The organism is Sphingomonas mollis (genome assembly GCF_016427505.1).
GTDB classification, from domain to species: Bacteria; Pseudomonadota; Alphaproteobacteria; order Sphingomonadales; family Sphingomonadaceae; genus Sphingomonas; species Sphingomonas mollis.
On sequence record NZ_JAELXS010000004.1, the window covers coordinates 1 to 55,656 of the forward strand.

General features: G+C 67.2%; 58 protein-coding genes, 3 pseudogenes and 1 riboswitch (1 of these 62 only partly in view). Of the genes and pseudogenes, 43 read left to right on the top strand and 18 right to left on the bottom strand.

The features are described from left to right. Positions 1 to 34: 34 nt before the first annotated feature. Both JAO74_RS19055 and JAO74_RS19250 read right to left on the bottom strand, forming a co-directional pair. A complete protein-coding gene (locus tag JAO74_RS19055; protein WP_332908758.1) occupies positions 35 to 589 on the bottom strand; it encodes an MFS transporter in 555 nt (184 codons plus the stop codon). Positions 590 to 739: 150 nt separating this feature from the next. Next, positions 740 to 958, bottom strand: a complete 219-nt coding sequence (locus JAO74_RS19250) for a transposase (protein ID WP_199036804.1) — start codon at positions 956 to 958, stop codon at positions 740 to 742. A 145-nt stretch (positions 959 to 1,103) separates the two neighbouring features. Between JAO74_RS19250 and JAO74_RS07915 the strand changes: the two are divergent. After that, positions 1,104 to 1,349 (top strand): annotated as a pseudogene (locus JAO74_RS07915) (transposase); the annotation flags it as partial. 312 nt (positions 1,350 to 1,661) lie between these two features. After that, entirely contained in the window at positions 1,662 to 1,922 is a 261-nt protein-coding gene (locus tag JAO74_RS07920; protein ID WP_199036808.1) for a hypothetical protein, read from the top strand. On the opposite strand, the pseudogene JAO74_RS19255 reads toward JAO74_RS07920, so the two are convergent. Next, positions 1,908 to 2,156: pseudogene (locus JAO74_RS19255) on the bottom strand (hypothetical protein); the annotation flags it as partial. The gene JAO74_RS07920 and the pseudogene JAO74_RS19255 sit on opposite strands and share 15 nt — an antisense overlap. Positions 2,157 to 2,169: 13 nt before the next feature. Then, on the bottom strand, positions 2,170 to 2,307 hold the full coding sequence (locus JAO74_RS18730) for a hypothetical protein (RefSeq protein WP_233150803.1): 138 nt from the start codon (positions 2,305 to 2,307) through the stop codon (positions 2,170 to 2,172). A 213-nt stretch (positions 2,308 to 2,520) separates the two neighbouring features. On the opposite strand from JAO74_RS18730, the pseudogene JAO74_RS07930 reads away from it, so the two are divergent. Further along, positions 2,521 to 3,624, top strand: a pseudogene (locus tag JAO74_RS07930) (IS256 family transposase); the annotation flags it as partial. A 23-nt stretch (positions 3,625 to 3,647) separates the two neighbouring features. Here JAO74_RS07930 and JAO74_RS07935 read toward each other — a convergent pair. Beyond that, positions 3,648 to 3,917, bottom strand: a complete 270-nt coding sequence (locus JAO74_RS07935) for a hypothetical protein (RefSeq protein ID WP_199036810.1) — start codon at positions 3,915 to 3,917, stop codon at positions 3,648 to 3,650. A 208-nt stretch (positions 3,918 to 4,125) separates the two neighbouring features. Continuing rightward, positions 4,126 to 4,358, top strand: a riboswitch (cobalamin riboswitch). Positions 4,359 to 4,530: 172 nt separating this feature from the next. On the opposite strand from JAO74_RS07935, the gene cobW reads away from it, so the two are divergent. Genes cobW through cobJ form a run of 6 tightly spaced genes read left to right on the top strand, consistent with a single transcriptional unit; the run spans position 4,531 to position 12,062 of the window. Next, positions 4,531 to 5,568: a cobalamin biosynthesis protein CobW gene (gene cobW, locus JAO74_RS07940; protein ID WP_199036812.1), complete on the top strand. Its 1,038-nt coding sequence runs from the start codon at positions 4,531 to 4,533 to the stop codon at positions 5,566 to 5,568. 6 nt (positions 5,569 to 5,574) lie between these two features. Next, a complete protein-coding gene (gene cobN / locus JAO74_RS07945) occupies positions 5,575 to 8,838 on the top strand; it encodes a cobaltochelatase subunit CobN (RefSeq protein ID WP_199036814.1) in 3,264 nt (1,087 codons plus the stop codon). A 44-nt stretch (positions 8,839 to 8,882) separates the two neighbouring features. Then, positions 8,883 to 9,965: a cobalamin biosynthesis protein CobG gene (locus tag JAO74_RS07950; protein WP_199036816.1), complete on the top strand. Its 1,083-nt coding sequence runs from the start codon at positions 8,883 to 8,885 to the stop codon at positions 9,963 to 9,965. Continuing rightward, the gene (locus JAO74_RS07955) at positions 9,965 to 10,594 is read left to right on the top strand and encodes a precorrin-8X methylmutase (RefSeq protein ID WP_199036818.1); all 630 of its coding nucleotides are present in this window, start codon (positions 9,965 to 9,967) and stop codon (positions 10,592 to 10,594) included. Before JAO74_RS07950 ends, JAO74_RS07955 begins: the two co-directional genes overlap by 1 nt. Further along, entirely contained in the window at positions 10,591 to 11,316 is a 726-nt protein-coding gene (gene cobI, locus JAO74_RS07960) for a precorrin-2 C(20)-methyltransferase (protein WP_199036820.1), read from the top strand. The genes JAO74_RS07955 and cobI overlap by 4 nt, the downstream gene beginning before the upstream one ends. Next, a complete protein-coding gene (gene cobJ / locus JAO74_RS07965; RefSeq protein WP_199036822.1) occupies positions 11,313 to 12,062 on the top strand; it encodes a precorrin-3B C(17)-methyltransferase in 750 nt (249 codons plus the stop codon). The genes cobI and cobJ overlap by 4 nt, the downstream gene beginning before the upstream one ends. On the opposite strand, the gene JAO74_RS07970 is transcribed toward cobJ, so the two are convergent. Beyond that, positions 12,038 to 12,787, bottom strand: coding sequence for a cobalt-precorrin-6A reductase (locus tag JAO74_RS07970; protein ID WP_199036825.1), 750 nt, complete (start codon positions 12,785 to 12,787; stop codon positions 12,038 to 12,040). The genes cobJ and JAO74_RS07970 overlap by 25 nt on opposite strands. Between JAO74_RS07970 and cbiE the strand changes: the two genes are divergently transcribed. Genes cbiE through bluB form a run of 7 tightly spaced genes read left to right on the top strand, consistent with a single transcriptional unit; the run spans position 12,786 to position 18,545 of the window. Then, entirely contained in the window at positions 12,786 to 13,991 is a 1,206-nt protein-coding gene (gene cbiE / locus JAO74_RS07975; RefSeq protein WP_199036827.1) for a precorrin-6y C5,15-methyltransferase (decarboxylating) subunit CbiE, read from the top strand. The two genes, JAO74_RS07970 and cbiE, sit on opposite strands and share 2 nt — an antisense overlap. Then, positions 13,973 to 14,350 (top strand): cobalamin biosynthesis protein, encoded by a 378-nt coding sequence (locus JAO74_RS07980; protein ID WP_199036829.1) that lies wholly within the window; start codon positions 13,973 to 13,975, stop codon positions 14,348 to 14,350. The genes cbiE and JAO74_RS07980 overlap by 19 nt, the downstream gene beginning before the upstream one ends. Beyond that, positions 14,347 to 15,135, top strand: a complete 789-nt coding sequence (gene cobM, locus JAO74_RS07985) for a precorrin-4 C(11)-methyltransferase (protein ID WP_199036831.1) — start codon at positions 14,347 to 14,349, stop codon at positions 15,133 to 15,135. Before JAO74_RS07980 ends, cobM begins: the two co-directional genes overlap by 4 nt. Further along, positions 15,132 to 16,439 (top strand): cobyrinate a,c-diamide synthase, encoded by a 1,308-nt coding sequence (locus JAO74_RS07990; RefSeq protein WP_199036833.1) that lies wholly within the window; start codon positions 15,132 to 15,134, stop codon positions 16,437 to 16,439. Before cobM ends, JAO74_RS07990 begins: the two co-directional genes overlap by 4 nt. After that, a complete protein-coding gene (gene cobA / locus JAO74_RS07995; protein ID WP_199036835.1) occupies positions 16,436 to 17,155 on the top strand; it encodes a uroporphyrinogen-III C-methyltransferase in 720 nt (239 codons plus the stop codon). The genes JAO74_RS07990 and cobA (JAO74_RS07995) overlap by 4 nt, the downstream gene beginning before the upstream one ends. Then, the gene (gene cobF / locus JAO74_RS08000; RefSeq protein ID WP_199036837.1) at positions 17,152 to 17,913 is read left to right on the top strand and encodes a precorrin-6A synthase (deacetylating); all 762 of its coding nucleotides are present in this window, start codon (positions 17,152 to 17,154) and stop codon (positions 17,911 to 17,913) included. Before cobA (JAO74_RS07995) ends, cobF begins: the two co-directional genes overlap by 4 nt. Further along, the gene (bluB, locus tag JAO74_RS08005) at positions 17,910 to 18,545 is read left to right on the top strand and encodes a 5,6-dimethylbenzimidazole synthase (RefSeq protein WP_199036846.1); all 636 of its coding nucleotides are present in this window, start codon (positions 17,910 to 17,912) and stop codon (positions 18,543 to 18,545) included. The genes cobF and bluB overlap by 4 nt, the downstream gene beginning before the upstream one ends. A 10-nt stretch (positions 18,546 to 18,555) precedes the next feature. Here the strand turns inward: bluB and JAO74_RS08010 are convergent, their stop codons facing one another. Beyond that, complete coding sequence (locus JAO74_RS08010; RefSeq protein WP_199036848.1) at positions 18,556 to 19,125, bottom strand: histidine phosphatase family protein; 570 nt, start codon at positions 19,123 to 19,125, stop codon at positions 18,556 to 18,558. Positions 19,126 to 19,318: 193 nt separating this feature from the next. Between JAO74_RS08010 and JAO74_RS08015 the strand changes: the two genes are divergently transcribed. From JAO74_RS08015 to cobS, 7 genes are read left to right on the top strand one after another with little or no spacing between them, the layout of a single operon-like run. Beyond that, entirely contained in the window at positions 19,319 to 19,546 is a 228-nt protein-coding gene (locus tag JAO74_RS08015; RefSeq protein ID WP_199036850.1) for a CbtB domain-containing protein, read from the top strand. Between the two features lie 15 nt (positions 19,547 to 19,561). After that, positions 19,562 to 20,290 (top strand): CbtA family protein, encoded by a 729-nt coding sequence (locus tag JAO74_RS08020; protein WP_199036852.1) that lies wholly within the window; start codon positions 19,562 to 19,564, stop codon positions 20,288 to 20,290. Beyond that, a complete protein-coding gene (gene cobO, locus JAO74_RS08025; protein ID WP_199036854.1) occupies positions 20,287 to 20,898 on the top strand; it encodes a cob(I)yrinic acid a,c-diamide adenosyltransferase in 612 nt (203 codons plus the stop codon). The genes JAO74_RS08020 and cobO overlap by 4 nt, the downstream gene beginning before the upstream one ends. Next, positions 20,898 to 21,308, top strand: coding sequence for a DUF1636 domain-containing protein (locus JAO74_RS08030; protein WP_199036856.1), 411 nt, complete (start codon positions 20,898 to 20,900; stop codon positions 21,306 to 21,308). Before cobO ends, JAO74_RS08030 begins: the two co-directional genes overlap by 1 nt. Next, the gene (cobT, locus tag JAO74_RS08035; protein ID WP_199036858.1) at positions 21,305 to 22,318 is read left to right on the top strand and encodes a nicotinate-nucleotide--dimethylbenzimidazole phosphoribosyltransferase; all 1,014 of its coding nucleotides are present in this window, start codon (positions 21,305 to 21,307) and stop codon (positions 22,316 to 22,318) included. The genes JAO74_RS08030 and cobT overlap by 4 nt, the downstream gene beginning before the upstream one ends. Continuing rightward, entirely contained in the window at positions 22,315 to 22,878 is a 564-nt protein-coding gene (locus tag JAO74_RS08040; protein ID WP_416194295.1) for a histidine phosphatase family protein, read from the top strand. The genes cobT and JAO74_RS08040 overlap by 4 nt, the downstream gene beginning before the upstream one ends. Then, a complete protein-coding gene (gene cobS, locus JAO74_RS08045; protein WP_199036860.1) occupies positions 22,875 to 23,588 on the top strand; it encodes an adenosylcobinamide-GDP ribazoletransferase in 714 nt (237 codons plus the stop codon). Before JAO74_RS08040 ends, cobS begins: the two co-directional genes overlap by 4 nt. Here cobS and JAO74_RS08050 read toward each other — a convergent pair. From JAO74_RS08050 to JAO74_RS08060, 3 genes are read right to left on the bottom strand one after another with little or no spacing between them, the layout of a single operon-like run. Continuing rightward, complete coding sequence (locus tag JAO74_RS08050; protein WP_199036862.1) at positions 23,559 to 25,028, bottom strand: cobyric acid synthase; 1,470 nt, start codon at positions 25,026 to 25,028, stop codon at positions 23,559 to 23,561. The genes cobS and JAO74_RS08050 overlap by 30 nt on opposite strands. Further along, positions 25,016 to 25,996: an adenosylcobinamide-phosphate synthase CbiB gene (cbiB, locus tag JAO74_RS08055; protein ID WP_199036864.1), complete on the bottom strand. Its 981-nt coding sequence runs from the start codon at positions 25,994 to 25,996 to the stop codon at positions 25,016 to 25,018. The genes JAO74_RS08050 and cbiB overlap by 13 nt, the downstream gene beginning before the upstream one ends. Then, complete coding sequence (locus JAO74_RS08060) at positions 25,947 to 26,939, bottom strand: aminotransferase class I/II-fold pyridoxal phosphate-dependent enzyme (RefSeq protein WP_332908759.1); 993 nt, start codon at positions 26,937 to 26,939, stop codon at positions 25,947 to 25,949. The genes cbiB and JAO74_RS08060 overlap by 50 nt, the downstream gene beginning before the upstream one ends. Positions 26,940 to 27,042: 103 nt before the next feature. On the opposite strand from JAO74_RS08060, the gene cobU reads away from it, so the two are divergent. Further along, a complete protein-coding gene (gene cobU, locus JAO74_RS08065; protein ID WP_233150804.1) occupies positions 27,043 to 27,540 on the top strand; it encodes a bifunctional adenosylcobinamide kinase/adenosylcobinamide-phosphate guanylyltransferase in 498 nt (165 codons plus the stop codon). Between the two features lie 9 nt (positions 27,541 to 27,549). On the opposite strand, the gene glpK is transcribed toward cobU, so the two are convergent. Next, the gene (gene glpK, locus JAO74_RS08070; RefSeq protein WP_199036868.1) at positions 27,550 to 29,037 is read right to left on the bottom strand and encodes a glycerol kinase GlpK; all 1,488 of its coding nucleotides are present in this window, start codon (positions 29,035 to 29,037) and stop codon (positions 27,550 to 27,552) included. Positions 29,038 to 29,108: 71 nt separating this feature from the next. Here glpK and JAO74_RS08075 point away from each other — a divergent pair, with 71 nt between their 5' ends. After that, positions 29,109 to 30,614, top strand: coding sequence for a glycerol-3-phosphate dehydrogenase (locus JAO74_RS08075; RefSeq protein WP_199036871.1), 1,506 nt, complete (start codon positions 29,109 to 29,111; stop codon positions 30,612 to 30,614). Here the strand turns inward: JAO74_RS08075 and JAO74_RS08080 are convergent. The 4 genes from JAO74_RS08080 to JAO74_RS08095 all read right to left on the bottom strand — a co-directional run bounded on the left by JAO74_RS08080 (position 30,601) and on the right by JAO74_RS08095 (position 35,337). After that, positions 30,601 to 31,473 carry a hypothetical protein gene (locus JAO74_RS08080; RefSeq protein ID WP_199036873.1) on the bottom strand — a complete coding sequence of 291 codons (873 nt, stop codon included), beginning with the start codon at positions 31,471 to 31,473 and terminating at the stop codon, positions 30,601 to 30,603. The two genes, JAO74_RS08075 and JAO74_RS08080, sit on opposite strands and share 14 nt — an antisense overlap. Before the next feature lie 10 nt (positions 31,474 to 31,483). Further along, positions 31,484 to 33,979 (bottom strand): fimbria/pilus outer membrane usher protein, encoded by a 2,496-nt coding sequence (locus JAO74_RS08085; protein WP_199036875.1) that lies wholly within the window; start codon positions 33,977 to 33,979, stop codon positions 31,484 to 31,486. A 3-nt stretch (positions 33,980 to 33,982) separates the two neighbouring features. Beyond that, positions 33,983 to 34,720 carry a fimbrial biogenesis chaperone gene (locus JAO74_RS08090; RefSeq protein WP_199036877.1) on the bottom strand — a complete coding sequence of 246 codons (738 nt, stop codon included), beginning with the start codon at positions 34,718 to 34,720 and terminating at the stop codon, positions 33,983 to 33,985. A gap of 71 nt (positions 34,721 to 34,791) precedes the next feature. Continuing rightward, entirely contained in the window at positions 34,792 to 35,337 is a 546-nt protein-coding gene (locus JAO74_RS08095) for a hypothetical protein (protein WP_199036879.1), read from the bottom strand. 502 nt (positions 35,338 to 35,839) lie between these two features. On the opposite strand from JAO74_RS08095, the gene JAO74_RS19140 reads away from it, so the two are divergent. Continuing rightward, the gene (locus JAO74_RS19140; protein WP_199036881.1) at positions 35,840 to 36,394 is read left to right on the top strand and encodes a helix-turn-helix domain-containing protein; all 555 of its coding nucleotides are present in this window, start codon (positions 35,840 to 35,842) and stop codon (positions 36,392 to 36,394) included. 16 nt (positions 36,395 to 36,410) lie between these two features. Here JAO74_RS19140 and JAO74_RS08105 read toward each other — a convergent pair whose 3' ends face one another. Genes JAO74_RS08105 through JAO74_RS08115 form a run of 3 tightly spaced genes read right to left on the bottom strand, consistent with a single transcriptional unit; the run spans position 36,411 to position 38,138 of the window. Beyond that, entirely contained in the window at positions 36,411 to 37,055 is a 645-nt protein-coding gene (locus tag JAO74_RS08105) for a DUF1190 domain-containing protein (protein ID WP_199036883.1), read from the bottom strand. Between the two features lie 14 nt (positions 37,056 to 37,069). Beyond that, on the bottom strand, positions 37,070 to 37,507 hold the full coding sequence (locus JAO74_RS08110; RefSeq protein ID WP_332908760.1) for a DUF350 domain-containing protein: 438 nt from the start codon (positions 37,505 to 37,507) through the stop codon (positions 37,070 to 37,072). Next, positions 37,500 to 38,138 (bottom strand): DUF2491 family protein, encoded by a 639-nt coding sequence (locus tag JAO74_RS08115; RefSeq protein ID WP_199036885.1) that lies wholly within the window; start codon positions 38,136 to 38,138, stop codon positions 37,500 to 37,502. The genes JAO74_RS08110 and JAO74_RS08115 overlap by 8 nt, the downstream gene beginning before the upstream one ends. Before the next feature lie 193 nt (positions 38,139 to 38,331). Here JAO74_RS08115 and JAO74_RS08120 point away from each other — a divergent pair, with 193 nt between their 5' ends. The 17 genes from JAO74_RS08120 to JAO74_RS08200 form a co-directional block, all read left to right on the top strand. Next, positions 38,332 to 38,766 (top strand): YjfI family protein, encoded by a 435-nt coding sequence (locus JAO74_RS08120; RefSeq protein ID WP_233150805.1) that lies wholly within the window; start codon positions 38,332 to 38,334, stop codon positions 38,764 to 38,766. Positions 38,767 to 38,778: 12 nt separating this feature from the next. Continuing rightward, positions 38,779 to 39,525: a PspA/IM30 family protein gene (locus tag JAO74_RS08125; protein WP_199036889.1), complete on the top strand. Its 747-nt coding sequence runs from the start codon at positions 38,779 to 38,781 to the stop codon at positions 39,523 to 39,525. Positions 39,526 to 39,528: 3 nt separating this feature from the next. Next, the gene (locus JAO74_RS08130; protein WP_332908761.1) at positions 39,529 to 40,692 is read left to right on the top strand and encodes a glutathionylspermidine synthase family protein; all 1,164 of its coding nucleotides are present in this window, start codon (positions 39,529 to 39,531) and stop codon (positions 40,690 to 40,692) included. Next, on the top strand, positions 40,692 to 41,273 hold the full coding sequence (locus JAO74_RS08135) for an ANTAR domain-containing response regulator (protein WP_199036891.1): 582 nt from the start codon (positions 40,692 to 40,694) through the stop codon (positions 41,271 to 41,273). Before JAO74_RS08130 ends, JAO74_RS08135 begins: the two co-directional genes overlap by 1 nt. Continuing rightward, positions 41,270 to 42,484 carry an ABC transporter substrate-binding protein gene (locus tag JAO74_RS08140; RefSeq protein ID WP_199036893.1) on the top strand — a complete coding sequence of 405 codons (1,215 nt, stop codon included), beginning with the start codon at positions 41,270 to 41,272 and terminating at the stop codon, positions 42,482 to 42,484. Before JAO74_RS08135 ends, JAO74_RS08140 begins: the two co-directional genes overlap by 4 nt. Before the next feature lie 231 nt (positions 42,485 to 42,715). Then, complete coding sequence (locus JAO74_RS08145; protein ID WP_199036895.1) at positions 42,716 to 43,954, top strand: nitrate/nitrite transporter; 1,239 nt, start codon at positions 42,716 to 42,718, stop codon at positions 43,952 to 43,954. 2 nt (positions 43,955 to 43,956) lie between these two features. Next, positions 43,957 to 45,162 carry an alginate export family protein gene (locus tag JAO74_RS08150; protein WP_199036897.1) on the top strand — a complete coding sequence of 402 codons (1,206 nt, stop codon included), beginning with the start codon at positions 43,957 to 43,959 and terminating at the stop codon, positions 45,160 to 45,162. Further along, entirely contained in the window at positions 45,162 to 47,666 is a 2,505-nt protein-coding gene (nirB, locus tag JAO74_RS08155) for a nitrite reductase large subunit NirB (protein ID WP_199036900.1), read from the top strand. The genes JAO74_RS08150 and nirB overlap by 1 nt, the downstream gene beginning before the upstream one ends. Further along, positions 47,663 to 48,001, top strand: coding sequence for a nitrite reductase small subunit NirD (gene nirD, locus JAO74_RS08160; protein ID WP_199036902.1), 339 nt, complete (start codon positions 47,663 to 47,665; stop codon positions 47,999 to 48,001). Before nirB ends, nirD begins: the two co-directional genes overlap by 4 nt. A gap of 1 nt (position 48,002) precedes the next feature. Beyond that, entirely contained in the window at positions 48,003 to 50,600 is a 2,598-nt protein-coding gene (locus JAO74_RS08165; protein ID WP_199036904.1) for a nitrate reductase, read from the top strand. After that, positions 50,590 to 51,375 carry a uroporphyrinogen-III C-methyltransferase gene (cobA, locus tag JAO74_RS08170; protein WP_199036906.1) on the top strand — a complete coding sequence of 262 codons (786 nt, stop codon included), beginning with the start codon at positions 50,590 to 50,592 and terminating at the stop codon, positions 51,373 to 51,375. Before JAO74_RS08165 ends, cobA (JAO74_RS08170) begins: the two co-directional genes overlap by 11 nt. A 75-nt stretch (positions 51,376 to 51,450) precedes the next feature. Further along, positions 51,451 to 52,104, top strand: a complete 654-nt coding sequence (locus JAO74_RS08175; RefSeq protein ID WP_233150806.1) for a PepSY-associated TM helix domain-containing protein — start codon at positions 51,451 to 51,453, stop codon at positions 52,102 to 52,104. A gap of 12 nt (positions 52,105 to 52,116) precedes the next feature. Continuing rightward, the gene (locus JAO74_RS08180) at positions 52,117 to 52,596 is read left to right on the top strand and encodes a DUF2271 domain-containing protein (RefSeq protein ID WP_199036908.1); all 480 of its coding nucleotides are present in this window, start codon (positions 52,117 to 52,119) and stop codon (positions 52,594 to 52,596) included. Positions 52,597 to 52,636: 40 nt separating this feature from the next. Beyond that, positions 52,637 to 53,476, top strand: coding sequence for a DUF4198 domain-containing protein (locus JAO74_RS08185; RefSeq protein ID WP_199036910.1), 840 nt, complete (start codon positions 52,637 to 52,639; stop codon positions 53,474 to 53,476). A gap of 10 nt (positions 53,477 to 53,486) precedes the next feature. Then, positions 53,487 to 54,461 carry an FAD:protein FMN transferase gene (locus JAO74_RS08190; RefSeq protein ID WP_233150807.1) on the top strand — a complete coding sequence of 325 codons (975 nt, stop codon included), beginning with the start codon at positions 53,487 to 53,489 and terminating at the stop codon, positions 54,459 to 54,461. A gap of 128 nt (positions 54,462 to 54,589) precedes the next feature. After that, positions 54,590 to 55,321, top strand: a complete 732-nt coding sequence (locus tag JAO74_RS08195) for an ABC transporter ATP-binding protein (RefSeq protein ID WP_332908762.1) — start codon at positions 54,590 to 54,592, stop codon at positions 55,319 to 55,321. Beyond that, positions 55,318 to 55,656, top strand: the 5' portion of a protein-coding gene (locus tag JAO74_RS08200; protein ID WP_199036912.1) for an ABC transporter permease. The gene runs 1,098 nt beyond the window's last position; 339 of the gene's 1,437 nt are visible here — the first part of the coding sequence; it begins with the start codon at positions 55,318 to 55,320; the stop codon falls past the right edge of the window. Before JAO74_RS08195 ends, JAO74_RS08200 begins: the two co-directional genes overlap by 4 nt.

Consider the following 55,656-nt stretch of genomic DNA (forward strand, 5'->3'; position numbering starts at 1 on the left):
ATCAGCCTGCTCCTTCCCTCTACCAACACCGGCATCATACTCGATGCCGAGAGGAAGGGGCGGGCCATCCCATAATGAATCCCGCCGCGCAGATCGCGCCATAGATCCAGAAGGTGACACCCGTCCTCGCACGGGCGGTCAGCAGCGGGAAGGTATAGGTCAGCAGGAAACACGCCGCCCACAGCGCGGTCGTCGCGATCGCCATGCTCGCGCCATGTGCCTCGCCCGGAAAAATCTCCGACAGGGCGACCCAGGTCACTGGCGCTAGCGTCGTGGCGTAGGTGGCAATCGCCGTTACGACCAACAGCAACAGCGGCCAGCCCTGCACGCCCATGACATATCCCGCGCCGACGGCGGCATAGATGATCGCAAGGCCCGCGCATCCTACCAGCAACAGGCGACGCCTTCCCCAGCTCTCCACCGTTCCCAGCGCGACCTTCACGATCTGCGCCGCCAGCAGGCCGATGACGGTGGCAATCTGGTTCAGTACGACCAGCCTGCCCCGGCTGCCCGATGGTGCGATCTCGGCGATGTAGAGCGATCGATACCAAGGCGATAAAGGATTTGCCCGACACCGACGTAATCGCACTCCATCACGCCGATACGCTGACGATGGCGGGCGTCCTAACCGCCTCGCTCGCGCAAGTTGAACAGTTGCGCGAGCTACACAACGGTCGATACCCAACAAAAAGTGTTTCCATCAATATTGATCTATAATGAGGTCAATCGCGAACACACATCATACCATGCGGGCTTTTTTGTCGAGCGCGACCGCAGCGTACTTCGTCTTCCGCCATGCGGGCAGCTGTACCAGCCATGGCCGCTTCGCTCCGTTCCGCTCGGCGTAGCGCACCACCGCCATCGCGCCAACGATCAGCATCTGCCGCAGGTAATTGTGCCCGGCCTTGATGATCCCATCGAGCCGCTCCGTGCCGCCGCTCAAGTTCTGTCTCGGCACCAGCCCGATCCGCTGACGTCCTCGCTATTTTTCATCCATGTTGAGTGAGAGTTTTCCGGCCCTGACCTGAGCCCTTCGGATAGGTTCGTTCTTTATGAAAAATTTCCGGTCAGGTTTGGCAGATGCCGGACGAGGGAATCCGTCAATGAAGAAGTCGAGGTTCAGCGAGCAGCAAATCGCGTTCATTCTCGAGCAGGCCGAGGATGGAACGACCGTGGAGGAGGTATGTCGGAAAGCCGGCATCTGGATCCAGACCTACTATCGATGGCGCAGCAAATACGGGGGTCTGATGCCGTCGGAGATGAAGCGCCTGAAGGTGCTGGAGGAGGAAAATGTCCGGCTGAAGCGGCTGGTGGCGAACCTCAGCCTGGATAAGCCTGTCCTGAGCAACTGTGTTCAAGCACTGCGATACTTGATGTTGTTTTGACCATAGCGTTGAGCGTGACGAGGAGCTTTCGCATGGTGGCGACGATGGTAAGTTTGAAAGGCTTGCCGGCTTCGCGCAGCCGACTGGTTGTCGCGGCAAGGTGCCCTTTGCCTGAGCGCGCGATGGAGAGCGCTGCCAGGTAGAGGGAGCGTCTGACGCTTGGCCTACCGCCCGAGCAACGTCCAGGCCGGCCGGTCTTGCCGCTTTACCGATCAAATGGCACCAGACCGGCAAGGGCTGCAATCTGTTGGCTGGGAGAGGCGTCCGAGTTCTGGCATGCGCGCCAGCAGGCACGCGGCAACGATCGGCCCGACGCCGGGTTGCGGTGCGGAGCAAGGCCTCGCGTGCGGCCAGATCGGGCGAGGAGGCGATGACGCCGGCGATGGCTTTTTCGATACGCAGGGCCAGGGCCTTGAGCCGGGTGACCTGCGCGACGATGAGACGCCGCATGGCGGGATCGGCGATGCTCTCGAGTTGATTGCCGAACTGGACCACCTGGGTGACGGCAAGATCGCGCAGACGGACATGTTCGGCTAGCCGCAATGCCTCGGGATCATGAACATAAAGAATGAGATCGGCGTGCAGCGCCGCAAGGCATCGTGCGATGACGGCGGCATCGAGGGGGTCAGTCTTGGCGAGCTGCCGCTCGGCGCGGGCGAAGTTGCGCACGCGTGCCGGACAAGGAGATAGGCAGAAAGCCCCAATCGATCGAGCAGGATGGCGAGCTTGCGTTCGTAACCACCTGACGCCTCGAAGCCGATCCGGAGGCACGTCGTCCCGCCAATCAAGCCAGTTTACGACCAAGTGCGGCAATGCCGGTTTTGGTAGTGGGTGCCCGCCAGAGCATTCCTGCCGGGTGGACGTGGATAACGAGTTCGTCCTTGGCAACATCGATGCCGACAAAGAGGTCGGGCTGTGACATGATCCGGTCTCCCAAGCTTGTCATGCGGGGTCCGTAAACACGGCCCCAGGGCAACTGTCCGGGGTTTGGGAAGACGGATGTGGCCCTGCTCAGGAACGGTCTTTGTCGACCAGCTTGTCGAACCGCCTCACATCCGCCGCCTGAGCAGGGTCGCCACCCCGCTCAGGCACCTCCTGATTACGCCATTCCAGACAGACAAGCAAAGTCGAAGGGGGCTTCCGTGACCGCAGCCTGGATACCCGGCTGGGCACGTTCAACCTGAAGATCCCCAAGCTGCGCACCGGCGCCTACTTCCCTGGCTTTTTGGAGCCGAAGAAGACGGTCGAGAAGGCGCTGGTCAGCGTCATCCAGGAGACCTGGATCGCCGGCGTCAGCACCCGCCGCGTCGATGATCTGGTGCAGGCGATGGGCGGAACGGCCCAAGGTTCCGGCAATGCGTAGCATCGTTGGAAAGGCCGTGGAGGGATGAGCGGCATCTCCAAGTCCAGCGTGTCGACGCTTTGCAAGGACATCGACGAACGGGTGAACGCCTTCCTGAAGCGCTCGCTTGCCGGCGAGCGGCCGTATCTCTGGCTCGACGCCACCTACCTCAAGGTCCGCGGGGGCGGCCGCATCGTCAGCGCCGCCACCATAATCGCTGTCGCCGTCACCACCGAGGGCAAGCGCGAGATCGTCGGCCTGCACATCGGTCCCAGCGAGGCCGAGCCGTTCTGGTCGACCTTCCTGCGCGATCTCGTCCGGCGCGGCCTGAAGGGCGTGAAGCTGGTCATCTCCGATGCGCACGAGGGGCTTAAGGCGACCATCACCCGCGTCGTCGGTACCACCTGGCAACGTTGCCGCATTCACTTCATACGCAACGCGCTAGCACATGTCCCCAAGGGCCAGAGCACCATGGTCGCCGCCGCGATCCGGCAGGTCTTCCTCCAGCCCGACCATGCCGCCGCCACCCAGACTTGGCGTCACGTCGCCGACCAGCTGCGTGCCCGCTGGCCGAAGCTCGGTGCCTGCATGGACAACGCCGAGCACGACGTGCTCGCCTACATGACCTTCCCCGAACAGCACCGGGTGAGGCTGCACTCGACGAACCAGGGAGCGGCTGAACAAGGACGTGAAGCGACGCGCCGATGTCGTCGGCATCTTTCCCAACGAGGACAGCATCACCCGCCTCATCGGTGCCGTGCTCCTCGAGCAGAACGACGAATACCAGCTCCAGAACCGCTACATGCAAATCGAAGGCATGGCCGCTCTCGCCACGCCACAGGTCGAGGAGATGTCGAGGAGATAACGCCGCTACAAATTACACCCAAGGCCGCCTGAACGATGCAGCCCGGTGCCACACCTCAAATTACATCACGTTGACGGACACGACCCGCATGGCCTGCTCGAAGCAACGTTGCCCCCTTGCTCCAAGGGAGCATGTGGGCAAGTTTGAGATTGATGCAGATGCCTATTGGACGCGGTGCCTGCCCGCGTAATCGATGCCATTCCTGGCCAGTCACCATTTCAACACGATCGCTCAGCCCGACGATGATCGACGCCCGACCGGATTTACGCTTCAGCATGTCCCCGAGCGACATGTTCGGCCACGGCTCGCAATAGGCCAGGCTCATAGCCCCCAACAATCGCAGCCTCCTGAGCGGGATTTCTAGGATTTCACTGGTCCGATCCTTTCCGTTCAGAACCAGTCGGGGCGGGTCGACGTGTGAGGCAGATGATATCGGCCGGCAAGACCAGCACGCATGATCGCTGCCCCACAGCCGGGATGCATTGGCAGCCGCCCGATAGTCCGCTAGTCGCCGGTCCGGAGCCGGTTCCACCGGCGCCATCGATCGCGTCGGTGCCCCGCGAGGGGCTTGAATGGGAATGCGGTGCGGAGCGTCTGCTCCCAATCCGCGGCTGTCCCTGCAACTGTAAGCGGCGAGCGCGAGGGCGTGCCCTTCCATCATGGAAGGGCGGTCACTGGAAAGGACGCATCCGCGTTCGATCCGGGAAGGCCGTTCCTCAAGCGACGACCCGCGAGCCAGGAGACCTGCCGACGCAATGGTCGCTCTTACCACGGTCCAGGGGATGGTCGGGGTACGGTGTTCTCCGTCTGAGCGACGAATCATGCGGCCGGGGCCGCATCGGTGCGTGGCACGGGCGAACAGCGAGCGCCCGCCCGTCGTCGCGTACCGGCCGACATCGGCCCCGCCGTTCGTTGCCATGGCGCGCGCGGGGAACATCATGAATGATCTGTCCAGAATACCCGTCACCATCGTCACCGGCTTTCTGGGGGCGGGCAAGACGACGCTGATCAGTCATCTGATCCGCCAGTCCGCCGGCCGGCGGCTGGCCGTGGTCGTCAACGAATTCGGTACGTTGGGGATCGATGGCGATATCCTGAAGGGATGCGCCATCCCCGATTGCCCGGCGGAAAACATCGTCGAGCTGGCCAACGGTTGCATCTGCTGCACCGTCGCGGACGATTTCATCCCGACGGTGGAAACGCTGCTCGCGCTCGATCCCCGGCCGGATCATATCGTGATCGAAACGTCCGGGCTGGCGCTGCCGAAGCCGCTGCTGAAGGCGTTCGACTGGCCCGCGATCCGGTCGCGGATCACCGTCGACGGCGTCATCGCGCTGGCCGATGCGGAGGCGGTGGGCGCCGGTCGCTTCGCCCCCGATCTCGCTGCGATCGAGGCACAGCGCGCGGCCGATCCCGGCATCGAGCATGAAACGCCGCTGGCCGAAGTGTTCGAGGATCAGCTCGCCTGCGCCGATTTGGTGTTGCTGACCAAGGGCGATCTTGCCGGCCCGGACGGTGTCGCCAGAGCGCGCGCAATCATCGCGGCGGAGGCCCCGCGCCCCGTCACCGTCGTCGAACTGCTCGACGGCGTCATCGACCCCGCCATCGTCCTGGGGCTGGAAGCCGCCGCCGAAGACGACATCGCCGCCCGCCCGTCGCACCATGACGGCGAGGCGGAACACGAGCATGACGATTTCGACAGTCTCGTCCACGAAATGGGCGAAATCGACGATCCGGCTGCGCTGGTGGCGCGGATAGAAGCATTGGCGCGCGATCGCGATATCCTGCGCGTGAAGGGCTATGCGGCGGTGCGCGGCAAGCCGATGCGCCTGCTGGTGCAGGCAGTCGGCGCGCGAATCCGCACGCAATATGACCGGCCGTGGCGGGTGGACGAGACGCGGGCGACGCGGCTGGTCGTCATCGCCGAACATGACCGTATCGATCCCGCGATTATCGGGACCGCGCTGAACGGCTGACCGGCGATGCACGTCGTCTTCCGCGAAAGCCATGGGCTGGAGGAAGCGTCGGCACCACGCGATCTGGGGCAGAGCCCGGCGGATCTGGTGGTGCTGTCGTTTTCCGACAGCGATCTGGGTGCGTTCGCCGCCGGCTGGCATGCGGCGGAACATGCTGGCGCGCGTCTGCCGGATTTGCGGCTCGCCAATCTGGCGGACCTGATCCATCCGCTGTCGGTCGATACTTATTTCGAACGGACGCTCGCGCACGCCAAAGGCATCCTGATCCGGGTGATCGGCGGCAAATCCTATTGGCCGTACGGCTTGCAGCAAGTGGAGGCGCTGGCCCGAACGCGCGGGATCGCGCTGGTGGTGCTGGCCGCCGATGGCCGGGCGGACGATCAGCTTGCCCGCTTGTCCACTGTGCCGGTGTCCACCACCCGCCGGCTCGCGACGCTGTGCGACGCGGGCGGCGCGGTGGCGGCGCGGGCGGCGCTGGCGCAACTGGCGCTCGCCGCCGGTCTGTACGCCGGGCCGGTGCGTGGCGCGCAGGCGACCCCCGCCGCCGGCGCCTGGACCGCGACGGAGGGGGTCGTATGCCCTGCGCCGAGGCTTTGGACGAACGAACGGCCGCGCATCGTCCTGACCTTCTACCGTTCCTATCTGCTCGCGGCGGACTGCGATCCGATCGCCGCGCTGGAGCGGGCCTTTGCGGTGCGGGGCTTCGATGTCGTGCCACTGTTCGTTCCATCGTTGAAGGACCCGGAGACGCGAGGCTGGCTGCGGCGGTGGATCGGCGCGCTGGCGCCCGTGGCGATCGTCAACGCCACCGCCTTTTCCGCGCGCGGTGACGACGATGCGACCCCGCTGGAGATCGCCGACGTGCCGGTGTTTCAGGTGGCGCTCGCGACCTCGGATCGTCAGGCATGGGCGAACGCGCCGCGTGGCCTTTCCCCCGCCGATCTGGCGATGCACGTCGTCCTGCCCGAAGTGGACGGCCGCCTGTTCGCCGGGGTGGCCAGTTTTAAGGAGGCGAGCGTCCGCGATCCGGCGCTGCAATTCGGCCGACGCGAACATCGCGCCGATCCGGATCGGATCGCGGCGATCGCCGACCGGGTCGCGGCGTGGGTCAGGCTCGGCCGCACGCCCCCTGCCCGTCGTCGCGTCGCGCTCATCCTGTCCACCTATCCCGGCAAGTCGTACCAGATGGCCCATGCCGTCGGTCTCGACGCACTGGCGTCGACAGAGGCGATCATCGCCGATCTGACGGCGGCCGGGCATGATGCGACGGACGGCGAACCGTTGGCGACCGTACTGGACCGCGATCGCTTGCGCTGGCCATTGGCCGATTATCGATCGGTACTGGCGACCCTGCCGGCCGGCTTGCGGGCTGAGTTGGACGATGCGTGGGGATCGCCCGAAAACGATCCCGCCGCGATCGATGGCGCATTTCATTTCGCGGCGGTGGAACGGGGCGGGATGCTGATCGCATTGCAACCCGAACGGGGGCAATCGGCGACGCGCTCCGCCGATTACCACGACCTGTCGCGCTGCCCGCGCCACGCCTATGTCGCCTTCTACCTGTGGCTGCGGGCGCGCGGCCCCGATGCGCTGGTCCATGTCGGCGCGCATGGCACGCTGGAATGGCTGCCGGGCAAGGCCGTGGCGCTCTCCGGCAATTGCTGGCCCGAGGCGCTGGTGGGATCGATGCCCGTCATCTACCCCTTCATCGTCAACGATCCGGGCGAGGCGGCGCAGGCGAAGCGGCGGATCGGCGCGGTCACGCTGGGCCACCTGCCGCCCCCCATGACGACCAGCGGATCGGGCGCGGGCCTCGGCCGGCTGGAGGCATTGCTGGACGAATTCTCCAACGCCGATGGCCTCGATCCTGCGCGGCGACTGCGGTTGCAGGCGGACATCGGCGAAGAGGCAATCGCGCTCGGTCTGGCCGCCGAACTCGATTTGGATCGCGCGGCCGGACCGGCAGAGACGATCGCCCGGATCGACGCATTCGTCTGCGATGTGAAGGACAGCCGGTTCGGCGATGGCCTGCACATCTTCGGCCGCGGCGAATGCGGTCCCGCCGAGCGCGCCGGTCTGCTCGCGGCGCTGGATGGTCGGCATGTGCCGCCGGGGCCATCGGGATCGCCGCATCGCGGGCGTAGCGACATCCTGCCGACCGGGCGCAACCTGTTCTCGATCGATCCACGGGCGATCCCCTCTCGCTCGGCACAGGCGCAGGGGGTGCGCCTGGCCGACGAACTGATCCGGCGGCATCTGCAGGATCAGGGCGATTATCCGCGCGGGCTGGTCGTCGACCTCTGGGGTTCGGCGACGATGCGGACCGCCGGTGAAGAGTTCGCGATGGCGCTCCACCTGCTGGGTGCCGCACCGGTGTGGGACACCGGGTCGGACCGGGTGCTGGGGGTGGATATCCTGCCACTGGTGACGATGGATCGGCCGCGCATCGACGTGACGCTGCGCGTATCGGGCTTGTTCCGCGATACGTTCCCTACCCTGTGCACGCTGTTCGGTCAGGCCGTCCGCGCCCTGCACGGTCGCGACGAGCCGGCCGACTGGAACCCCTTTGTCGGCCGGGCGAGCGGGCCGCGCGTCTATGGTCCGGCACCCGGTCGCTATGGCCTCGGACTGGGCGACGCAGCCGACACCTATGACGCAGCGGCGCGGATGCGCGCCGGCGAGGTATGGCTGGCGGCATCGAGCCATGCGCTGGACGATGGTCCGGAACGCGCCGATCCCGCCGGTCTGCGCGCCCGCGTCGCCGGCGCGGATGCCTTCGTTCACTTGCAGGACCTGCCCGAAACCGACCTGCTGCTCGCCGCCGATTATGCCGCGCATGAGGCCGGCTTCGCCGCGGCCCAAGGCGTGACCGGGGGCAAGGCGGCGCTCTATCACCTCGATGCCCGCGACCCGGATCGGCCCCGCGCCCGGACCCTGCGGGAAGAAATCGCCCGCGTCGTCCGCGCCCGCGCCGCGCATCCGGCATGGGCGGACGGCATGATGCGGCATGGCTTTCGCGGCGCTGCGGAACTGGCCGCGACGCTGGATCATCTCGGCAGCTTCGCCCATCTGGCGCAGGTCGTAACGCCGGAACTGATCGACCTGTACCACGACGCGACGCTGGGCCGCGACGACGTCCGCGCTTTCCTGGCGCAGGAGAACCCCGACGCGTTGCGGGCGATGGAGGCGCGGTTCGCGGCGCTGCATCGATCCGGTCTGTGGCCCACCCGCCGCAATGCGATCCTCGCCAGCCTCGGCGACCTGCATTGATCAACGGGATCGTTCGCGGCTGGTGCCCCAGCGCCTGGCGGCCGATGGCGGCCGGCGACGGCTTGCTCATCCGCGTCCGCCCGCCGCTCGGTCGGCTCGATGCCGCAGCGGCGATCGCGCTGTGCGAGGGGGCGATGGCCCATGGCAGCGGCGCGATCGACGTGACCAGTCGCGGCGCCGTGCAGATACGCGGCGTTCGGGAAGCGGCATGGGAACCGTTGATCGACCATCTGGTCGCCACCGGACTGGTCGATCCCGATCCGGTGCGTGAGGCGCATGGCCCGATGATCGTCGCGCCCGACTGGCATTCGGGTGACGATACCTATCGCATCGCGAGCAGCGTCATCACCCGGCGCGACGAGTTTCCTGCCCTGCCCGGCAAGGTCGGCTTCGCGATCGACGCGGGAATGGCGCCGGTCCTGACCGACGACCCCGCCGATTTCCGTATCGAGCGTGGCGCGAACGCCACCCTTATCCTGCGGGCGGATGGCCGCCCGACCGGTGTCACGCTGGCACCCGGTAATGAGATCGACAAGCTGATCGCGCTCACCCGCTGGTTCGTCGCCAGCGGCGGTATCGCGGCGGGCAGGATGGCGCGGCATCAGCAGCCGCTGCCAGCATGGGCGACGGGGGACATCCCGCCTGCCGGCGCCCGCCCGGGATTGAAGCCGGGCGGTTACGCGTTCGGCGCGGTCTATGGCCTGCCCTTCGGTCGCATTGTCGCCGATCAAATGCATGACCTGCTGCGGCGCGACGGCGCGCTCGGCATTCGCATCACGCCGTGGCGGATGCTGTTGATCGAGGGGGTCGCGCCGATCGCCATCGACGGGCTGGTCATCGATCCCGCATCGCCCCTGCTTACCACCGACGCTTGTGTCGGCACGCCCGCCTGTCCACAGGCCAGCGTCGCCACGCGGGACCTCGCCCGCCGTCTGGCGCCGCATATCGAGGGTCGCCTGCACGTGTCCGGCTGCGACAAGGGATGCGCGCGCGCCGGTCCGGCCGACGTCGTGCTGACGGGTCGCGATGGCCGCTTCGACCTCGGTTTCGACAGACGCGCCGGCCAGTCGCCCGCCGCCAGTGGGTTGGATGCCGCCGCGTTGCTTGCCCGTTTTGGAGCCATCTGATGCCGTTCGCCTACGAAACCGACGGAGCAGCGATCTACCGCCAGTCCTTCGCCATCATCCGGGAGGAGGCGGACCTGTCCCGCTTCGCGCCCGATGAAGAGCCGGTCGCCGTCCGCATGATTCATGCCGCCGGTCTGGTCGAGCTGGCCGTCCGGCTGCGGTTCTCACCCGGTTTCGTCCATGCTGCCCGGACGGCACTCATCGATGGCGCCCCGATCCTGTGCGATGCCCATATGGTCAGCGAAGGGATCACGCGGGCGCGTTTGCCCGCCGACAATCCGGTGATCTGCACCCTGCGCGATCCGCCGGTGGGGCCGCTCGCCGCCGCGATGGGCAACACCCGATCCGCCGCCGCATTGGAGCTGTGGCGGCCGCATCTGGCCGGCGCGGTGGTGGCGATCGGCAACGCGCCCACCGCCTTGTTCCACCTGCTCAATATGCTGGAGGACCCCGCCTGCCCCCGCCCCGCTGCGATCATCGGTTGCCCGGTCGGCTTCGTCGGCGCGGTGGAATCGAAGGACGCGCTATGGGCGACGCAGCCGGTTCCGTGCGCGATCCTTCAGGGGCGGCCGGGCGGCAGCGCGATCACCGTCGCGGCGGTCAATGCGCTGGCGAGCCGCGCGGAATGACGATCGGCACGATCCACGGCGTCGGCTTGGGGCCGGGTGCGGCCGATCTGATGAGCGTGCGCGCCGACCGGCTGGTGCGCGGCGCCCGCCACCTTGCCTATTTCCGCAAGGCCGGCCGCCCCGGCCATGCGCGCCGGATCGTGGAAGGCCTGCTGCGCCCCGACGTCGTTGAATTTCCGATGGAGTATCCGGTGACGACCGAGATCGCCGTCACCGATCCCGCCTATAACGATTGGCTGTCGGGCTTCTACGCAGATTGCACCCGCCATCTCGCCATACTGGCCGGACAGGGCGAGGACGTGGTCGTGCTGTGTGAGGGCGATCCGTTCTTCTATGGCTCGTTCATGCATCTCCATGCCCGGTTGCGGGGCATCGCGCCGGTGGCGGTGGTGCCGGGAGTTACGGGTATGTCGGGCGCGTGGACGGCCAGCGACCTGCCGATCACCTGGGGAGACGATGTGCTGACGATCGCCACCGCGACGCTGCCGGAGGAGGAACTGATCCGCCGCATCCGCGACACCGACGCGCTCGTGGTGATGAAGATCGGCCGGCATCTGCCCAAGCTGCGCCGCGCGGTCGCCGCCGCCGGGCGCGAGGATACAGCGTGGCTGGTCGAACAGGCGGCGATGCCCGGCCAGCGCGTGACGCGCCTGATCGAGGCGGAGGCAGTCGTCCCCTATTTCTCGATCCTGCTGATCCATGGTCAGGGGCGGCGGCCATGACCGGTTGGCTCGCCATCGCCGGACTGGGGCCGGGCGACGAGGCGCTGGTCACGCCGGAGGTGACCGCGGCGCTGGCGGCGGCGACCGACGTGATCGGCTATATCCCCTATGTCGCGCGGGTCACACCGCGACCGGGGCTGACGCTGCATCCATCGGACAACAGGGTCGAAATGGACCGCGCCGCGCACGCGCTGATGCTGGCCGCCGGCGGCGCGCGCGTCGTCATCGTGTCGTCGGGCGATCCCGGCGTCTTCGCGATGGCGGCGGCGGTGTTCGAGGCGGTGGACCACGGCGAGGCGGCATGGCGCACGCTCGACATCCGCGTGCTGCCGGGTATTACCGCGATGCTGGCGGCCAGCGCCCGTGCGGGGGCGCCGCTCGGCCATGATTTCTGCGCGATCAACCTTTCCGATAATCTGAAGCCATGGCCGTTGATCGAACGGCGGGTGCGACTGGCGGCGGAAGCCGATTTCGCCATCGCCGTCTACAACCCGCGATCGAAGGCGAGGCCCGACGGCCTGGACCGTGCCTTTGCGGTGTTGCGCGACATCTGCGCCGATGCGCGCCCCGTGCTGTTCGCGCACGCCGTATCGACCCCGCAGGAAGCGCTGCACATCGTGCCGCTGCCCGACGCGCGCGGTGACATGGCGGACATGCGGACGGTGGTGATCGTCGGATCAAGCCAGACCCGCATCATCGAACGACCGGGTACGCCGCTGCTCTACACCCCCCGGTCCGCATCATGACCCAGCCAGTCCAGCACCGCAGCAACGCTGTTCACCTCATGCCGGACCGGCAGGATGGGCCGGTCGATCATCACTACCGGCAGTCCGAGTTGGCGCGCGGCGGTCAGCTTGGCGGCGGCGCCGGTGCCGCCGGCATTCTTGCTGACGATCAGGTCGATGCCGTGTTCCTCCATCAGGCGGCGGTCGCTGTCGACAGTGAAGGGACCGCGATCGATCACCAGATGATGGTGCGGCAATGGCGGCGGAACATCCGGCGCATCGACGAAGCGCAGCAGATAATGATGCCGGGGTTGCACCGCAAACGCATCGACATGCATGCGTCCGAGCGCCAGCAGGACGCGGCATGGCGGCCGATCCAGCGCGGCGACGGCACCGGCGATATCCGCCACTTGGCTCCAGCGATCCCCGGCGATCGGCTGCCACGCAGGCCGGGTCAGCGCGATCATCGGCACACGGATATCTGCCGCCGCGGCCACGGCATGGGCGCTCATCTGCGCCGCGAACGGATGCGTCGCATCGACCAGATGCGTCACCTCGTTGTCGCGCAGATACCCCACCAAACCTGCCACGCCGCCGAAGCCGCCGATACGGATCGCCATCGGTTGCCCCCGCGGCGCGGTGGTACGGCCAGCATAGCTGAGCGTGGCCGGGATCGCGCGGTCGGCCAGCGCATTGGCCAGCGCGCTCGCCTCGGTCGTGCCGCCCAGAATCAGGATATGCGGCATGGTTGAGGGCGGTCCGTGGCTGACGATCGTCGGGATCGGCGAGGATGGACCGGCGGGCCTGTCCACCGCAAGCCTCGTCGCGATCAACGATGCATCGTTCGTGATCGGCGCGGCGCGGCATCTGGCGCTGCTGCCCCCGCTGCCGAACGCTATCCTGATCGCATGGCCGGTCCCCTTCGACATCCAGCCGCTGCTCGATCGACGAGGGCAGGCGACGGTGATGCTGGCATCCGGTGATCCCTTCTGGTTCGGTGCGGGCAGCGTTGTGGCCGGGCATCTGGCGGCGGGCGAATGGGTCGCGCAGCCCGCCCCGTCGACCTTTGCGCTGGCCGCGTCGCGACTGGGTTGGCGGCTGGAGGACTGCCCTTGCCTCGGGCTGCATGCCGCCCCCCTCACCCGGCTTCGCCCGCATCTGGCACCCGGCCAGCGCGCGCTCGTGCTGGTACGCGACGGAGATGCCGTCCTGACCCTTGCCGATTATTTGAGCGGGCTGGGCTTCGGCGCATCGACGTTGACCGTCATGGAAGCAATCGGGGGTCCTCGCGAACGCATCCGCACGGCGCGCGCCGATGAACTCGCCTTCACCGATATCGCTCACCCGGTCGCGGTGGGCATTGCGATGGCCGGGGATGGTGACGCGCTTCCTTGCGCATCGGGCATCGCGGACGACTGGTTCGATCACGACGGCCAGATCAGCAAGCGCCCGATCCGCGCCCTCACCCTGTCGGCGCTTGCCCCCCGGCCGGGCGAGACATTGTGGGATATCGGCGCAGGATCGGGATCGATCGGCATCGAATGGCTGCTGTCCCATCCCTCGCTGAACGCCGTCGCGTTCGAGCGCGATGTCACCCGCGCCGCCCGCATACGCGCCAATGCGATGGCGCTGGGGGTGGATCGGCTGACCGTGATCGAAGGTGCCACGCCTGATTGCCTCCCCCCGCCCGGCCATCCAATGCCAGACGCTGTGTTCATCGGCGGCGGTCTGTCATCTGCGCTGCTCGGCAGACTTGCGGAGCAACTGGCACCCGGCACACGGATCGTCGCCAACGCCGTGACCCTCGAATCCGAAGCTCTGCTTACGGCATGGCACCGGGCGCGGGGCGGCACGTTACTGCGGATCGATCTCGCCGAAGCCGGCCCGATCGGCACGCGGCGTGGCTGGCGCGCGAGTTTCCCGGTGGTGCAATGGAGCGTGACGCTGTGATCGTCGCCGGGTTCGGCTGCCGCGCCGCCGTCGATATCACCTCACTGCACGATGCACTCGCCGCCGCATGGGCAGGCAAGCCGGTGTCCGCGCTCGCCGCCCCCGCCGATCGCTGCCCGCTGGTCGAGCCTCTGGCCCGGGCGCTCGGCGTGCCCCTGATCGCGATCTCGCCCGACAGGATCGGCGCGGCCGACACGCCCACCCGGTCCCCGGTCAGCCTCCACCGACGCGGCACCGGCAGTGTCGCGGAGGCCGCCGCCCTTGCCGCCGCCGGGCCGGACGCGCGCCTGATCGTCACCCGCCACATTTCATCCGATGCCATGGCGACCTGCGCCATCGCCGAAGGGCCATCATCATGACCGTCCATTTCATCGGCGCCGGCCCCGGCGCGCCCGATCTGCTAACCCTGCGCGGGCGCGATCGCATCGCCGCATCGCCCGTCTGCCTCTATGCCGGATCGCTGGTGCCGACTGCGCTCCTCGATCATTGTCCGCCCGGCGCGCGCATCGTGAACACGGCTTCGCTCTCACTCGACGAGATCATCGCCGAGATGGCGACGGCGCACGACGCCGGGCTGGACGTGGCGCGGCTGCATTCGGGCGATCTGTCGATCTGGTCCGCGATGGGTGAACAGATGCGGCGGCTGAAGGCGCTGGACATTCCCGTGACCGTCACCCCCGGCGTCCCCGCGTTCGCCGCCGCCGCCGCCGCGCTGGAGGCGGAACTGACCCTGCCCGGTCTCGTCCAGTCGGTGGTCCTCACCCGCACACCCGGCCGCGCCAGCGCCATGCCGCCGACCGAGACGCTCGCCGCCTTCGCCGCCACCGGCGCGACGCTGGCGATCCATCTGTCGATCCACCGGCTGGCCGATCTGGTCGCGGACCTGATTCCCACGCATGGCGAGGATTGCCCGGTCGCGATCGTCTGGCGTGCCAGCTGGCCCGACCAGCGCATCGTCCGCGCCACGCTCGACACGATCGTCACCGCCGCGACGGGCGGCGGCGAGCGGACCGCGCTGATCCTCGTCGGTCACGTATTGGATGCGGAGGAATTCGGCGACAGTAGCCTCTATGCCGCTGGGTACGACCGTCGTTTCCGCCCGCAATCGGCGGCGTCACCCTTCGCGATCGGCACATCCTCATGACACCCGGCCTGATGATCGCCGCCCCCGCGTCGGGCACCGGCAAGACGACGGTCATGCTCGGCCTGCTCCGCGCGCTGCGCGAGGACGGCGTCGCCGTGCAGCCCTTCAAGAGCGGCCCCGACTATATCGACCCAGCGTTCCACCGCGCCGCCAGCGGCCGTGCCTCGTTCAACCTAGACAGTTGGGCGATGCCCGCCGCCACGCTAGATGCGCTCGCCGCGCGGGGAGACGATGCGGCGCTGGTACTCGCCGAAGGATCGATGGGCCTGTTCGACGGCGTGGCGACAGCAGGCGCCACCGGCAACGGGGCGAGCGCCGACATCGCCCGGCGCATGGGCTGGCCCGTGGTGCTGGTGCTGGACATCTCCGGGCAGGCGCAATCCGCCGCCGCCACCGCGCTGGGCTTTTCACGGTACGACCCGGACGTGCCGATCGCCGGCGTCATCCTAAATCGGGTGGCGAGCCCCCGGCACGAGCGACTGGCCCGGCGCGGCTTGGAGGCCATGGGTATCCGCGTGTTCGGATGCCTGCCGCGTCGTGGCGACCTGAAACTGCCCGAACGCCACCTCGGCCTGGTGCAGGCGATCGAGCATCCCGATCTGGAGGCGCGGATCGCTGCCTATGCCGCATTCCTCCGCGCGCATGTCGATCTGTCGGCCATCCGCGCGGCGGCGAAATCGACGCGCCGCCCCGCCACGATCGCCGCGCCGATCGTACCGCCTGCACAACGGATCGCCCTTGCGCAGGATGCCGCGTTCTCCTTCACCTATCCGCACCTGCTGGACGGCTGGCGGGCGGCCGGCGCGATCATCCTGCCCTTCTCCCCACTGGCCGACGAAGCACCCGATCGGGATGCCGACCTCGTTTGGCTGCCGGGCGGCTATCCCGAGCTTCATGCCGGGCGCCTCGCCGCCGCCGATCGCTTCCGCACCGGCCTGCACCGCCATGCGTCCGATCGGCCCGTCCACGGTGAATGCGGGGGGTACATGGCACTGGGCGCCGGGTTGATCGATGCGGACGGCGTACATCATCGCATGGCCGGTCTGCTCGGGCTGGTGACCAGCTACGCGCAGCGGCAGATGCATCTCGGTTATCGGCGTGCGACCCTGATCGGGCCGATCGGCGATATTGCCGCCGGCACGTCGCTGGCCGGGCATGAATTCCATTATTCGACCATCATCGACCAGCCCGATCTTCCGCTGGCCGACGTTACCGACGCCGAGGGTGCGGCGGTAGCGGAAACCGGATCGCGCCGTGGCCGCGTATCGGGCACGTTCTTCCACATGATAGGCGCAGGCGCATGACCGGCTTCGTGTCTTTCGTAGGATCGGGGCCGGGCGATCCCGAACTGTTGACGCTGAAGGCCGTCGATCGACTGTCGCGCGCGGATGTCGTGCTGTTCGACGATCTGTCCTCCGGCCCGGTGCTGGGCCATGCCCGCCCCGGCGCCGATCTGGTCGCGGTCGGCAAGCGCGCCGGTCGCGCCTCGCCCAGCCAGGATCATGTCTCGCGATTGCTGGTCGATCACGCCCGTACCGGCGCCCGCGTCGTACGGCTGAAGTCCGGCGATCCCGGCATCTTCGGCCGGCTGGAGGAAGAAATCGTCGCTCTCCGCAATGCCGGCATCGCGTTCGAGATCGTTCCCGGCGTCAGCTCGGCCAGCGCCGCCGCGGCCGCCGCCGCGATCCCCCTCACCCGCCGCCTGAACGCCCGCCGCGTCCAGTTCGTCACCGGCCACGACGTATCGGGCCGGTTGCCGGCGGAGCGTAACATGACCGCCCTCGCCGATCCCGCCGCGACGACGGTCGTGTTCATGCCGCAACGGACCTTCGCCCTGTTCGCCGCCGACCTGATCGCATTCGGACTGCCCGGCGACACCCCCGCCCTGCTGGCGGAGAATGTCGGCCATCCCGACCAGCGACTGGTTCGCTCCACCGTCGCCGATCTCGGCAGCCGCCTCGCCACCGCCATATCATCGGCCCCGGCGCTGATCCTGTACGGCCCGTTGCTGGAGCCATGATCGACCTGCATCTGATCGGCATCGGGACGGGCAATCCCGATCACCTGACCCGCGCCGCCGAGGCCGCGATGCGCGCTGCCGACCTGATCCTGCTGCCCCGCAAGCGCGCCGATACCGCCGACCTGATGGAGCTGCGGCAGATGCTCTGTGCTGATGTGCTGAGGGACGCGACCCGCGTCGTGACGTTCGATCTACCCGAACGCGATGGCGACGGCCCGTATCTGGGGGCGGTCCACGACTGGCACACCTCCATCGCCACCTGCTGGGCGGACCAGATCGCGCGACATCTGCCGGATGGCGGGCGGCTCGCCCTGCTCGTCTGGGGCGACCCGTCGCTCTACGACAGCAGCCTGCGGATCGCCGCCCGGTTGCACGCCGGCGGCATGGCGATGCGCGTGACGGTGGTGCCGGGCATCACCAGCCTTCAGGCACTGACCGCGGCGCATACCATCCCGTTCAACACGCTGGCGCAGTCCGTGCTCGTCACCACCGGCCGGTTGCTGGCAAGTGCGGGATGGCCGCCGGGCGTCGATACACTGGCAGTGATGCTCGATGGCGGCTGCGCGTTCCGGCGCCTCGACCCCGCCGGGATCGACATCTGGTGGGGTGCCTATCTGGGTATGAAGCAGGAAGCCCTGATCGCCGGCGCGCTAACCGAGGTGAGCGATATGATCGTGGAGCGTCGCGCCGCGCTTCGCGCCGAACATGGCTGGATCATGGACACGTATCTGTTGCGCCGCGCCGATTTGAAACCATGACGCCACCCGTGTTCGACGCGGCGTTCGCGGAACAGCTCACGCAACTGATACGCTGGCGGCGGGACGTGCGCCATTTCGATCGCCGGCCCCTTGCCCCGACCGACCTCCAATGGTTGTTCGAGACGGCCGCACTGGCGCCGTCGGTCGGCCATTCGCAGCCTTGGCGGTTCGTCCGCATCCGTTCTGTCGGATTGCGCGAGGCACTGGCCGCGCATGTCGATACCGCCAGCACCGCCGCCGCCGCGTCGATCGCCGACGCCGATCGACGCGCCCGCTATGCTGGCTTGAAACTGCATGGCCTGCGCGAGGCACCGGAAATCGTCGCCGTCTTCTGCGACGACGATCCGGTCGCCGGTCATGGCCTGGGGCGGGCGACGATGGCGGAGACGCTGCGCTATTCCACGGTCATGGCGATCCACACCCTTTGGCTGGTCGCCAGATCGCGCGGGATCGGAGTCGGCTGGGTATCGATCCTCGATCCCGACACCGTCACGGCGATGCTGACCACCCCCTCAGGCTGGTCGCTGGTCGCGCTGCTGTGCATCGGCTATCCGACCGCACCCGCCGCCGAACCCGAACTGGAGCATCGCCAATGGCAGGCGCGCGAAGCGCCCCGGATCGTCGAACGCTAACGCGGGGCCATCAGGCGCGACGCAATTCCTGCAATCGCCAGCGGTTATGGAACGACAGGATCGTCGTCGACAGCGGCGCGATATCGATCGCGAAGGTCGTCGCGATCGGCATGTCCAGCGCCGCTGCCAGCGCGGCCCGGACGACCGCCGGATGCGTGACCGCCAGTATCTTCCGATCCTCCGCCCCTTTGCACAGATCATCCAGCCACGCGCCCACCCGCAAAACCACCGCATCCATGCTCTCGCCGCCGGGCATCGCTTCTTCCGGCGTGGCCAGCCACGCCATCAACATCGCCGGTTCCTCCAGCGACACGGCATCCAGCGACCGCCCTGTCCAGATGCCATGATCCCGGTCGCGCAGGGCAGGCTCCGGCATTGCGTCCAGCCCCAGCAACGCGGCGGTATCGCCCGCCGCCCGCGCCGGGCTGACGAAGCACATATCCAGCGTCGGTCCCGCCAGATCGAACTGCCGCACCTTCGCCTCGCCACCCGGATCGAGCGGCGCGTCCGCATCGGGGAAATCGCCCTGCCGCACCTGCGCCGTCGCCCCGGCACACAGCAAAACGAGACGGATGGACATGATGAACTCCTGATCTGTTGACGCCACCACGACGAACCGCCACAACACAGCGATCGGAGCCGGGCGGGAAGCCGGTGAAATTCCGGCGCGGTCGCGCCACTGTGATCGGCAGGCAACGTCCTGTCGAGAGTCAGACCCCGCCCGGCACCTCCACCTTCGATCCGGGCGCGCTTTCCCGGCGGGAGAAATGACCATGGCCAGCGTTGCCGCCACTTTCGACGATCCGTTCGTACCCGCCGGCACGGTGCCCGCAATACCCGTCGCCGATATCGCGCCATGGGCCGTCTTCGCCACGCTCGTCGCGCTGATCTTCCTGTATTTCGTCAGCACCGAACAGGGCGCGTTCGCCGTGTTCAAGGGCATGTACGTCCACGAATTCGTCCATGACGGTCGTCATCTGCTGGGCTTTCCCTGCCACTAGGACGGGGTTTCCACGATGACGAAACATCTCCTCTGGCGGGGTATGCTCGCCGGATCGATCGGCGCGCTCGTCGCCGCCACGCTGGCGCTGCTGTTCGCCGAGCCATCGATCGACGCCGCCATCGCGTTCGAGGCGCACCGCGCCGCGCATGCGATGTCAGGCATGGCCGACGAGGAACTGGTCAACCGCACGACTCAAAAGGGCCTCGGCCTATACACCGCGATGATCGTCTACGGTGCGGCGCTGGGCGGTCTGTTCGCGATCGTCTTCGCCGCTGCCTATGGGCGGCTGGGCCAGTTGGGGCCGCGCAGTATGTCACTGCTGATGGCGCTGGCGGCGTTTGTGGTGATCGTGGCGGTGCCTGCGATCAAATACCCGCCGACGCCCCCGGCGGTCGGTCTGCACGAGACGGTGCGCCTGCGCACGGGCGCCTATTTTGCGATGCTCGCCTGTTCGCTGATCGCGGCGATCGGCGGCATCACCGCCTTTCGTCGGATGGCCGGTCGCCATGCGCTGATGGATAGGCTGGCGATCGGGTTGCTCGCCTTCATCGCCATCGTCGCTTTGTTGCAGGCGTTGCTGCCGGTGATCGATGAAGTGCCGGGCGATTTCCCCGCGACATTGCTCTGGCAATTCCGCGTCGCCGCGATCGGCACGCAGGGAGCGTTCTGGCTGGTGATGGGATACGCGTTCGGCCGGTTCGCGGAACGGCTTCTGCTCGCACGGAATGGCGCGTTTCAATGAGCGACGACACCGACCGCAACGCGCGCCACGCCGACAAGATGAAGAAGGTTCAGGCCGCCCGCCAGACCATGATGGCGACCCGGACGGCTGAGAAGGGGCTGCTGATCGTCCACACCGGCCCGGGCAAGGGCAAATCCACCGCCGCCTTCGGCATGGCGGTGCGCGCGATGGGCCATGGCATGAAGGTCGGCATCGTCCAGTTCGTGAAGGGCGCGATGACGACCGGCGAGCGCGTGATCTTCGACGCGTTTCCTGATCTCGTCTCGTTCCGCCCCATGGGCGAAGGCTTCACCTGGGATACGCAGGACCGCGCCCGCGACATCGCCACCGCCCGCACCGCGTGGGACGAAGTGTGCCGGCTGATCGACGATCCCGACATCGCGGTGGTGATCGCCGACGAACTCAACATCGTGCTGCGCTACGATTACCTGCCGCTGGACGAGGTGCTGGCGGCCGTGACCGCCCGCGCGCCGATGAAGCACATCGTGGTTACCGGCCGCAACGCGCCCGATGCGCTGATCGAGGCGGCCGATCTGGTGACCGAGATGACGCAGGTCAAACACCCGTTCCGCGGCGGGATCAAGGCGCAGGCGGGGATCGAATTCTGATGCAACTGAAGACCGTCGAGAACCGGCCGGCGATCGTCGCCTGCAACAGCTGCCGCTTCACCGCCGACGACCGCGAGGATGGCGACGGCCGACGCGGCGGCGCCCGGCTGGCGGCGGCGCTCCATGCCGTGAAGGCGAGCGATCCCGCCTATGGTGATGTCGCCGTGCAGGAGATGCCGTGCCTGTTCGCCTGCACCGAATTCTGCACCGTGCATCTGCGCGCCCCCGGCAAGGTCGGCTACGTCCTCGGCCGCTTCACCCCTGACGAGGATGCGGCCCGCGCGATCCTCGATTACGCCGCGCTTTATGCCGACAGCGACGTCGGGCAGGTGCCGTTCAAGCAATGGCCGGCGGGCGTAAAGGGCCATTTCATCACGCGCACCCCGCCCGAGGGGTTCGTGGTGGAATGACCGCCTTCCCCTCCATCGCCGCATTCGAGATGGCGCTTGCTAATCTGCCGCCGCCCGACGCCGCCAGCCGCGCCGCCGCCGGCCATCGGCAGGACATGCTAACCAAGCCGCCGGGGTCGCTCGGTCGCCTGGAGGAGATCGCGATCTTCATGGCGGGGTGGCAGGGGCGTACTCGCCCTCGCCTCGACAAGGGACGCGCGGTCGTCCTCGCCGGCAACCACGGCGTTGCCACGCGTGGCGTCAGCGCCTTTCCCGCAAGCGTCACGGCCCAGATGGTCGCCAATTTCGATGCGGGCGGTGCCGCGATCAACGCGCTGGCGGCGGCGGCCGGTCTCGATCTGCGGATCGTCGCGATCGATCTCGACCGGCCGACGATGGACTTCACGCAAGGTCCGGCGATGGATGCCGCCGATTGCCTCGCCGCGCTGAACATCGGCGCGGCCGCCGTCGATGCCGATCTCGACCTGCTGGTGCTGGGGGAAATGGGCATCGCCAATTCGACCGCCGCCGCCGCCCTGTGCGCCGCGAGCTTCGGCGGGTCCGCCGCCGAGTGGGCAGGCCCCGGCACCGGCGTCCAAGGCACCGCGTTGGCCAACAAGATCGCCGTCATCGACGCCGCGCTGGCCGTCCACCGACCGGCCGCAACCTCACCGTTCGACATCCTGTGCCGGCTGGGCGGACGCGAGATCGCCGCGATCGTCGGCGCGATCGTCGCGGCGCGACACGCCGGCGTCCCCGTCCTGCTCGACGGTTTCATCTGTTGCAGCGCCCTCGCCCCCTTCATCGGCGCGCATCCCGATATCGCCGATCATTGTCTGGCCGGTCATTGCTCCACCGAACCCGGCCATGCCCGGCTACTCGAACGGTTGCGGCTGGAACCGCTGCTGTCGCTGAACCTGCGGCTGGGCGAGGGCAGTGGCGCGGCGGTGGCGGCGGGCATCGTCCGCGCTGCGCTGGCCGCGCATGACGGGATGGCGACCTTTGCCGAAGCGGGTGTCGCGACCGCGTGACCACGCCGGTCGCCGTCCATCTGATGCGGCACGGCACGCCGACGCTGACCGGCCGGTTGCTCGGCAGAACGGATTGCCCCGTCACCGACGACGGCCTGACCGCCTGCCGCACCGCCGCCGCCCGCCTCGACGTTGAGGCAATCCACACCTCCGACCTGATCCGCGCGCACGCCTGCGCCAACGCCGCCGCTACCGCCCTGACCGTGCCGGTCCATGTCGACCCCCGCTGGCGCGAACTGGATTTCGGCGAATGGGACGGTCGCGCGCCGGCGGACTGCGATAGCGAGGCGCTGGCCAGCTTCTGGGCCGATCCCGATGCCTGCCCCCCGCCCGGCGGCGAGCGCTGGTCCGCGTTGCTCGCCCGCGTCACCGAAGCCTTGGCGCAGATCGACCGACCGACACTGGTGATGACGCATGGCGGTGCGATGCGCGCCGCGCTGGCGGTGATCGGCGGGTTGGATACGCGACAGATCTGGGCGTTCGACCTGCCCTATGCCTGCATCCTCTCGCTGAACCTCTGGCCGGGCACCGGCGGACAGATCATCGGACTGTCGCGGTGAAGTGCCTGTTGCTGGCAACCGGCTTCCTGACGCGGATACCGGTTCCCGCCATCACGGTGCCGCCCGCCGATTTCGCCGCGACGATCCGCTATTATCCGATCGTCGGCCTGTTGATCGGCTTCACCGTGGCGGTCGTCGGCTGGATGGGCGCGCAGGTCGATCCGTGGCTCGGTGCGCTAGCCGCGCTGACGATGTGGGTCGGTATCACCGGCGCGCTGCATCTCGATGGTCTGGGCGATCTCGCCGATGGGCTGGGCGCCGCGCATGGCGATCGCACCCGCCTGATCGCGGTGATGGCCGATCCGCATATCGGCAGTTTCGGCGTGGTCGCGATCGTCCTGCAATTGCTGGCCAAGCTCGTCCTGCTCCACGCGCTGTCGCCGATGGCGTGGTGGCCGCTGATCCTGCTGCCCTTCGCCGCACGGATCGGCCCGCTCGTCTGGGCGCGGTGGTTGCCGCCGCTGAAACCCGGTCTCGGCGCCAGCGTCGCCGGCGCGGTGCGCTATCGCGACCTGATCGGCTGGGGAGCGGTATGGACAGGCGCCTGTGCCCTGCTGCCTGCGCTGATCGTCACGCCGTTGCTGATCGGCGGGTGGGCCCTTTACCTTCGCCACCGGATGGGCGGCATCAACGGCGACGCCCATGGCGCCGGCATCGAGTTGGTCGAAACTGCCCTGCTGCTAATCCTGATGATCGCCAGCCGTCTGTGACAGGGCGAGCAGCGCATCGATATCCATATGCCGTTCCAATTCGACCGCGATCGCATCCAGCGCCACATCGATCGAGGCACGATGATCCGGCCCGGTCGCCTCCGCACCGATCGCCGCCAGCCACGCCCGCCGCTGCGTAGCAAGACCCAGCAAGCCGTGCACGTAACTACCGCTGACCAGCCCATCGGCGCTGATCGCCCCATCGCAGCGTCCGTCATCGAACAACGCCACCGGCCGGCCGGTATCGGCACCCTCGGTCCGGCCGAGATGCATCTCATACCCCTCGAACCGCGCCCCCAGCGCCGTACCGCTCACCTCCACCAGCGCCTTGCTGCCGCCCAGCACCGTATCCACCGCCAGCAATCCCAGTCCCGCAACGCTCGCCACCGGCCCCTCCGCCCCCTCCGGATCGGCGATCGTCCGCCCCAGCATCTGATACCCGCCGCATAGCCCCAATATCGGCCGCCCCCGCCGATGATGCGCGAGGATGTCGATGTCCCATCCCTGCGCCTGCACAAAGGCCATGTCGGCTATCGTCGCCTTCGACCCCGCCAGCACGATCAGGCTCGCTTCCCCCGGAATGGCCTGTCCGGGCGGCACCATCATCAGTTCCACCCCCGGCTCCAGCCGCAACGGGTCGAGATCGTCGAAATTGGCGATATGCGCGGTGATCGGACACGCGACGATCACCCGCCCGTCCGATCGCGCGACCGGCCGCTGCAACACGACCGCGTCCTCGCTCGGCAACCGGGCGGCATCGACCAGCCACGGCACCACGCCATAACCGCGCCAGCCGGTGCGCTCCTCGATCGCGCGATAGCCATTCTCAAACAGCGCCGGATCGCCCCGAAACTTGTTCACCAGAAACCCGTGGATCATCGCCGCGTCCGCCGGATCGATCACCGCGCGCGTGCCGACCAGCGAGGCGATCACGCCGCCCCGGTCGATATCGCCGATCAGGATCACGGGCACGCCAGCCGCCCGCGCAAAGCCCATATTGGCGATGTCGCCGCCACGCAGGTTGATTTCTGCCGGCGATCCCGCGCCCTCGACCATGACGATGTCCGCGGCCGCCGCCAGTCGGCGATAGCTGTCCATCACCTCGTCCAGCAGCCCCTCGCGCCCCTCGCGCCAGCGCGCCGCCGTCAGGATGCCGCGCACCTGTCCATGCACCACCAGTTGCGACGTACGATCGCCCTGCGGCTTCAGCAGCACGGGGTTCATGTCGACATGCGGCGTCACCCGCGCCGCTATCGCCTGCATCGCCTGCGCCCGGCCGATCTCGCCGCCCTCGGGCGTCACTGCCGCGTTGGTCGACATGTTCTGCGGCTTGAACGGCCGCACGCTCAACCCCCGATTGGCGAGCGCCCGGCACAGGCCGGCGACAAGTACCGACTTGCCGACGTCCGACCCCGTCCCCTGCAACATCACAGCAGCCATGCAACACCCCCCGCGACGATCCAGAGCAACAGACACGCCCGCCGATAGACCGACAGCGCGCGATATACGTCGCCCGCATCCAGCGCGACCCGCCCTTCCCCGATCCACGGCTTGTCGGCAACCGCACCGTCATAAGCAACCGGCCCGGCCAGCCGGATGCCCAGCGCCCCCGCCATCGCCGCCTCCGTCCAACCGGCATTGGGGGAAGCGTGCCGCCGTGCATCGCGCATCATGACCCGCCAGCCACCGCCCCCCGCCAGACACAGGATCGCGCCACCGATTCTCGCCGGGATCAGATTGGCGACATCGTCCAACCGTGCCGATGCCCAGCCGAACGCGCGCCATCGCTCCTCGCGATGGCCGATCAGGCTGTCGGCGGTGTTGACGCCCTTATATCCCCACAAACCCGGCAAACCCGCCGCCAACAGCCAGAACAGCGGCGCGGCGATACCGTCGCAGAAGCTCTCAGACAGGCTTTCGATCGCTGCCCGCGCGACCCCCGCCTCGTCCAGTTGCTCGACATCGCGACCAACGATCTTACCCACCGCCGTCTGCGCCGCTTTCAGATCGTGTTGCGCCAACGCCGCAGCGACGGGGCGCACGTGATCGTCCAGACTGCGCTGCGCCAATCCCGGAAAGGCCAGCAAGGCGATGCCCAGCCAACTCCAAGGGCCAAGCAGCCATGGCATCACCCTCGCTGCCAGCCAGCCAACCCCTGCGCCGATAGCCACCACCAGCACGATCGTCACCACACCCGCCACCCGCCGCCAGCGATCGGAAAATGCCGGCCGGTTCCACCACGCCTCGCACGCGCCGATCAGCCGCGCGAAACCGCCGACCGGATGGCCGATCCGCGCATAGACGCTCGCCGGCCAACCAACCGCCGCATCCAGCATCAGCGCCACCAGAGCGACCGGCTCAACGATGCCGCAACGCCTCGTCCAGCCGCGCCAGCGCGTCTGGTCCATCGGGCAGACCGATCCGCAGCCAGTCCGGCGCATAATCGAACGGGCGCGTCAGGATACCGGCCCGTGCCAGCCGCTCGAAGATCGCGCCCGCCGTCCCGGTCTGCACCAGCCGGAACAGAGGACATTCACCGCGCGGGGTCAGCCCATGGCCGCGCAATACCCGGTCCAGCGCCGCACTCTTGCCCGCCAGCCTCACACGTGTTGCGTCGATCCACGCCCGATCGCGATAAGCCGCCGTCCCCCACGCGATCGCCGCGCTCGACACCGGCCAGCTTCCCATCCGCTCCGCCACCGCCGCGACCAGATCGACCGCCCCGCACACGAAGCCCAGCCGCAACCCCGCCAGCCCGAAAAACTTGCCGAACGACCGCAACACCAGCACGCGATCATCAGCCGTCAGCAGCGGCAGGACGCTGCCACCCGGCATCGCATCGGCAAAAGCCTCGTCGATCACCACCACTCCGCCCCGCGCTGCCAGATCGCGCGCAAGGCGCAGCAGTGTATCTGGAGCGATCATCTCGCCATCGGGATTGTTCGGATTGGCGAGCAGCAAAGTGCCGTCGATCACCCCACCCCGAAGCACGGCGTCGCGATCGATCGCCCTCGCCCCCGGCAACGCCGCGAGGTGCGTACGATAGGATGGCGCGATAACGTGGAACGGCTCAGGCAGAGACAGATGCGCAAGCGACCGCAACGCGATCTCGCTGCCCGGCACCGCGGCGATGGCGATATCGGGCGCGTCGAATGCAGCGGCTGCAGCATCGGTCAGTGCCCGCAGCGCGGACACCGACGGCAACGCCCGCCAGTCGATCTCGGGCAACGCGGCCGTTTGCCACGCAAAGGGATTGATCCCGGTCGACAGGTCGATCCACGGCATCGGCGCATCCGGATATCGAAGCGCCGCCTCGTCCACGCGACCGCCATGAAAGGTCAAAGCCTGCACCGTTACGCCTCGACGGGAATGATCGGGGCGTCCATCGACGTTCGGCGCGGTGCAGGCAAGGGGGTGGACGATGACGGGCGGATCGAATGATGGGAAACGGACGATGCTCGTGCTCGGCGGCACCCGCTCCGGCAAGAGCCGCCATGCCCAGATGCTGGCGGAGGCGCATGGCGGCCGGCTGGTCTTCATCGCCACCGCGCAGGCGTTCGACGGTGAGATGACCGACCGCATCGCCCGCCACCGCGCCGATCGCGACGGCCGCTGGCTGACCGTCGAAGCCCCGCTCGATCTGGCCGAAGCCATCGCCGGGCAAGACGCGGATGATGCCATCATCCTCGTCGACTGCCTCACCCTGTGGACGTCGAACCTGATGCTGGCGGAGGAAAATGTGGACACGCGCCTCGCCACGCTGTGCGACACCCTTATGCGGGTATCGGGCCGCGTCATCCTCGTATCGAGCGAGGTCGGCTGGGGGATCGTGCCGGACAATGCGCTCGCCCGCCGCTTTCGCGACCTGGCCGGCACGATCAATCAACGCGTCGCCGCCGTGGTGGACGGCGTGACGCTGGTCGTCGCGGGCATCCCCATGCCACTCAAATGACCCGAACCGTCACGCACTCAGCGTCCGTTGCAACGCATCGCGCCACCCGCTGACCAGCCGCGTCCGGCGCGCTTCCTCCATCGCCGGCGTGAACGTCCGGTCGCGCGACCACAGTGCCTCGATCGCCGGCAACCCTGACCAGATGCCCGTCGCCAGCCCCGCATGGAACGCCGCCCCCCGCGCGGTCGTCTCCAGATCCGCCGGCCGCTCCACCGGTACGTCGAGCAGGTCGGCAAGGAACGCGCACAGCCAGTCGTTCGCCGCCATCCCGCCATCGACGCGCACCGTCGCCGGTCGCACCCCGCTGTCGGCGATCATCGCCTCGATCAGGTCCATCGTCTGATACCCGACCGCCTCCAGCGCCGCCCGCGCCAGATGCGCCTGCGTCGCGCCCAGCGTCAGGCCGAAGATCGCGCCGCGCGCATCGGGGTCCCAATGCGGCGCACCCAAACCCGCGAAAGCCGGCACCATATAGACGCCGTGACTGTCCGGCACCTGCGTCGCCATGTCGTCGGTCTCGCGCGCATGGGTGATGACGCCGATCCCGTCGCGCAGCCACTTCACCGCCGCTCCCGCCACGAAGATCGATCCCTCCAGCGCATAGGTCGTCCGCCCGTCCAGCCGATACGCAGGCGTGGTCAGCAGGCGATGGTCTGACGCGATCGCCTCGTCGCCGGTGTTCATCAGCATGAAGCACCCGGTGCCATAAGTGGATTTGACCATCCCGCGCGCGAAGCAAGCCTGCCCGAACAACGCTGCCTGCTGGTCGCCCGCGATCCCCGCGATCGGGATCGACGCGTCGAACAGGCCGGGCGCGGTGTGGCCATAGATGTGCGCATTGTCATGCACTACCGGCAGCATCGCCATCGGCACGTCCAGCAACCGGCAAAGCTCCTCGTCCCAGCAGCCACGATGGATGTCCCATAACAGCGTCCGCGACGCATTGGTCACGTCGGTCGCATGCACGGCCCCGCCGGTCAGCCGCCAAAGCAAAAAACTGTCGATCGTTCCGAACGCCAGTTCGCCCCGCGCCGCCCTGTCGCGTGCGCCACCGACATGATCGAGTATCCACGCGATCTTGGTGCCGGAAAAATACGGATCGAGCAGCAGGCCGGTTCGCACCCGCACCATCGCCTCCGCCCCATCCTCCTTCAACTGGCGACAGCGCGGCGCCGTCCGCCGGTCCTGCCACACGATCGCGCGATGAATCGGCGCACCCGTCGCGCGGTCCCACACCACCACCGTCTCGCGCTGGTTGGTGATGCCGATGCCGGCGATCCCACTCGCCCCCACGCCGCTGGCCCCGATCGCCTCGCGCGCAGTAGCCAGCGTGTCGCGCCAGATATCTTCCGGATCATGCTCCACCCAGCCGGGCTCGGGGTAATGCTGCACGAACTCGCGTTGCGCGATCGATACCCGCCGCGCCCCGGCATCAAAGATGATGCTGCGCGTGGAGGTCGTGCCCTGATCGATCGCCAGAATATGCGTCGCGGCCATGTCGATCCTCTCCGCCGATTGTCGCGCCCATTTAGCGCCCTGCTTCCGGTCTAGCCGATGATGCGATACCAATGCACCCGGTGACCTATGATCTGCTCATCGTCGGCGGCGGCATCAACGGCGCCGGCATCGCGCGCGATGCGGCCGGGCGCGGTCTGTCGGTCCTGCTGGTCGATCAGGACGATCTCGCCGGACACACCTCCTCCGCCTCCACCAAGCTGATCCATGGCGGCCTGCGCTATCTGGAATATGGTGAATTCCGGCTGGTTCGGGAGGCGCTGGTCGAGCGCGAGCGGCTGTGGCGGATGGCGCCGCATATCATCTGGCCGCTGCGCTTCGTCCTGCCACAGACGCAGTCGCCCCGGCCCGGCTGGATGGTCCGGCTCGGCCTCTTCCTCTACGATCATCTCGGCGGGCGCGACCGGCTGCCCGGCACCGAGACCGTCTCGCTCGATCATTCCCCGCTGGGCCACGGCCTGATCGATCCCCACGGCACCGCCTTCGTCTATTCGGACTGCTGGGTGGAGGACAGCCGTCTGGTCGTCCTGAACGCGCTGGATGCCGCCGAGCGAGGCGCCGAGATCCGGACACGCACCCGCCTCACCCGCGCCAGGCGCCACGGCGACCACTGGCAGGCGACGATCGCCAATGCGGCGGGCGAGCACCGCGTGAAGGCGCGCGCGCTGGTGAACGCGGCGGGGCCATGGGTGGCGGACGTGATCGGCCGGGTCGCCGGGCTGGACAGCGAGCACGGTGTCCGGTTGGTAAAGGGCAGCCATATCGTCGTGCCGAGCCTCTATGACGGCGCGCACGCCTTCATGCTGCAGAACCCCGACCGCCGCATCGTCTTCGCCATCCCCTATGAAGGCCGCTTCACTCTCATCGGCACCACCGACGAACCGTGGCATGGCCCGCCCGCCAGGGCGTCGATCGATGCGGAGGAAACCGCGTATCTGCTGGCGACGGCAAACCGCTATTTCGCGCGACAGATCGCCGCGACCGATATCATCTGGACCTATGCCGGCATCCGCCCCTTGCACGACGACCGGGCCGGCAACGCGTCGGCGGTGACCCGAGACTATGCATTCGATCTCGATGTCGATGACGGCCGATTGCCGATCCTCAGCATCTTCGGCGGCAAGATCACCACCTATCGCAAGCTCGCCGAACACGCGATGCGCGACCTGAAACGCTTCTTCTCCGACATGCCGGGCGAGTGGACTGCCGACACCCCGCTTCCCGGCGGCGACATACCCGATGCCGATTTCGACCGCTTCGTCGCAGATCTGAAGCGCGAGCGACCGCAACTGTCGCCTCCGCTCGTTTATCGGCTGGCACGGGCATATGGCACGCGGGCCCGCCACATACTGGGCGAGGCAAGCACCGACGCCGATCTGGGTGAGGATTTTGGTGCCGGCCTGACCCGCGCCGAACTTGACTATCTCGTCACCACCGAATGGGCACGCACGGCAGAGAACATATTGTTCCGCCGCAGCAAACTGGGCCTGCACGCCCCGGCGGATACGGCAACCCGGATCACGGCATATCTGAATACACACCCGGTCACAGCGCACTGATCTCCAGCGTCAGCACATCCTCATAATCGCCCGCGACATGCGGGCCGACGGTGCCGAGCCTCAGTTCAAGCGGAATGGACATTCCCGCGGCCGATCGCGGTGCCTCGATCACTTGCTCCCAATGGCGGGTCAGGTCGATCTCTTCGCCGCGCAGCCGGGCCTGATAGGGAAAACCCTCGTCGCCATCGCGCTTGTCCTTCAACAGCAACCGGCCGCGATGCGCGGAATCGATCGTCAGGCGCGCGGTGGTGTTGGCCCGCACCTGCAGGAAAACGCTGCGCGTCGCATCGCTGGCCAGGATGCCGAAGTCGATATGCGACACCGTCGATCCCTCACCGAACGTCCCCGCCGCCCCCGCGATGTTCATCTGCGCGCGCGGCACTGCGGATAACAGCACGCGCACCGGAGCTGGCGCCGTATTCGTCGCCGGCGCGCCGATATCGCGCACGTCCAGCATCAGGTCCAGCGCATGGTCGCCCGCTTCCGGCACCGCATCCTGCGTCACCAGCGCCTCCAGCGGCACCGTCATCCGCCCGTTACCGGCCATGGTGATCCGCCAGATGCCGGGCGTGGCGGTCGTCGCCACTGCCGCGCTGCCGGCACGCGAGGAGAACGCGACCCTGACGTCCGTATCGGGGATGACGGCGTCGCCGACCGGCAGCCGTTCCGCGTTCAGCAAGAGCAGATCAACGGTGCAGGCATCCTTATCGCGGTTCTCGAGCTCGAAATTCTGCCGCCCGACGGTGCGCGAGAAGGCGAACGCATCGTAATCCAGCCGCATCGTCGCGCCCGCTGCGACCAACGTCACATCGCAAGCCGCCGCCCGCCCGACGGCGAGCGTCAGGACGAACAGCGCCATCAGGACACGGCTAGCGACCGACGCGCAACACGCCGACATCGACGATCCCCTTCGTTTTGGCCTTGATCTCGAATTCGGCGGGCGAATGGCCCGCGATCATCAGTCGATACCGGCCGGGTGCCAGCCGGTCCGCTACGAAACGACCGGCGCGGTTGGTGAAGAAGCCGCGATCCTTCCAGCCCTTGGCCAGCGCTGTATCGACCGGCACGATCGTTCCCGTCGCCAACGCCAGCGGACCGTCCGGCGATGCCAGCACGCCGACCGCGATCCGCGACGCGTCGCTGCCGATCATGCTGCGATATCCCGATCCGTAACCGGGGAATATCTCGATATTGCCCGCGCCCAGATCATATCCATCGGGCAACGGATCGACCTTCACGTCGTACCGCCCGATGCCATAGGCGCGATTGACCGGCACCAATGCCGGCCCGAACCAACCGGACCGCGCGATCACCCGGTCGCCGGACATGATCTGCGCCTTCGACCCCGACAGCGTCTCGTGCAGCGGCGCGATCACGAACGCATCGTCGACCGATCGACCGACCGCGAACGTGCCGCCGGCGAACCCGATGAGCGACCGCAGGTTCCAGTCGGAGGTGTTTGACGTGCGCCCACCGGGTCCGGCGGTTTCCAGCCGGTTGTGATTGACGACCAGATCGAACCGGTTGTTGATATAAGCCAGCCGGCCGGATGCCGCCGTCTCGCCGCGATCGCGGGTATAACGCACCGCGCCGCTGACCTCGCCCAGCCGCCCTTCGCTCGTACGGCTGACCTCCACCTCTGTCCGTCCCCGGCCGCTGTCGTACCGGGCATCGGCATAGTCCCGCCGGCCGAGCCGCAGCGACAGGCCGACCGCGATCCGATCCTCGTCGCTGCGCGGATCGCGCGACATCGTCCGCGTCGCCGTCATGTTCAGTCCGATCCGCCCGAAACTCCGCCCCAGCGACAGGTCGATCCGGCGCACGTCGAAACCGGGTTTACGCACCTTCGTATAGCCACCGCCGATGCCCAGACTGATATCGAAGGGCGCCTGCCACTGGACCAGCGCCGCGGTCTGCAACGCCTGCGAGTTGCGGGCCTCGCGGGCAAACGCATCCTGAAACGACACGCTTCGATAGATTGCCGATGCGTTGACGCGCAGATCACTGGCCTCCCGCAACGAGAAGTCGCCCCGGTAATCGACCGATGCGGCATAGCCCATACCGCCGCGCCGGTAATCCATGCTCGCCGCCCCCTCGACCTGCACGAAGCCCAGCCGATTGCCCACCACGACCACACCGCCGATCTGCCCGGCCCTGCTGGTCGATTGCCCATCCACGCCGACCGTCAGCATGTCCGATATCCCGTGATAGGCGTAACCGGTCGCCGCCGGCGACAGGCCGTATTGAAAGCGCCCGCGATCGCGCACGCCGGCCGATGCGCCGAACTCGGTCGTGCCGCGGGTCAACAGGCTACTGCTGTTGAAGACGTTGAAATCGACGATCTCGCGCCGCCCGCCGACATCCTCGACGACCAGTTGGACCTGATTGGGTCCGGTGGCGAGCGGGAAGTCGCCGATATCATATCGGCCTGCTTCCAGCCGGATGGTCTGCACCCGGATCTGATTGACGATCACGTCGACGCTGGATGCCCGTTCCAACGTGAAATCGCGCCGGCCGATCGGCCGCGTGTTCTGGAACGGGCGTATCGTGGAATAAGCCCGCTCGATGCCGATGCCCAGAATACGCCCCGATCCCTGGAACGAGGTCGAACTCGGCGTGAACTCGCCGACCGTCATGCGCAGCGCCTGATCGAAACTGTCGCGCGTCGCGCGGATTTCGCGGCGCAGCCACCGCTCGCCATTGTAACTGGCGCCGCCGGTCAGCGTCACGCCGCCGAAGCCGCCGATATTCGCGATGCCGTTCAGGTCGGCGCGGACGCGAGCGAAGCCGCTGGCCGGCCCGCCATGCACGTAACGCTGCGTCGCCGCGACGTTGACGCCCGCCGCGAAGGGGGCGGCCGGCACATAACTGGACGGCACCGGCACATCGGGTTGCGGCTGCAGCCTCAGCGCGGCGGGCAGCGTGGCATCGGGGGCCAGCGTGGCGGCCACCTCCAGCGCCAGACTATCGAACCGGATCTTCAGGCCGGGGATGTCGAGCTCGGTGAAATCCACCCGCGGCCGACCTGCGATCCGTCCCTCCAGTTCGGTTAGCATCCGGCGTTCGATCACCGGCGCGATCAGCGCCGTCAGGCGCCGCGCATCGATCTCGCCGTCACCCTTGGCATCGACCGCGATGCTGATCGTCCCCAGGAACTTGCCGTTCAGTTTCAGCGACACCTCCAGCGGCGTGCGCACCGGCTTGATCCGGCCGAGCGGCGATGCGCCCGCCTGTGGCTGGGGCTGATCGATCATGGCCACCTGGACCTGCGCTGCGGCGGGTGCCGCCATCTGGGCGGCCGCCAAGGCGCAGCAGACCGCCGTCCGCGACAGGTCGCCAGCGGCTGGCTGGCGCAGGCGCGACATACATCACTGATCGGAAAGCGTTGGCTTGATCGACCCGCTAAGGCCCGCGACATCCTTCGACGCGATCGTCGCCCGGCGGACCTGCCCCGGCATGAACGCGGAGAAATTGCCGATATTGACGTGGTCGGCGTCCAGCGTCACCGATTTGCCTGCGGCATCGGTCAGCGTCAGCTTCGCCGCGTTCATCATCGACACGCCCTTGCCACCATTGTCGATGCTCAGCATCAGGTCGCCATTCGGCGCCCGTCCGGCTTCCTTCAGCGTCAGCGCGGGCTTCGCGGCCGGCGGCGACACGATGATGTGCGACAGGAAGTTGAAACTGACCTTCACGTCGGTCGCGGCGCCGGACGACGTCGTGGCCCCGTTCGCGATGTTCAGCGGCAATTGCGACACCCGCACGCCGTACATGCGTGCCATCGCCAGTGCCGGATCGCCGATATAGCGGACCTGCACGGTCTGCTCCTTGCCCGGTTCGATCGCCGTCTGCGCGGGATAGACCATGACGTCCTTCTCCTCATCGACGCGGGTCGGCGTACCGGCCTCGTCGACGGTGGCGCGAAACGGGATCATCTCCAGCGTGATCGGCACCGCGCCGGTGTTCTTGATCGACATGGTCAGGCGCGCATTCGCCCCCGATGGCTCGATCGTCGCCAGCATCGGCTGGACCTGATACCCTTGCGCGGAAACCTGGCTGCACCCCATCGTCGCGGCGATCAACGCCGCCCCCTTCAACAAACGCATCGTCGCTACCCCTGATTACTTCCCCCGAAAAATGACGGGGCTGCTGGCCGGCAGCCCCGTCGGTATTCCCGTTACACGGCGGTTGCCGTGAACGAGAACACCTCCTCGTAACTACCGGCCGGGGCAGCATTGGCCGGATAGTTCGTCGAGCCCGGAGCCTGGTTCTGATCGACGGCGACGTTCATGTTCAGCCACAGTTCCAGTGGTATACCGTTGGCCACGGCTTGGGTGTAACCGCTGCGCGACCGCGTGAAGAACAGGTTGTTCTCGCCGCCGACGGGATCGGTGTCATGCTCTGCGATGGCGAAGCTCGAATCCTGCGGCGACTTCAATTCCAAGCCGTAATTGATGCGGCCATTCTTGTTGCTGAGGAGATCGCCGTTCTTGACCGACACGACGAGCTTCGTTCCACCGGCCGAGTTGCACGACAGGCGCAGGTTGGCGACCTGTTGCGTGCCGACCATGGCGATCGAAGCGGTGCCGCTCGACACGTTAGCGAGGTTGACGTTGCAATATGGTGCGACCGTGCCGGTGACGCTCAGCGATTCCGCCATCGCCGGGCTGGCGACGGTGGCAAGGCCCAGAGCAGCGGAGCCGAGAAGGAAAAGACGGTTCATGGCAAATCCCTTTTGCGTGACGAACTACCTGCGAAGCGGCGCAGGCGCCGGTGCGACCCCCGCGATGGCGAACCAGCTTCGGAGTCGGCGTCACGATATGCCTCGTCGTTTCCCCCCGCGCCTTTCATCCTGACTAAGCAATCATGACTATACCGCAACGCGACCCGGCATGGTGCAGACGAGACGCGTCGATTGCTGATCGTCTCAACCATTTCGGACGATCGGTAACGGTCAAATCCCGTTTTGGGACGAGTACAGGATGATCTTTGTTGTCCTCGTCACCCCGTCAAGGGAGCGCACAATTCGTTCGACAAGCATTTGTTATTATATGGAGGCAGCAGAGCGTCGATAAGATCGGATTGACGACATGCTACACGCCGCATAATTTCCAACCATTCGACGTGGGGCTTATCACATCGCCGCAACAATGACCGTCACCCACGCTGGTGACGGCGGGGAGAGCTATATCATGTACGCAGAACTTGCCGTTGACAGAGCAAGCGTGGAACCACTATGCGTATGGGCGCAATATGATCTTCGAGCGCGCTTCATCATCGATCATGAACTGTCAATCGTCTGGATCAACGACGCAGCGAACAGGATCATCGACAACCACAACATCATGTCGCGCGACAGCGGCCGACTGATCTTCTCCAGCAAGACGATCACCCGACGCTATCTGACGATGATCGAACAGTCGAAGCCGGGGCAAATGCCCGCGTCAATGTGCATCGGCGCGAACGACGATCATTATGTCCTGCTGACCGCGATCAACATCGGTACCACCGCCAGATGCTTCACCGGCATCTCGATGCGATCCTCTGCGCATGCCATCGGCTTTTCCGACGAAGTACTGCGCGACACATTCCACCTGACCACGATGGAACGCCGCATCCTGGAATGCCTCGTCAGCGGCAACACCGCCAACGAAGTCAGCTGGTTGCTGATGATCTCGCTCGGCACCGTGCGCGTGCACATCCGGCACATCTACGAAAAGCTGGACGTGTCGTCCCGCGAAGGCCTGTTCAACAAGGTCCTGTATCTGGTCGAACGCTGACCCGCCGTCGCAGCGTTCACCCGCCGAACGATCGCCCGCCGCCGCCGCCCCAGCCGCCCGATCGCGCCGACACCCGTCCGCCGAAACCGCCGCGCGACACGACCGAGCTGCGCGTCTGGATACGTTGCGTCGTGACCGGCGCGGTGACCGCCCGCGATCCGACCTGATAGCCATAACCACGGCCGCCATAGCCACCATTGTACAGCCACGCGCCGGAGCCAGTGTAGTACGTCCCCTCCCGCCGGTCGCGGTACAGGCCGTTATAACGATAACCGCCGCCATTCAGCATCTGACCGATCATGAAGCCGGTCAACAGCGGCGTGAAAAAGCTCTGGCCACCTTCCTGTCGCACCGCGCAGTTGCCGTCGCCGAACTGATCCTCGCACAGCTTCTGCTCGGCGTAGCGCGGTGCGGCCTTGCCATCCTCGGCAGCGGCGGTCTTGGCGGCATCCTCGCAGGTGGCGGCGGCAAAGGCACCGCTCGACTTGCATTCGGCAAGGCTGCCGAACGCAGCGACCTCGGTCGGAGCGCCATATTTCTCGCGCGAGATCTGTTCGTTATCGGGCTGCGCGTCGCACCCGGACAACATCGCCAGTGCCCCGGCGGCGGACAGGCCGGCGGTGATGGAGCGCTTGCGTGGGCGGATCACGGGATCGGTCATGACGTTCGCCTCGCTCAATAGGTCATGCTGGCTGCGTTGAGCAGCCCGACCGCGACCGACGTCGCCGCCAGATACACGCCGCTGGCGACGTTGCCGCCCTCGATCCGGCTGACCATGTCGCGCACCACGAAGCGGCGCACGACCAGCGACGCCAGTATCTGGATCACCCCGGCCAGCACACCCCACGCCGCAAACTCGACCGGATTGCCCGTCTGGGTCAGCGCCGATGCCAGCGGCAGCGCGAAGCCGACGATCGCCCCGCCCAGCGCCGTCGCCGCGGCAACGTTGCCGGCCGCCACCAGCGTCCGCTCGTCATACGGCGTCGATATCTGATACGCCCATTTGAATACGGCCAACAGGACGCAGGCGATCCCGAACGCCACCACGAAATGCACGGCGCCTTCGACAAAGCTGCCATAATCGAGCCACATCGTCGCTATCCCCTCAGGCACTGAATTCGGTGGGCAGCAAGGGCAGCCCGATCATGATCTCATGCGTCAGGTCGCCGCCCTCCGGCTGCATCGCCAGCGCCAGCAGCAACTCCTGCCCCTCTGGCGCCAGATCGCGGGCATAGAGCATGCAGGCCTGCCGGATCTGGCGGACGGGGTCGCCGTCGCGTTCGTAATAGACCGCCTCCCATAATTCGACCGGCGGCTGCGGCCGGTCGTCGCCCGGATACCAGAAACGCTGGAATTTCGGCAGGCCGAACTCGGCCCAGCTCGTCTGCTTCAACCGGTCTCGGAAGTTTTCGGCATCCGCGCGATCGACCGGATAGGACGACGTCCATGGGCGGAACAACGTGAAATCGTCCGCATCCGATCCGTCCGCAGACTGGCTGACCGCCTGCACCATCAGATCGTCGTCGGTGTAGAAGCGGTGGACATGGCTGCCGTCGTCCAGCCGGATCACACCCTGCGCCGTGATCTCCAGCGTATCGCGTTCAAGTGTGAAGGCACCGCCGGACAATCGCCGCCACGCCAGCGGATCGAGCACCACCGTCCGCCCGATCGTGATGTTGCGCACCACCGCGATCGCGCGGGCAGGCGCCCGTTCCCCACCACCGAACAGTCGCCCCAGGATCATGCTGGCCTCATCATGCCGTCATCCGTTTTCGTGTTTCGCCGCCCTTGCCAGAATGTCCCGCGCATCGCCAGAACGTTGCCACCACGCTCAACACATCGTCGCATCGCCATGGCATCGGCTTGCCAAACGCTGCGGGCTTATGCTTGGGGTGTCAAGCCGCACCGCCGCGGCGGGACGCCCAAGGAGACGGACGTTGAGTGACGGTACACCGCACGCCTGGACGGTGGCTGATCTTGCCGCCGCGCTGTCCACACCCGACCTCGCCGACACGCTGACCGCGGAAAGCGTCGGGCCGGTCGATCCCGTCCTGCACGTCAGGATGCACCATCATGGCGATCTGGCGATCTTCGTCAGTTGCTCGGGCGAACAGATCGTCGTCTCGACCCTGTTATGGCCGGTCGACGAACAGCCCGATGCCGATGCGTTCAACCGGTTCCTGTTGAAGGCGCAGAAGCTGGTGCCGCTGTCGAACTTCGCGATTACCGAAATCGACGGTCGCGACTATTACGAACTGATCGGCGAACTTTCGATCGAATCGAGCCTACGCCTGATCCTGCTCGAACTCACCGTGCTGGCGGACAATGCGCTCTCCGCCGCCGCCGATCTGCGCGCCGAATTCGCCGCCTGAAGGAAGCTATCGATGTCGATGTGGAAACAGCTCGTCACCCTGGTGCGCGGCAGCGCGCACGAAACCGGCCAGTCGATCGTCGACAAGCGGGCGATGACGATCCTCGACCAGCAGATTCGCGATGCCGGCACCGCGCAGGCGAAGGCGCGCGACGATCTCGCAACGCTCACCGCCCGCCGCCGGATGGTGGAAAAGGATGTCGAGGGCTTCACGGCGCAGCGCGAGAAATACGAGGCATCGGCGCGCGCCGCCATGCAGCGCGGCGACATGGACCTCGCCCGTCAGGTCGCCGAGCGGCTGGCGACGATCGAAGCCGACCTGTCCGCCAAGACCCCGCAGATCGAGGAGATGCGCGGCGCCGAAGACCGGATGCGCGGCGTCATCCAGTCTGGCGACGCCAAGATCGAGGCGCTCCGCCGCGAGGTCGACGTCGTCCGCGCCAATGAAAGCGTGCAGAAGGCGCAGGCCGCGGTCGCCGGCAATTACGGCGGCACGCTGTCGCAACTGGGGTCCGCCGCCGAAAGCCTGCAACGCATGAAGGAGCGTCAGGCGATCCAGGGCGAGAAGTTCCGCGCCGCCGCCGAACTGGAGGACATGCGGTCGGGGGCCGATCTCGACTCCAAGCTGAAGGCCGCCGGCCTGTTGCAGGGGTCGTCGAGCGCCGACGACATCCTCGCCCGCCTATCGGCGCCGCCGGCAAAGGATTCCCTGCGACTGTCCGACGGATCGGGCGATCCCAAGTCATTGCCGCGGGAATAGCGGGTGGAGCGCGTCGTCACCGGCGAACGGCCGGATTGGGAGGAGACCGCCCGCACGATGGGCTTCACCTTCCATCATCTGGATGGCGAGCGCTATTGGGAAGAACGCGCCTATTACCGGTTCACCTTGGACGAGGTGGAATCGGGGATCGAGCATCCCAGCGGCGACATCCACGCGCTATGTCTCGATCTGGTCGGTGAGGTCGTCGGCAGCGAAGCGCTGATGCGCCGCCTCGCCATCCCCGACGAGATGCGCGACCGGGTGGCGGCATCATGGCGGGCAGGTGCGCCGTCGCTCTATGGCCGGTTCGATTTCGCGTTCGACGGCACCGGTCCCGCCAAGCTGCTCGAATATAACGCCGACACCCCGACCAGCATCTACGAAACCGCGCTGTTCCAGTGGCAATGGCTGGAGGACCGCATCGCCGATGCGACGCTGCCGGCGGGGGCCGATCAGTATAACCGCCTGCACGATGCCCTCGTCGCCCGGTTCGGCGCGCTCTTCACCCCCGGCAGCCTGATCCACTTCGCCAGCGTCGCTGATCATGTCGAGGATCGCCAGACCGTCCGCTATCTGGAGGATGTCGCGCGCCAGGCCGGGCTAGATCCGCAGTTCGTGGCGATCGATCGGATCGGCGTCGATGCGGACGGACAACTGGTCGATGACGACGACACGCTGATCGCCGCCCTGTTCAAGCTCTATCCGTGGGAGGATATGCTGCGCGAACCCTATGCGGTGCATCTGGGCGTCGCGCGCACGCAATTCCTGGAACCGGCGTGGAAGGCGATCCTGTCGAACAAAGGCATCCTGCCGCTGCTTTGGGAACGCCATCGCGGCCATCCCAATCTCCTCCCCGCCGCCTTCGCCGACGATACCGCTGCGCTGGCGGCGATCGGCGACCGCCATGTCGTGAAGCCGCTCTTCTCGCGCGAAGGCTGGGATATCCAAATCATCGATGGCCCCGCCTCCACGCGCGGTCCGGACGGCGGTTATGGCGAGGAAGGCCGGATCGTGCAGGCGCTGGCGCCCCTGCCCGTCTTCGACGGCCAGCACGCCGTCATCGGCTCGTGGATTGTCGGCGACGAACCGGTGGCGATGTCGGTGCGTGAGGACGACGGCGCCATCACGCGCGACCTCGCGCGGTACGTGCCCCACGTCATCCTGTAATGCGGATCGCGATCATCGACACCAGCCAGAGCCGCGCCGCGATCATTTCCGAAGGATTGCGCGACGCCGGTCTGGATGATGTGGTGGTGATCGAGGGCACCGGGCGCCTCGTGGCCGATCTGGAAGCCGCCGCGCCCGAGGTCGTCCTCATCAATCTCGAAAATCCCAGTCGCGACGTGCTGGAGGAATTCTTCGCCGTCTCGCGCGCGCTCGCCCGGCCGATCGCGATGTTCGTCGATCAGAGCGATGCGGAATCCACCGCCGCCGCCGTCGATGCGGGCGTTTCGGCCTATATCGTCGATGGTCTGGCCCGCCAGCGGATCAAGCCGGTCATCGATCTCGCCGTCCGCCGCTTCCAGGCGTTCGCCCGCCTCCACGCCGAACTGAACGAAGCGAAAAGCGCGCTGGCCGACCGCGCCGCGATCGACAAGGCCAAGGCGATCCTCATCAAACGTCGCGGGCTGGACGAACCCGCCGCCTATGCCCTGCTCCGCGCCCATGCCATGCGATCCAACCGCCGCATCGCCGAGGTCGCCGAAGCCCTGATTACCAGCGACGCGCTGATGGGAGACATGCCGTGAGTCTGGACCGGGTCCGCATCGGCTTCCTGCCGCTGGTCGATGCCGCGCTGCCGATCCTCGCCCGCGAACAGGGTTTCGCCGAGGCGGAGGGGCTGGAGCTGGAGCTGGTCCGCGACATGACCTGGGCAACGGTGCGCGACCGCCTGCTCTATGGCCATACCGACGCCGCGCATCTCGTCGCCCCGCTGGCGATCGCCACCGCGCTAGGGCGCGGGCGGCCGGCGGTGCCGATGGCGGTGCCGTTCGTGCTGGGCCTGAACGGCAACGCCATCACCCTCGCCCTGCCGCTGGCCGAACAGGTGCTCGACGACGACGCGCTCGGCGATCCGACGATCCTGGGCGAGCGGTTGCGCATCATCGCCCGGCGCCGGGCCGCATCGGGCCGGCGACTGCGCTTCGGCGTCGTCCACCGCTATTCCAGCCACAACTACATGCTGCGCTATTGGCTGGCCGCCTGCGGCATCCGCCCGGATATCGATGTCGAGATCATCACGACCAGCCCCACCTTCGCCGCCGACGCGCTGGCGGTGGGCGAGGTCGATGGCATCTGCGTCGGCGAACCGTGGAACAGCGTCGCGGTCGATCGCGGTGTCGGTCGCATCGCGCTGGTCACCGCGCAGGTCTGGCGGCGCGGTGTCGAGAAGGTGCTGGCGATGCGCCGCGACACCGCGCTCGAAGTGCCCGACACGGTCCACCGCCTGATCCGCGCGCTCCACGCCGCCGCCGCGCATTTCGTCGCGCCCGGCACCGGCGAGGCCAGCGCGGCGATCCTCGCCCGGCCCGAATATCTCGACGCCCCCGTCGATCCCATCGCCCGCGCCATCACCGACCGCGTCCGGCTGGTACAGGCGGCCGAACCCGTCCACATCGCCGACTTCATGTTCCAGTACCGGGAGGCCGCCAACTTCCCATGGCGCAGTCAGGCGGCATGGCTCTATTCCCAGATGACCCGCTGGGACGGCACGCCCTTCTCCCCCGAAGAAGCGGAGATCGCCGCCAGCGTATTCCGCCCCGACATCTACCGCGCCGCGCTTGCCGGATCGGGCGCGCCCCTGCCCGGCGCCAGTTCGAAACTGGAGGGCGCGATCGGCGGCGGCGCGATCGGGGCGGGATCGACTCAGGGCCGCCTGATCCTCGGCCGCGACCAGTTCTTCGATCACCGCGCCTTCGATCCCGACGATATTCCCGGCTATCTCGCTGCATTGCCATAATCATTTCGCACTTGCGAAATAGCGCTTGCGGGAAAGTACCGAATCGATCATTCTGTCCCCGTCGGCCAATGATGGCCGGCACGAGATAATCGCGAACTGATTCCAACGAAGGGGTCATGCTCGCGTCGGATCGCAAGCACGCGGTCCACTGGCAACGAAGCCGCTCCGATGCGCCCGCAAGGCCGCCGTCGGGGCGGCTTTTTTCATGTCCATCGCACATGGGGGCTGAACATGGCGACCTTGGTTTGGAACGACGACGACGCAAACAGGGATAAGGGATTTCTGGCCAGCGGGCACACGCCCACGCTGATCGCCGCATTCCTCTATTTCGACTTCGCCTTCATGGTGTGGGTGCTGCTCGGGCCGCTGGCGCCGGAGATCGCCAAGACACTGGCGCTGACCCCGGCCGAAAAGGGCCTGATGGTCGCCGTCCCCACCCTCGCCGGTGCCCTGCTCCGGCTGGTCAATGGCCTGCTCGTCGATCGCATCGGGCCGAAGCGGTCGGGCGCGATCAGCCAGTTGATCGTCATCGGTGGCCTCGCCAGCGCGTGGGCGCTCGGCGTGGACAGCTTCGTCGGCACGCTGGTGCTCGGCGTCGTTCTCGGGTTCGCCGGGGCCAGCTTCGCCATCGCCCTGCCGCTCGCCAGCCGCTGGTATCCGCCCGAGCACCAGGGCAAGGCGATGGGGCTCGCCGGCATGGGCAATTCGGGCACCGTGCTCGCCGCGCTATTCGCGCCGACGCTGGCCAAGCTGTTCGGCTGGAACGCCGTCCTCGGCCTCGCCTGCATTCCGCTGACGCTGGTGTTCGTCGCCTATATGCTGATGGCGAAGGACGCGCCGAACGCGCCGCCGGCCAAGGCGTTCACCGCCTATTTCACACCGCTGCGCCAAGCCGATGCCTGGTGGCTGATGGGCTTCTATTCGGTCACGTTCGGCGGCTTCGTCGGGCTGGCGGCCTCGTTGCCGATTTACTTCACCGACCGGTTCGGCCTGACCACCGTCACCGCCGGTTACTGCACCGCGGCCTGCGTCTTCGCCGGATCGCTGGTACGGCCGATGGGCGGCGCACTGGCCGACAAGGTCGGCGGTATCAAGGCGCTGTCGGCGGTGTTCGTCGTCGCCGCGATCGCGCTGGCCGGGGTCAGCGGCGTCTCCACCGTCTGGGCGGCGCTGACGCTGTTCGTCATCGCGATGCTGGCGCTCGGCACCGGCAACGGCGCTGTGTTCCAGCTGGTGCCGCAGCGTTTCGCGGCAGAGATTGGCGTGATGACCGGCCTGGTCGGCATGGCGGGCGGCATTGGCGGCTTCTACCTCGCCTCGTCGCTCGGCATCGCCAAGCAACTGACCGGTAGTTTCCAGTCCGGCTTCCTGATCTTCGCCGGTCTGGCACTGCTGGCGCTTGCCGGCCTGACCCTCGTGAAGGGCGGATGGCGCCGCAGCTGGGGCGCCGCCGCCGGCGTGCGGATCTGACGATGGCCCGCTCGCGCCTCCTGATCCTCGCCGGTGCGGTGATCGCCTCACCGGCGGCGGCCCAGACCATCACGGTCACGCCACTGGTCGATGTCCGCCTGCGCCACGAACATGTCGATCAGGACGGCATCGCCGCCAACGCCGACGCGACCACGATCCGCATCCGCTCCGGCGTTCAGGCCAGCACCGGGCACTGGTCCGCGACGGTCGAGGCGCAGGGCAATCTGGCGATCGTCGGCGATTATTATGACGGGCTGAACGGCACCGCCTCCCGCCCGTTGATCGCCGATCCGCAGAATGTCGCGCTCTATCTGGCGCAGGTCCAGTACCGCACGCCCGCGCTGGCGATCACCGCCGGGCGGCAACGGATCGCGCTGGACGACGAACGCTTCGTCGGCAACGCCCCCTTCCGCCAGAACGCGCAGACCTATGATGCCGTCCGCGTCGAATGGATCGGTGTGCCGAATCTGAAGGCCGACGTCACCTATGCATGGGATGTACGGACGATCTGGGGCATCGACGGCGTCGGCACCCGGCAACAGGGGATCGGCGGCGACAATGTCTTCGCCAATATCGGCTACAGGACGCCGATCGGCACCGTCACCGGTTTCGCCTACCTGGTCGATCAGGACGAGGTGCTGGTGCAGGGGTATCGCCTGTCCAGCCAAACCTATGGCGCGCGCTTTGCCGGCACCCGGCCGATCGGCAAGGCGAAACTGGCTTATCAAGCCAGCTATGCGCGCCAGTCCGATTATCACCGCAACCCCATTGATTATGCGGCGGATTATTATCTGGCGGATATCGGCCTGGACCTGAACGGACCAAAGCTGGGCGCGGGGTACGAGGTGCTGGGCGCGAGCAGCGGCACCGCCCTCACCTCGTTCCAGACGCCGCTGTCGAGCCTCTTCAAGTTTCAGGGCTGGGTCGACAAGTTCCTCACCACCCCCGCAGACGGCATCCGCGATGTATATGGCAGCGCGGGCTATGGCTGGAAGGCGATCGGGGCATTGCAGGCCGTCTCGCTGCAGGCGGTCTATCACCGGTTCGAAAGCGATCGCGCGGTCCGCCACTACGGCAACGAGATCGACCTGCTCGCCTCCGCCAGGGTCGGCCGTACCACCGCCAGCGTGCGCTACGCCGATTACGATGCCGATCGCTTCGGCAACGATACCCGCAAACTCTGGCTCCAACTGGACTGGACGATCTGATGGAAATCCAAATCATCCAACCCGCGCGCGACGATACGCGCGAACATCTGGTGGTCATCGGCAACGGCATGGCCGGTTGCCGCGCGGTCGAGGAACTGATCGCCCGCGATCCGACCCGCTACCGCGTCACGATCTTCGGCGCCGAACCGCATGTGAACTACAACCGCATCATGCTGTCGCCGGTGCTGGCGGGCGAGAAGACGTTCGACCAGATCGTCATCAACGACCACGCCTGGTACGCGACGAACATGATCGATCTGGTCGTCAGCGATCCCGTGCAGGCGATCGATCGCACGGCGAAGACCGTCACCGCCCGCTCCGGCCTGACCGTCGCCTATGACAGGCTGCTGATCGCCACCGGTTCCGATCCGTTCATCATCCCCGTCCCCGGCAAGGACCTGCCCGGCGTCATCTCGTTCCGCGACATGGCGGATGTCGATCACATGCTGGCGGCGGCGGAGGCCGGCAAGACGACGGGTGGCGGGTCTGCCGTCGTGATCGGTGGCGGCCTGCTCGGTCTGGAGGCGGCGCACGGCCTCACCCTGCGCGGCATGAAGGTGACGGTGATCCACCTGATGCCGACGCTGATGGAACGCCAGCTCGACGAGGCGGCCGGATGGCTGCTGAAATCGGCGCTGGAATCGCGCGGTCAGGTGATCCTGACCGAGGCGAACACCGCCGAGATCGTCGGCGACACCCGCGTGGAGGGTGTTCGGCTGAAGGATGGCACGCTGATCCCCGCCAGCCTCGTCGTGATGGCGGTCGGCATCCGCCCCTCGGTGGCGCTGGCACGCGATGCCGGATTGGAGATCGGTCGCGGCATCAAGGTCGACGACCATATGGTCACGTCCGACCCGTCGATCCTCGCGGTCGGCGAGTGCGTGGAGCATGACGGCAACGTCTATGGCCTCGTCGCGCCCCTGTGGGACATGTGCCGTGCGCTGGCCGACGGGCTGACCGACAGCCACAGCGGCTATCGCGGATCCGTCACGTCCACCAAGCTGAAGGTCGCCGGCCTCGACGTGTTTTCGGCGGGCGACTTCTCGGGCGGCGCGGGGGCGGAGGATATCGTTCTGCGCGATGCGTCGCGCGGTATCTACAAGCGGGTGGTGGTGAAGGACGACCGCATCGTCGGCGCGGTGCTCTATGGCGACACCACCGATGGCGGCTGGTATTTCGACCTGCTGAAACGCGGCGAGGACATCGCCCCGATCCGCGACATGCTCATCTTCGGCCAATCCTTCGCCTCCGGAGGGGGGCAAGCGGACCCTAAGGCGGCCGTTGCGGCGCTCTCCGACGATGCGGAGATTTGCGGCTGCAACGGCGTGACCAAGGGCGCGGTCTTCACCTGCATCGACGGCGGCGCGCACAGCCTCGACGCCGTCCGCGCCGGGTGCAAGGCATCGGCCAGCTGCGGTTCCTGCACCGGTCTGGTCGAAACCCTCCTCGCCCTGCGGCTGGGTGACGAGGTGGAGGCAGGGCCGAAGACGATATGCAAATGCACCAGCTTCGGCCATGACGACGTCCGGCGCGAAATCGTTGCGCAGGGAATGCGCTCGATCCCGGAGGTGATGCAGAAACTGCATTGGTCTACACCCGACGGCTGCTCGTCCTGCCGCCCCGCGCTCAACTATTATCTGCTCTGCGCGCTGCCCGGCGAGTACAAGGACGACCAGCAGAGCCGCTTCGTCAACGAACGGATGCACGCCAACATCCAGAAAGACGGCACCTATTCGGTCGTGCCGCGTATGTGGGGCGGCCTGACCAACCCCCGCGAGCTGCGCGCGATCGCCGACGTCGTCGAGAAATACGACGCGCCGATGGTCAAGGTGACCGGCGGCCAGCGGCTCGACATCTTCGGCATCAAGAAGGAGGATCTGCCCGCCGTCTGGGCCGACCTCAACGCCGCCGGGATGGTCAGCGGCCACGCCTATGGCAAATCGCTGCGTACGGTGAAGACCTGTGTCGGGTCCGACTGGTGTCGGTTCGGCACGCAGGATTCGACCGGGCTGGGCGTCAAGGTCGAACAGATGACTTGGGGCTCGTGGATGCCGCACAAGTTCAAGATCGCGGTGTCCGGCTGCCCGCGCAATTGCGCCGAGGCGACGATCAAGGATTTCGGCGTCGTCTGCGTCGATTCCGGCTATGAATTGTCGGTCGGCGGCAATGGCGGGATCAAGGTCCGCGCCACCGACTTCCTGTGCAAGGTCGCGACCGAGGAGGAGGCGATGCATTACTGCGCCGCCTTCATCCAGCTCTACCGCGAACAGGCCCGGTACCTTGAACGGACCGCGCCGTGGATCGAACGTGTCGGCGTCGAATATATCCGCGAACGGATCGTCGATGACGCCCCCTTGCGCGATGCCCTCGCCGCCCGGTTCCGCTATTCGCAGACCTTCATGCAGGACGATCCTTGGGCCGCGCGTGCAGCCGGCGAGAACCGTGAACAGCATGCGCCGATGGCGCGCTTCACTCCGATAGATGGCACGAGGGAAATGGCATGACCGGCGAATGGCTCGATATCGGCTGGGTCGATGAAATCCCGGTCCGCGGCAGCCGGACGGTGCAGGTGACGGGGGGCGACGACATCGCCATCTTCCGCACCGGCGACGGCAAGGTCTTCGCGCTGGCCGACCGTTGCCCGCACAAGGGCGGCCGTCTGTCGCAGGGGATCGTCCATGGCGGCGCCGTCGCCTGCCCGCTCCACAACTGGCGCATCGCGCTGGCGACGGGCGAGGCGCTGGGCGAGGACAAGGGCTGCACGCCGGTGATCCCGGTAAAGGTCAGCGGCGGTCGCGTCCTGATCTGCCGGGCCGGCACGATGGCGGCGGCGGCGTAGGATGACCGCGGCGGTCCGCACCACCTGCGCCTATTGCGGCGTCGGCTGCGGCATCCTCGCCACGTCGGCCGGCGACCGGGCCGTGCGGATCGAGGGCGACCCGAACCACCCCGCCAATGCCGGTCGCCTGTGTTCGAAGGGCACGCATCTGGGCGAGACGGTCGGGCTGGAGGGCCGTCTCCTCCACCCCATGATCGGCAAGCGCCGCGCGACCTGGGACAAGGCGCTCGATCTGGTCGCCAAGCGCTTCCGTGACGCGATAGCGCAATACGGCCCCAACAGCGTCGCCTTCTACGTCTCCGGCCAGCTCCTGACCGAGGACTATTACGTCGCCAACAAGCTGATGAAGGGCTTCATCGGCTCCGCCAACATCGACACCAACTCCCGCCTCTGCATGTCCAGCGCCGTCGCCGGTCATACGCGTGCATTTGGAGAAGATATCGTCCCGGCCAGCTACGACGATCTCGACGCCGCCGACCTGATCGTGCTGGTCGGATCGAACACCGCCTGGTGCCATCCGATCGTCTACCAGCGCATCCGCGCCCGCTGCGACGCCGGCGCGAAGCTCGTCGTGATCGACCCGCGCCGCACCGAGACGGCGGACCAGGCCGACCTGCACCTCGCCATCCGTCCCGGCACCGACGTCGCGCTGATGAACGGCCTGCTGGCGTGGTGCCGCGAGGCCGGGGTAGTCGACGACGCCTATCTCGCCGCTCACGCTGCGGTGCCCGACGACTTCTGGAACCAGTTCGGAGAGGGGAGCGACCTGTGGTCGGTGGCGCGCATCTGCGATGTGCCGCCGCAAGACCTCAGGCGCTTCTTCGAACTGTTCGCCGCCCATCCGCGCACCGTGACGATGTTCAGCCAGGGCGTGAACCAGTCGATCGCCGGCACGGATCAGGTGAACGCGATCACCAACCTGCATCTGGCGACCGGCCGGATCGGCAAGCCCGGTGCCGCTCCCTTCTCGATCACCGGCCAGCCCAATGCAATGGGCGGCCGCGAAGTCGGCGGCCTCGCCTCGACCCTCGCCGCGCACATGGACTTCGCCCCCGACAACGTCGCGCGGGTCGGTCGCTTCTGGGCCGCTCCGGCGATGGCGACCAAGCCCGGACTGAAGGCGGTCGATCTGTTCCGCAGCGTCGGCGAAGGCCGGATCAAGGCGCTGTGGATCATGGCGACGAACCCGGCCGTGTCGATGCCCGACGCCGGTCGCGTGCGAGAGGCACTGGCCGCCTGCCCCTTCGTCGTCGTCTCCGACGTGATCGTTGACACCGATACCAGCCGTTTCGCCCATGTCCGCCTGCCCGCCGCCGGTTGGGGGGAGAAGGACGGCACGGTCACCAATTCCGAACGCACGATCAGCCGCCAGCGCCCGTTCCTGCCCTTGCCCGGCGAGGCGAAGCCGGACTGGTGGATCGTCACCCAGGTAGCGCGGCGGATGGGCTGGAAGACGGCCTTTCCCTATGATCGCCCCGGCGACGTCTGGCGCGAGCATTGCCGGCTTTCGACGTATGAGAATGACGGCAGCCGCCTGTTCGCTCTCCCCAGGCAGGCAGGACTGGGCAATGCCGCCTATGACGCGATGACGCCGTTCCGGTGGGGCGGCACACCGTTTGCCGATGGCGGATATTCGACGCCGGACGGCCGCGCGCGGCTGGTGCCGGTCGTCCAGAAGCCGGTGGCGGCCCCTCTCGGCCAGTGGCCGATGACGCTCAACACCGGCCGCTATCGCGATCAGTGGCACACGATGACCCGTACCGGCCTGTCGCCGAAGCTCGCGCGCCACCGCGAGGAGCCGCTGGTCGAGATACACCCCGACGATGCGGCACGCCTCGACATCGCGGACGGCACATTGGCCCGCGTCACGACACCGCAGGGCGACAGCCTCTACCGGGCAAGCGTCGTCGACAGCCAGCGCCCCGGCGAGCTGTTCGTCCCGATCCACTGGACCGACCGCACTGCGACCGGCGGGCGCACCGGCCTCCTGTCCAGGCCGCTCGCCGATCCGGTGTCGGGCCAGCCGGGGTTCAAATCGACGCCGGCGAACGTGAAGCCGGTGGCGACCGCGTGGCGCGGTTTCATCCTCACGCGCGGCGAACTGGACCGCCATCCCGATTGCCTGTGGGCGACGCGCGTGGCGGTGCCGACCGGTGCCGCATGGGAGCTGGCGGGCGACGGCGATCCGGCAGCCCTCGACGCGCTGTTGCCAAAGGGTACGCGGATCGAGGCGATCGACGCCGCCCGTGGTTCGCGGCGTATCGCCATCCTTGCCGACGGTCGTCTGGCCGCGGCGCTGTTCGTGACGCGCGATGGCATCTTGCCGTCGCGCGACTGGCTGGTCGCGCAGTTGACCGAGGCGGTGGCCGCGCCGACGTTGCTGGCAGGTCGCGCGCCGGGTGTGCAGGCCGATCGCGGGCCGATCGTCTGCGCCTGTTTCGATATCGGCCTGAAGACCATCGTCGCGGCGATCGTCGATCAGAAGCTGGCCGACGTCGCCGCCATCGGCGCGGCCTTGGGCGCCGGCACGAATTGCGGTTCATGTCGCCCGGCGCTGGCCCGGCTCATCACATCGGAAGGATCGACGCATGTCGCATGAATTCGCGGTCGGGACGGTGTGGCTGGTCGGTGCCGGGCCGGGCGATCCCGATCTGTTGACGCGCAAGGCGGAGCGGCTGATCGCCGCTGCCGACATCATATTTTACGATGCGCTGGTCGGCCCCGGCATCCTTGCGATGATCCCGCCCGACGTCGAGCGGATCAACGTTGGCAAGCGATCCGGCCGCCATTCGAAGGATCAGGGATCGATCAACGACCTGCTGGGTGCCGCCGCGCTGGCGGGTAGGCGCGTCGTTCGGCTCAAGGGGGGCGATCCATCCGTCTTCGGCCGCTCGACCGAGGAAATCGAGCACCTCGCCAGGCTGGGTGTGGCGGTGCGCGTCTGTCCCGGCATCACGGCGGCCAGCGCTGCCGCAGCATCCAGCGGCACGTCGCTGACGCTACGCGGTCTTGCCCGTCAGTTGACGTTCGTCACCGCTCATGCCCGCGCGGGGGAAGCGCTCGATCTCGACTGGTCGACCCTCGCAAGGTCCGGCTCGACGCTCGCCGTGTATATGGGGCGCGCTGCGGCGGGTGAGGTTTCCCGCCAGTTGATCGCGGCCGGTCGGGCGGCGGATACGCCGGTGATGGTGGCGGTCAACATCTCGCTGCCCACCGAGCGGATCATTCACGGCCGCTTGTCCGCGCTCGCCTTCCTCGTCGAGACGATCAGCGACAACGACCCGTCGCTGCTCATCATCGGGGAAGCGGTTGCGAAGTCATCGTCCGATCGGGTCGCCCGTGTTGAAGCCTGTGGGATAGCGGTAAGCGGATAAACCACACCTAAGTCTAATTTGCTATCCATTCGCATTAGCCTTGCCGAAATCGACCCGACGCGATACGCGGCGTCGATGAGTCAGGCTCAACCACCGGCGACGACCGCCCAGATGAAGCGGAAGCGCAAGTGGCGCGGCTGGTGGTTGAAGCAACTGCATAGCTGGCACTGGATCAGCGCCGCGTTGTCACTCGTCGGCATGATGGCGTTCGCCATCACCGGCATCACCCTGAACCATGCACAGACGATCGATGCGAAGCCCGTCGTCGTCGAGAAGAGCGGGATGCTGCCCGCGTCTTTACTGGGAACCCTGCGCACCCGACCAACGGCCGATGCACCCCTGCCCGGTGCCGTGGCCGCCAGCGTGGCGACGGCGGTCGGCCTCGATCCGGCGGGACGCGCGGCCGAGTGGTCCGATACCGACGCCTATGTCGCACTGCCCCGGCCGGGCGGCGACGCGTGGGTCAGTATCGATCGCCAAACGGGCCGCATCACGGCCGAAACCACCGACCGCGGCTGGGTGTCGTACCTGAACGATCTTCATAAGGGCCGCAACGCCGGCGCGGCATGGGCATGGTTCATCGACATCTTTGCCGGCGCCTGCATCCTGTTCACGCTGACCGGTCTGTTGCTGTTGCAGCTTCATGCCCGCCATCGGCCCCTGACATGGCCGATGGTCGCGTTCGGCCTCGTCATTCCCATGCTGCTTGCCATCCTGTTCATCCATTGAAAGGTCCCGCCCATGCGTTCCACCGCCTTTTTCCTGTTGGGTGGCGCGATCGCCGCGCCCGCCGCTGCCGGTACGGTCAACGTTACGATTCCCCGTCTGACGGTTGCCGAATATCACCGACCCTACGTCGCCATCTGGCTGGAGCCGGCCGGCGGTGGCGCGGCGCGGACGCTGGCGGTGTGGTACGACGGCAAGAAGCAGGGCAACGAACCCGGCACCAAATGGCTGGCGGACCTGCGCGCCTGGTGGCGAAAGGGAGGACGCAGCATGGCTATGCCGGCCGATGGCATCAGCGGCGCCACCCGCGCACCCGGCCAGTATAGCATTCCACTGCCCACCAACCTGAAGCCCGGCGACTATGTCCTGAACGTCGAGGCGGCGCGTGAAACCGGCGGTCGCGAGCTGGTGAGCGTACCCCTGACCATACCCGCCACGACCGGCCGGGGGACGGGCAAGACCGAGCTTGGCGCCATCACCATCGCCGCCCGTTGAGCGGCCCTTCTCCGAACCCTTCGATGACAAGGATTATCGCATGAAGCCTTTCGCCACCCGACTGCTGGCTGCCGCCGTGCTGTTCTCGATCCCGGCGACTCTGTCCGCCCACCGCATGTGGATGCTCCCGTCCGCCACGGTCCTGTCGGGAACGGACGGCTGGGTGACGGTGGATGCTGCGGTATCGAACGACCTGTTCTTCTTCGATCACCAGCCATTGCGGCTGGACGGTGTGAAGGTCTGGCAACCGGATGGCAGCGAAGGAAAGCTAGAGAACGGCGCGACCGGCCGATACCGGTCGGTGTTCGACGTGAAGCTCGACAAGACCGGCACGTGGAAGATCGGGACGCAGATGTCCTCCGTGATGGGCAGCTTCAAGGTGGATGGCGTCGAGAAGCGCGTTGGCGGCCGAGGCGGTCCCCCGCGCCCCGGCCAGCCTGCCCCGCTGACCGTGGCTGACATCCCTGCCAACGCCACCGACGTCGCGCTGACCGAGGTGTCCGGACGCAACGAAATCTTCGTCACGGCAGGCGAGCCCACGACGACGGTCTTGAAGCCGACCGGCAAGGGACTGGAGTTCGACCCGGTCACCCATCCCGACGAACTGGTCGCAGGGCAAGCTGCCAAATTCCGCTTTCTGGTCGACGGCAAGCCTGCCGCCGGATTGAAAGTTACCGTGATCCCCGGTGGCAAGCGGTATCGCAACGATGAAGGCGCGCGGGAACTGACCACCGGTGCCGACGGCGTGGTGAATGTCGATTGGCCGATGGCCGGCATGTACTGGCTGAACGCCACACTGACCGATGCGAAGACCAGTCTGCCGCGTGCAAAGGAGCGTCGGATGTCCTATGTCACGACGCTGGAAGTGTTGACGCCGTGATCTGTCCCGCATGAGGATCGCGTTGCCGCCGATGATCGATCCGGCCGCCCTGGCTGGACATGATCCGGCGGCAGAGGTCGTGGCGCTGGATGGCGAGACGATGGGGACGACGTGGCGCGTCCTGTTCGCCGCGCCTCAGGACTGTGACGTCGATGGGGTCCGTCATGCGATTGTCCGGCGGCTGGCCGGTCTGGTCGCGGAGATGAGTCACTGGGTGCCGGATTCGCTGCTGTCCCGCTTCAACCGCTCGTCGGCGGGAACATGGACGACCCTGCCCCCTGATTTCGCACAAGTCATGCATCAGGGCCTCGCCATAGCTGCAACCACCCGCGGTGCGTTCGATCCGGCGTTAGGCCGATTGGTCGATTGTTGGGGGTTCGGCTCCATAGCGGTAGCGAGGCCGCCCGACGCGACGACGATCGAGGCCGCGCATGCATCGTCGGGGTGGCAACGCCTCACCTATGATCCGACCGGTCGTCACCTGCATCAATCGGGCGGGGTTTCGCTCGATCTGTCCGGTATCGCGAAGGGTCATGCCGTCGATGCCGTCGCCGATCTGTTGCGCACGTTCGACATCATGCACGCGCTGGTCGAGATCGGCGGCGAGCTGGTCGGGCGTGGCATCCGGCCGGATGGCGATCCGTGGTGGGTCGATCTGGAAGTACCGCCAGGGATATCCATACAGCCGCTCCGCCTTGCTCTCCACGGTATGGCGGTGGCGACATCGGGCAATTATCGCCGCGGCGCGCATACGATCAATCCACGCACCGGACGGCCGATCACCAGCGGTGTCGTATCGGCGAGCGTGATCCACACCACCGCGCTGGCGGCGGACGCCTGGGCCACGGCGCTGACCGTGGCAGGACCCGTCGATGGCCTGACGATGGCACGCGACGCTGATATCGCCGCGCGGCTTGTCACCGTCGCTGACGGTAGTGTTCAGGAACATTTTACCCCAGCGCTGATCTCGATGCTGGAGGGCTAAACGTCCCTGGCCGGGATCGTTGCCAACACCAGTCATCTATGGCGAATTGCGAGACTATATATCATCCTTCTTGACGTTCGACCGCTCGCTGCGCCACATGCCCGGTTACACACCGGGAGTTCCTTATCGTGCCGACCAACCCTCCTCCATCGATCGTTCTGGAGGATGTGATCCTTGCCTATGGCGAGCACCGCGTGCTCGATGGCTTGTCCCTCTCGGTCGCGCCGGGCAGTATCTACGCCTTGCTGGGCGGGAATGGCGCGGGCAAATCGACGACGTTGTCGGCGTTGCTCGGGTTCGCCAAACCAGAATCCGGTACCATCCTTGTCAGTGGCATCGACCCCGCCATCGCGCCGGACGACGCCCGACGGCAAGTCGCGTATCTGCCCGAAAACGTCGCGCTGTATGAGCATTTATCGGCAGTCGAGAATTCCGATTACTTGTTGGCGCTGTCGGGTTCGCCCCGATCCCGCGATACGATCATCACGGCGCTTGACGCGGCCGGATTGCAGGAGCGTGCCTGGGATCAGCGACTGGGCGGCTTTTCGAAGGGAATGCGACAGAAGGTCGCGATTGCCGTGGCCCTGCTGCGTGAGGTGCCGGTGCTGTTGCTGGACGAACCCACATCAGGCCTCGATCCCCGCGCGACTGGCGACTTCAATCGACTGGCCATCGCGGTTCGCGATCGGGGCACTGCCATCCTGATGGTGACGCACGACCTGTTGAGCGCCATCGACATCGCCGATCGCATCGGTTTTCTGGATGCCGGCCGGATCGCCGAAGAAGTCGAGGCGGCAGGCCCGGATCGTTTCGACATCCGCGCCCTCCACGCCCGTTTCGCGGGACCGGTCGCGGTATGAGCGTCGTCCGGCTGATCGCCCGCGACGAATGGCGGCTGATGGTGCGCAATCGCGTTGCCGTTATCGGCCTGTGCCTGACCGTGCTGCTGACGCTGGTGGCCATCGCCACGTCATGGACCCATCAGCGGGGCGTTGCCGATCTGCGCGCCCGTCATCAGGCCGCGGCAAGCGAGGCGTTCGATGCGCAGCCCGATCGTCATCCCCACCGCGTGGTCCATTATGGCCACTTCATCTTCCGCCCGCTTGGTCCCTTGGCGGCGTTCGATCCGGGAGTCGATGCGTTCACCGGCAACAGCATGTTTCTTGAAGGGCATCGTCAGAATACCGCCAATTTC

Coding starts and splice junctions, on each gene's coding strand:
- JAO74_RS07920 (WP_199036808.1), top strand. CDS start 1,662: ATGCGCGCCAGCAGGCACGCGGCAACGATCGGCCCGACGCCGGGTTGC.
- JAO74_RS18730 (WP_233150803.1), bottom strand. CDS start 2,307: ATGTCACAGCCCGACCTCTTTGTCGGCATCGATGTTGCCAAGGACGAA.
- JAO74_RS07935 (WP_199036810.1), bottom strand. CDS start 3,917: ATGAGCCTGGCCTATTGCGAGCCGTGGCCGAACATGTCGCTCGGGGAC.
- cobW (WP_199036812.1), top strand. CDS start 4,531: ATGAATGATCTGTCCAGAATACCCGTCACCATCGTCACCGGCTTTCTG.
- cobN (WP_199036814.1), top strand. CDS start 5,575: ATGCACGTCGTCTTCCGCGAAAGCCATGGGCTGGAGGAAGCGTCGGCA.
- JAO74_RS07950 (WP_199036816.1), top strand. CDS start 8,883: ATGGCGGCCGGCGACGGCTTGCTCATCCGCGTCCGCCCGCCGCTCGGT.
- JAO74_RS07955 (WP_199036818.1), top strand. CDS start 9,965: ATGCCGTTCGCCTACGAAACCGACGGAGCAGCGATCTACCGCCAGTCC.
- cobI (WP_199036820.1), top strand. CDS start 10,591: ATGACGATCGGCACGATCCACGGCGTCGGCTTGGGGCCGGGTGCGGCC.
- cobJ (WP_199036822.1), top strand. CDS start 11,313: ATGACCGGTTGGCTCGCCATCGCCGGACTGGGGCCGGGCGACGAGGCG.
- cbiE (WP_199036827.1), top strand. CDS start 12,786: ATGGTTGAGGGCGGTCCGTGGCTGACGATCGTCGGGATCGGCGAGGAT.
- JAO74_RS07970 (WP_199036825.1), bottom strand. CDS start 12,787: ATGCCGCATATCCTGATTCTGGGCGGCACGACCGAGGCGAGCGCGCTG.
- JAO74_RS07980 (WP_199036829.1), top strand. CDS start 13,973: ATGGAGCGTGACGCTGTGATCGTCGCCGGGTTCGGCTGCCGCGCCGCC.
- cobM (WP_199036831.1), top strand. CDS start 14,347: ATGACCGTCCATTTCATCGGCGCCGGCCCCGGCGCGCCCGATCTGCTA.
- JAO74_RS07990 (WP_199036833.1), top strand. CDS start 15,132: ATGACACCCGGCCTGATGATCGCCGCCCCCGCGTCGGGCACCGGCAAG.
- cobA (WP_199036835.1), top strand. CDS start 16,436: ATGACCGGCTTCGTGTCTTTCGTAGGATCGGGGCCGGGCGATCCCGAA.
- cobF (WP_199036837.1), top strand. CDS start 17,152: ATGATCGACCTGCATCTGATCGGCATCGGGACGGGCAATCCCGATCAC.
- bluB (WP_199036846.1), top strand. CDS start 17,910: ATGACGCCACCCGTGTTCGACGCGGCGTTCGCGGAACAGCTCACGCAA.
- JAO74_RS08010 (WP_199036848.1), bottom strand. CDS start 19,125: ATGTCCATCCGTCTCGTTTTGCTGTGTGCCGGGGCGACGGCGCAGGTG.
- JAO74_RS08015 (WP_199036850.1), top strand. CDS start 19,319: ATGGCCAGCGTTGCCGCCACTTTCGACGATCCGTTCGTACCCGCCGGC.
- JAO74_RS08020 (WP_199036852.1), top strand. CDS start 19,562: ATGACGAAACATCTCCTCTGGCGGGGTATGCTCGCCGGATCGATCGGC.
- cobO (WP_199036854.1), top strand. CDS start 20,287: ATGAGCGACGACACCGACCGCAACGCGCGCCACGCCGACAAGATGAAG.
- JAO74_RS08030 (WP_199036856.1), top strand. CDS start 20,898: ATGCAACTGAAGACCGTCGAGAACCGGCCGGCGATCGTCGCCTGCAAC.
- cobT (WP_199036858.1), top strand. CDS start 21,305: ATGACCGCCTTCCCCTCCATCGCCGCATTCGAGATGGCGCTTGCTAAT.
- JAO74_RS08050 (WP_199036862.1), bottom strand. CDS start 25,028: ATGGCTGCTGTGATGTTGCAGGGGACGGGGTCGGACGTCGGCAAGTCG.
- cbiB (WP_199036864.1), bottom strand. CDS start 25,996: ATGGACCAGACGCGCTGGCGCGGCTGGACGAGGCGTTGCGGCATCGTT.
- cobU (WP_233150804.1), top strand. CDS start 27,043: ATGCTCGTGCTCGGCGGCACCCGCTCCGGCAAGAGCCGCCATGCCCAG.
- glpK (WP_199036868.1), bottom strand. CDS start 29,037: ATGGCCGCGACGCATATTCTGGCGATCGATCAGGGCACGACCTCCACG.
- JAO74_RS08075 (WP_199036871.1), top strand. CDS start 29,109: ATGCACCCGGTGACCTATGATCTGCTCATCGTCGGCGGCGGCATCAAC.
- JAO74_RS08080 (WP_199036873.1), bottom strand. CDS start 31,473: ATGGCGCTGTTCGTCCTGACGCTCGCCGTCGGGCGGGCGGCGGCTTGC.
- JAO74_RS08085 (WP_199036875.1), bottom strand. CDS start 33,979: ATGTCGCGCCTGCGCCAGCCAGCCGCTGGCGACCTGTCGCGGACGGCG.
- JAO74_RS08090 (WP_199036877.1), bottom strand. CDS start 34,720: ATGCGTTTGTTGAAGGGGGCGGCGTTGATCGCCGCGACGATGGGGTGC.
- JAO74_RS08095 (WP_199036879.1), bottom strand. CDS start 35,337: ATGAACCGTCTTTTCCTTCTCGGCTCCGCTGCTCTGGGCCTTGCCACC.
- JAO74_RS08105 (WP_199036883.1), bottom strand. CDS start 37,055: ATGACCGATCCCGTGATCCGCCCACGCAAGCGCTCCATCACCGCCGGC.
- JAO74_RS08115 (WP_199036885.1), bottom strand. CDS start 38,138: ATGATCCTGGGGCGACTGTTCGGTGGTGGGGAACGGGCGCCTGCCCGC.
- JAO74_RS08125 (WP_199036889.1), top strand. CDS start 38,779: ATGTCGATGTGGAAACAGCTCGTCACCCTGGTGCGCGGCAGCGCGCAC.
- JAO74_RS08135 (WP_199036891.1), top strand. CDS start 40,692: ATGCGGATCGCGATCATCGACACCAGCCAGAGCCGCGCCGCGATCATT.
- JAO74_RS08145 (WP_199036895.1), top strand. CDS start 42,716: ATGGCGACCTTGGTTTGGAACGACGACGACGCAAACAGGGATAAGGGA.
- JAO74_RS08150 (WP_199036897.1), top strand. CDS start 43,957: ATGGCCCGCTCGCGCCTCCTGATCCTCGCCGGTGCGGTGATCGCCTCA.
- nirB (WP_199036900.1), top strand. CDS start 45,162: ATGGAAATCCAAATCATCCAACCCGCGCGCGACGATACGCGCGAACAT.
- nirD (WP_199036902.1), top strand. CDS start 47,663: ATGACCGGCGAATGGCTCGATATCGGCTGGGTCGATGAAATCCCGGTC.
- JAO74_RS08165 (WP_199036904.1), top strand. CDS start 48,003: ATGACCGCGGCGGTCCGCACCACCTGCGCCTATTGCGGCGTCGGCTGC.
- cobA (WP_199036906.1), top strand. CDS start 50,590: ATGTCGCATGAATTCGCGGTCGGGACGGTGTGGCTGGTCGGTGCCGGG.
- JAO74_RS08175 (WP_233150806.1), top strand. CDS start 51,451: ATGAGTCAGGCTCAACCACCGGCGACGACCGCCCAGATGAAGCGGAAG.
- JAO74_RS08180 (WP_199036908.1), top strand. CDS start 52,117: ATGCGTTCCACCGCCTTTTTCCTGTTGGGTGGCGCGATCGCCGCGCCC.
- JAO74_RS08185 (WP_199036910.1), top strand. CDS start 52,637: ATGAAGCCTTTCGCCACCCGACTGCTGGCTGCCGCCGTGCTGTTCTCG.
- JAO74_RS08190 (WP_233150807.1), top strand. CDS start 53,487: ATGAGGATCGCGTTGCCGCCGATGATCGATCCGGCCGCCCTGGCTGGA.